38 protein-coding genes (2 of these 38 only partly in view) are annotated in these 57,671 nt (G+C 46.0%); 3 read left to right on the forward strand and 35 right to left on the reverse strand.

All coding sequences use genetic code 11. From position 1 onward, the window contains the following. Nucleotides 1–316, reverse strand: partial view of an S-layer homology domain-containing protein gene (locus AC0YNT_RS14005; protein ID WP_475805151.1) — the start only. 692 nt of this gene lie to the left of the window's left edge; only the first 316 of its 1,008 coding nucleotides appear in the window; the start codon lies at nt 314–316; its stop codon lies off the left edge, out of view. A gap of 72 nt (nt 317–388) precedes the next feature. Beyond that, nucleotides 389–7,036: a DUF5695 domain-containing protein gene (locus AC0YNT_RS14010; RefSeq protein WP_475805152.1), complete on the reverse strand. Its 6,648-nt coding sequence runs from the start codon at nt 7,034–7,036 to the stop codon at nt 389–391. A 423-nt stretch (nt 7,037–7,459) separates the two neighbouring features. On the opposite strand from AC0YNT_RS14010, the gene AC0YNT_RS14015 reads away from it, so the two are divergent. After that, nucleotides 7,460–8,383, forward strand: coding sequence for an AraC family transcriptional regulator (locus tag AC0YNT_RS14015; protein ID WP_475805153.1), 924 nt, complete (start codon nt 7,460–7,462; stop codon nt 8,381–8,383). Between the two features lie 72 nt (nt 8,384–8,455). On the opposite strand, the gene AC0YNT_RS14020 is transcribed toward AC0YNT_RS14015, so the two are convergent. From AC0YNT_RS14020 to AC0YNT_RS14075, 12 genes are all read right to left on the reverse strand, one after another. Beyond that, nucleotides 8,456–10,891 (reverse strand): hypothetical protein, encoded by a 2,436-nt coding sequence (locus AC0YNT_RS14020; RefSeq protein WP_475805154.1) that lies wholly within the window; start codon nt 10,889–10,891, stop codon nt 8,456–8,458. Between the two features lie 279 nt (nt 10,892–11,170). Then, complete coding sequence (locus tag AC0YNT_RS14025; protein WP_475805155.1) at nt 11,171–12,211, reverse strand: LacI family DNA-binding transcriptional regulator; 1,041 nt, start codon at nt 12,209–12,211, stop codon at nt 11,171–11,173. A gap of 62 nt (nt 12,212–12,273) precedes the next feature. Next, nucleotides 12,274–13,401: a DUF4432 family protein gene (locus AC0YNT_RS14030; RefSeq protein ID WP_475805156.1), complete on the reverse strand. Its 1,128-nt coding sequence runs from the start codon at nt 13,399–13,401 to the stop codon at nt 12,274–12,276. A gap of 158 nt (nt 13,402–13,559) precedes the next feature. After that, on the reverse strand, nt 13,560–15,617 hold the full coding sequence (locus AC0YNT_RS14035; RefSeq protein WP_475805157.1) for a HelD family protein: 2,058 nt from the start codon (nt 15,615–15,617) through the stop codon (nt 13,560–13,562). 237 nt (nt 15,618–15,854) lie between these two features. Next, complete coding sequence (locus tag AC0YNT_RS14040) at nt 15,855–16,868, reverse strand: NADP-dependent oxidoreductase (protein ID WP_475805158.1); 1,014 nt, start codon at nt 16,866–16,868, stop codon at nt 15,855–15,857. A gap of 64 nt (nt 16,869–16,932) precedes the next feature. Continuing rightward, on the reverse strand, nt 16,933–17,604 hold the full coding sequence (locus AC0YNT_RS14045) for a MarR family transcriptional regulator (RefSeq protein WP_475805159.1): 672 nt from the start codon (nt 17,602–17,604) through the stop codon (nt 16,933–16,935). A gap of 158 nt (nt 17,605–17,762) precedes the next feature. Next, nucleotides 17,763–18,797: a glycoside hydrolase family 88/105 protein gene (locus AC0YNT_RS14050; RefSeq protein WP_475805160.1), complete on the reverse strand. Its 1,035-nt coding sequence runs from the start codon at nt 18,795–18,797 to the stop codon at nt 17,763–17,765. A gap of 75 nt (nt 18,798–18,872) precedes the next feature. Continuing rightward, a complete protein-coding gene (locus tag AC0YNT_RS14055) occupies nt 18,873–20,537 on the reverse strand; it encodes a type 2 periplasmic-binding domain-containing protein (RefSeq protein ID WP_475805161.1) in 1,665 nt (554 codons plus the stop codon). A gap of 36 nt (nt 20,538–20,573) precedes the next feature. Beyond that, entirely contained in the window at nt 20,574–21,473 is a 900-nt protein-coding gene (locus tag AC0YNT_RS14060; protein ID WP_475805162.1) for a carbohydrate ABC transporter permease, read from the reverse strand. A 69-nt stretch (nt 21,474–21,542) separates the two neighbouring features. After that, nucleotides 21,543–22,508, reverse strand: a complete 966-nt coding sequence (locus tag AC0YNT_RS14065) for an ABC transporter permease (RefSeq protein WP_441889366.1) — start codon at nt 22,506–22,508, stop codon at nt 21,543–21,545. Between the two features lie 248 nt (nt 22,509–22,756). Beyond that, nucleotides 22,757–25,024 (reverse strand): AraC family transcriptional regulator, encoded by a 2,268-nt coding sequence (locus AC0YNT_RS14070; RefSeq protein ID WP_475805163.1) that lies wholly within the window; start codon nt 25,022–25,024, stop codon nt 22,757–22,759. A gap of 868 nt (nt 25,025–25,892) precedes the next feature. Then, nucleotides 25,893–27,866 (reverse strand): alpha-L-rhamnosidase-related protein, encoded by a 1,974-nt coding sequence (locus tag AC0YNT_RS14075; protein WP_475805164.1) that lies wholly within the window; start codon nt 27,864–27,866, stop codon nt 25,893–25,895. A gap of 185 nt (nt 27,867–28,051) precedes the next feature. Between AC0YNT_RS14075 and AC0YNT_RS14080 the strand changes: the two genes are divergently transcribed. Further along, a complete protein-coding gene (locus AC0YNT_RS14080) occupies nt 28,052–28,915 on the forward strand; it encodes a helix-turn-helix domain-containing protein (RefSeq protein ID WP_475805165.1) in 864 nt (287 codons plus the stop codon). Between the two features lie 232 nt (nt 28,916–29,147). Here the strand turns inward: AC0YNT_RS14080 and AC0YNT_RS14085 are convergent, their stop codons facing one another. After that, nucleotides 29,148–31,202 carry a beta-galactosidase gene (locus AC0YNT_RS14085; RefSeq protein ID WP_475805166.1) on the reverse strand — a complete coding sequence of 685 codons (2,055 nt, stop codon included), beginning with the start codon at nt 31,200–31,202 and terminating at the stop codon, nt 29,148–29,150. Between the two features lie 118 nt (nt 31,203–31,320). Here AC0YNT_RS14085 and AC0YNT_RS14090 point away from each other — a divergent pair, with 118 nt between their 5' ends. Beyond that, the gene (locus AC0YNT_RS14090) at nt 31,321–32,148 is read left to right on the forward strand and encodes a helix-turn-helix transcriptional regulator (protein ID WP_475805167.1); all 828 of its coding nucleotides are present in this window, start codon (nt 31,321–31,323) and stop codon (nt 32,146–32,148) included. 122 nt (nt 32,149–32,270) lie between these two features. Here AC0YNT_RS14090 and AC0YNT_RS14095 read toward each other — a convergent pair whose 3' ends face one another. The 20 genes from AC0YNT_RS14095 to AC0YNT_RS14190 all read right to left on the reverse strand — a co-directional run. Next, entirely contained in the window at nt 32,271–33,872 is a 1,602-nt protein-coding gene (locus tag AC0YNT_RS14095; protein ID WP_475805168.1) for a response regulator transcription factor, read from the reverse strand. Nucleotides 33,873–33,874: 2 nt separating this feature from the next. Further along, on the reverse strand, nt 33,875–35,659 hold the full coding sequence (locus AC0YNT_RS14100) for a cache domain-containing sensor histidine kinase (protein WP_475805169.1): 1,785 nt from the start codon (nt 35,657–35,659) through the stop codon (nt 33,875–33,877). 104 nt (nt 35,660–35,763) lie between these two features. After that, nucleotides 35,764–37,434 (reverse strand): type 2 periplasmic-binding domain-containing protein, encoded by a 1,671-nt coding sequence (locus tag AC0YNT_RS14105; RefSeq protein WP_475805170.1) that lies wholly within the window; start codon nt 37,432–37,434, stop codon nt 35,764–35,766. 74 nt (nt 37,435–37,508) lie between these two features. Further along, complete coding sequence (locus tag AC0YNT_RS14110; protein ID WP_167279764.1) at nt 37,509–38,402, reverse strand: carbohydrate ABC transporter permease; 894 nt, start codon at nt 38,400–38,402, stop codon at nt 37,509–37,511. 3 nt (nt 38,403–38,405) lie between these two features. After that, nucleotides 38,406–39,299: an ABC transporter permease gene (locus AC0YNT_RS14115; protein ID WP_167279763.1), complete on the reverse strand. Its 894-nt coding sequence runs from the start codon at nt 39,297–39,299 to the stop codon at nt 38,406–38,408. A gap of 200 nt (nt 39,300–39,499) precedes the next feature. Then, complete coding sequence (locus tag AC0YNT_RS14120; protein ID WP_475805171.1) at nt 39,500–40,021, reverse strand: VanZ family protein; 522 nt, start codon at nt 40,019–40,021, stop codon at nt 39,500–39,502. A gap of 247 nt (nt 40,022–40,268) precedes the next feature. Then, entirely contained in the window at nt 40,269–41,291 is a 1,023-nt protein-coding gene (locus AC0YNT_RS14125; RefSeq protein ID WP_475805172.1) for a LacI family DNA-binding transcriptional regulator, read from the reverse strand. A gap of 71 nt (nt 41,292–41,362) precedes the next feature. Beyond that, entirely contained in the window at nt 41,363–42,184 is an 822-nt protein-coding gene (gene iolB, locus AC0YNT_RS14130) for a 5-deoxy-glucuronate isomerase (protein ID WP_475805173.1), read from the reverse strand. 30 nt (nt 42,185–42,214) lie between these two features. Next, nucleotides 42,215–43,228, reverse strand: coding sequence for an inositol 2-dehydrogenase (iolG, locus tag AC0YNT_RS14135; RefSeq protein WP_475805174.1), 1,014 nt, complete (start codon nt 43,226–43,228; stop codon nt 42,215–42,217). A gap of 24 nt (nt 43,229–43,252) precedes the next feature. Continuing rightward, a complete protein-coding gene (locus AC0YNT_RS14140) occupies nt 43,253–44,731 on the reverse strand; it encodes a CoA-acylating methylmalonate-semialdehyde dehydrogenase (protein WP_475805175.1) in 1,479 nt (492 codons plus the stop codon). Between the two features lie 34 nt (nt 44,732–44,765). Continuing rightward, on the reverse strand, nt 44,766–45,785 hold the full coding sequence (iolC, locus tag AC0YNT_RS14145) for a 5-dehydro-2-deoxygluconokinase (protein ID WP_475805176.1): 1,020 nt from the start codon (nt 45,783–45,785) through the stop codon (nt 44,766–44,768). Further along, nucleotides 45,778–46,710, reverse strand: coding sequence for a myo-inosose-2 dehydratase (gene iolE / locus AC0YNT_RS14150; RefSeq protein ID WP_475805177.1), 933 nt, complete (start codon nt 46,708–46,710; stop codon nt 45,778–45,780). Before iolE ends, iolC begins: the two co-directional genes overlap by 8 nt. A gap of 33 nt (nt 46,711–46,743) precedes the next feature. After that, entirely contained in the window at nt 46,744–48,609 is a 1,866-nt protein-coding gene (gene iolD, locus AC0YNT_RS14155) for a 3D-(3,5/4)-trihydroxycyclohexane-1,2-dione acylhydrolase (decyclizing) (RefSeq protein WP_475805178.1), read from the reverse strand. 58 nt (nt 48,610–48,667) lie between these two features. Further along, nucleotides 48,668–49,339 (reverse strand): MgtC/SapB family protein, encoded by a 672-nt coding sequence (locus AC0YNT_RS14160; RefSeq protein ID WP_167279754.1) that lies wholly within the window; start codon nt 49,337–49,339, stop codon nt 48,668–48,670. A gap of 32 nt (nt 49,340–49,371) precedes the next feature. Next, nucleotides 49,372–51,609, reverse strand: coding sequence for a glycoside hydrolase family 88/105 protein (locus tag AC0YNT_RS14165; RefSeq protein WP_475805179.1), 2,238 nt, complete (start codon nt 51,607–51,609; stop codon nt 49,372–49,374). Beyond that, a complete protein-coding gene (locus tag AC0YNT_RS14170) occupies nt 51,606–53,360 on the reverse strand; it encodes a hypothetical protein (RefSeq protein ID WP_475805180.1) in 1,755 nt (584 codons plus the stop codon). The genes AC0YNT_RS14165 and AC0YNT_RS14170 overlap by 4 nt, the downstream gene beginning before the upstream one ends. A gap of 25 nt (nt 53,361–53,385) precedes the next feature. After that, a complete protein-coding gene (locus AC0YNT_RS14175) occupies nt 53,386–54,336 on the reverse strand; it encodes a sugar phosphate isomerase/epimerase family protein (protein ID WP_475805181.1) in 951 nt (316 codons plus the stop codon). A gap of 45 nt (nt 54,337–54,381) precedes the next feature. Then, nucleotides 54,382–55,257 (reverse strand): carbohydrate ABC transporter permease, encoded by an 876-nt coding sequence (locus AC0YNT_RS14180; RefSeq protein ID WP_475805182.1) that lies wholly within the window; start codon nt 55,255–55,257, stop codon nt 54,382–54,384. 38 nt (nt 55,258–55,295) lie between these two features. Continuing rightward, nucleotides 55,296–56,198, reverse strand: coding sequence for an ABC transporter permease (locus AC0YNT_RS14185; RefSeq protein ID WP_475805183.1), 903 nt, complete (start codon nt 56,196–56,198; stop codon nt 55,296–55,298). 94 nt (nt 56,199–56,292) lie between these two features. Continuing rightward, on the reverse strand, nt 56,293–57,671 hold the 3' portion of the coding sequence (locus AC0YNT_RS14190; RefSeq protein ID WP_475805184.1) for an extracellular solute-binding protein. It continues 238 nt past the right edge of the window; 1,379 of the gene's 1,617 nt are visible here — the last part of the coding sequence; its start codon lies off the right edge, out of view; the stop codon is at nt 56,293–56,295.

The raw sequence follows: 57,671 nt of genomic DNA on the forward strand, positions 1-57,671 counted from the left end.
CACCAGCAATCTCTCCCATCTTCGTATGAGCAATCCGGAGCGTATTTGAGTTGAGGATAGGGTCTACGGAGAACCCTTTAATCGCAGTTTCCGCTTTGCTAAATGCAAGTATTTTCTCATCATAGGATAATTCAAAATCATAAGCGTACATATCCGTCAGTCCATGACCCATAATAGCCAGCTTAACATCTTTACCCGAATAACTAAGCTTTAAGTTGAACGCGGCATTTGCCTCTTTAGCCATAACAGTCCCCTGCGAAAATCCAATAACCAGGATGACGATCGACAACAGCATAACTAACTTTCGTTTCAACATGCGTATCATCCCTTCATAAACGATGGAGGAAGGCGCTTAAAGCGCCTTCCCTCTTAAGTCCACGTTACCGATTTATTGCTGTAACCAATTCCCTATGATCATACGTGCTACTGCTGCTAATTCAAGGATCGTAATCTCATGATTATCGAACAAATCTGCCTTCTCTACGATATCCCAACCAGGTTGATCTTTCTTAACACCGTAATATTTAGCAATGATCGATAGATCCTGGATCGTAATGGATGTCGCTCCAGGCACAAGAGTAACAATCTTCGAAGCGAATGTTGATATAGCTTCATTTAATGTTACTACCGCTGCATCAACCATCGACTGTGAGGTCCCATTGCTGCTCTTCACGTTGTTCGCTGCTACAATGGCTGCTTGAAGATTCGTGATTGCAGCTGCTGGATATTGACCAATTTTGTCACCAGCTGTTGCTTTCGTAAGTTTAGCCTGAGCAGCAGCAATCGCTTGATTTAAGGCTCCCAAATCAACGGAAGGCGTAGTCGTTGGATTCACGCTGGCTCGGAATGTGCTCAGTGCTGTCGTTAATGTCGACACAGCCAAGTCCACATCGGATTGCGTTACCGTAGTACGATCACGAACAATAATTGCAGCATCAATCGCAGCTTGAAGTGCAGCCTTCGTACCCGTTGGATATTGGCCCGGCGCTGATCCTTCTACTGCAGAGCTTAATGCTTGCTCAGCATCTGTAATGGCTGTATTCAATGCCGCTTTATTGATAAGGATAATCGAACCGCTAAAGACGGTTACTGCATGATCTAACGCTTCAAACGCATTAACAACGTCAGTTTGTGTTGCTGCTCCATTTTGCACCACTACTGATGCACTATCAATTGCAGCTTGTAAGATGGCTTTGGAACCGATTGGATATTGACCCTCTTGATTTCCTTCAATAGCCGCATCGAGGAGTTCTTGTGCTGCTGCAATCGAAGCAATCAATGTCGTCTTATCCGCCTGCACAATTTGTATGTCTACCGCAGCCAGAGAGGTGTCTAGTAACGTATAATGGCTCTCGTCTCCGACCATTTCCTGCTTGGTTACGGCAACATTTGTGGTTCCGGCAGTTGCATCCGCCTTGGCATTGCCGTGAAGAACAAATAGTTCGCCGTCACCTGTTAAGAATGTTCCGGTGATTCCCATAATAATCAGGATGTCTCCCGTTTCCGGCTTCACAGCTGTCTCAAGAACTTGGAGTCCATTCCGCGAAGAAGTAATGGAACCCTCATCCAAGACGTTGACACCATCATTGAGTGTAGTAGCAAACGTAATCATAGCCGGATCATACTTTAACTCCACGCTTATCATATTAAAGTCATGAGTCAATCCGGCAACGCCAACCGGAAGGTTAATCGATTGACCCACAACCACTGGTGATGAAGGACCGCTAATGGTGGCCACGGCATCCCTTATCTCCCCTTTCGGAATCACAACTTCCTTATCAGGGCTGGCATTTAGAGAACCAGTTTGCATATACCGGACAAAATACGTGCCGGCGCTAAGGCCAGTAACCTCTGCTCCCGTAATTGCGGTATATTGTTCGGCGCCTTCCTTCTTGTACTCCATTGCCGATGTCACGCCAATGAGTTTTCCGTCATTTCCATTAAATATGGTCGGCATAACCCCTGTTGGTGTTGTTGGTGCAGGCTGATTCTGATTAATCACCGCTTGGGAAACTTCCCATTCCCATAAGCCAACACCATTGCCATTCCGGGCTTTCTTTGTCATCGTAACACGCAGTGATTTAACCTCCAGAGCCGGGTCAAACCCATATAGATTGGAGGAGCCAACCGGTGTAGTAAGAGCTGTGATTCCAGTGGTAATGGTCCCTGCCGTTACCCATTCATTCGTTTGGCTATTCATCGGGATGTAGGAATACGTTAACTTTGTAGGCACTTCTATGCCCCCATTATCCGTCCACAACATCAGATTTGAGCCTTCGATTGTTGCGCCTTGCGGCCAATCGTATTGCACCCATTCTTCAGAGCTTGTATTGCCCCACGAACCCCAATGCGGGTTGCTAGTGGAAGTTTTTAAACCGTCATTTACCGCAGGGAGACTTTCCCATGACGAAGTGAAGTTGGCGGAGAGACTAGCTGCATACGCCATATTCTTATCGCGCGGACTCAAGAGACGCAGATCTGCCAGCAGCTTCGCAATAGCCTGAGCAACATCCTCTTCTGTAGCTTCCTTGTTACTCATTACAGCGGAAGCGCCTGCCTTGGCATCAGCAATCGGTGCAAGACCTTGATCGACGAAGTTCGCAGCTTTTAATGAATTTGCAAAGTTAATAACCTGAACCAGCTTCGACTTGTCTGTCCCTCCCGTATATCCATTTACCTTCCATTCCAGAATACCGATCCCGACGGTGACAGGTTTCATGTCAAGCCGAGCGCCGGTAATATAGGCAGGCTCAAATGTAGTCGTGTTGTATTTATTCAATGCATTCCCAAGTCCTGTTACTCCTCTTGGTATGTACCAATTCCCATCCGCATCACGAAGCTGAAGCTTCATATCCGTAGGTTGGAAATTCCCGCCACCGTCTCGGAAGACATATACATCCAATGAAGAGGCAAGGAATGGCTCATCCCATTGATACATAACCCATGCTGGTTCTCCTTCTCTTCCCCAGTTGTGCCATGCACTGTTAGCAGCACCTTTGGATGCTGAGAAATCCGATGAGCTTTTTGGTTCGTTACCATTATTCATCGCCTCAGGATATCCGTCACCACCAGAGAAACTGGCTGAAGGTTTCGCCGTGAGCGCGTTGTTCTGAGCTTGTGCTTTCACGACATATACCGTGGCACGTACCTTCAATTCGCTGTCTACGATATTGCCCTCGACTACGAATTCACCTGCTTTCGCGTAGCTGGCTGGGTCAATCTCATTCCAATTGATCACGCTTGTTTTATATCCGTCATCCAACAGAATATCCATCTGTGCAGGAAGTGTTGGAGCCGTGTTTATTTGCGTCACAACGCTGAGTGCCTTGTAGGCACCATCGGCGTCTTTGGAGATATTAATCGTTACATCCTTGCTGGACGTCTTGCCTTCATCAGCCGCTGTAAAGGTAAACACATAGGTGCCTGCCTTACTTATGCGGGCATATGCATTTGCTTTGTCGCCACCCACAAAAGCAACATCCGCTGCGCCTTCCGGCTTTTGCTTCACCGTCCACCTATACGTCCATACGGGATCAGATACCGCGCTGTACACCGGATCCGGAGTTGCCTTGCCGGATAATACGAGAATACTGCTATTCGAAGCATCCTGGACCGCAGTCACTTCGCCAATGACTGGAGGCTGTTTTTCAGGTGGAGCAGCTAGCGAGAAGGTCAGTTCGTTTGAAGTGCTCTCTTGCCCGTCAGCAGCGGTGAGTCTGACCGTATAAGAGCCTTCTTTGGTACCGTTTGCTCGTGTGACGGTTGACTTAGGATTGGTAAAACTCAGCTTGCCGCCTTCCGGAGTGCTGACAACTTCCCATTGGTAAGTCAACGTGCCATTTGGTGCGCCGTCATCGGTTACACTTCCGCTCATCACAAATGGAATCATCGCCTGTGGGTTTTGCGTCGTCAACTCTGTAGTAACCTTCGGCGGTTGATTTTCACCCGTATCTGCCTTTTCAATGGTCAATACAGCCGATTGCGCACTGTTCATTTGGAACATTGCCGTACCTTTATTGTTCTGTACATAGAACTGTCCGGCATCTTGATCATCAAGTTTCATTGTATAATAGCCGTTCTCTAATCCTGCCCCATCGAAATCAATCTTTGAAGCGTGCTCGCTTTTAGCAAGATTCGAGAGTTGCAAATGAAAGGCATTACCGTCTTTTTGAATCTCGGCGCTCTCGATTTTATCGCTTTCCGAGACCAGAAATATTTTCTCATCGATAAGGTTGATACGTTTGCCAAAACCGTCCTTTGGTGTGATATGATAAGTGCCGCCTTCGTCAGTGACCAAAGCACCATACCCGAAAAGACCAAATACCGGATCGGTGACAATATCAGAACTGATACGCAGCAGCGAGCCATAGAGTCCTTCTTCTGATTCGCCGGAAAAGTCCTGCCAACCGTTGTTCATAACGCGAGTACCGCCATCGTTTACGTTTTTAGTACCCGTCCCACCCTTTTGGGCGTTATATCTCCAAGCGATGCCGCCTACTGACTGTGCCGAAATCTGTCCCATATTGACGGCATTGAAATTTGAAATTTTCGCCGCATAGTTGCGCTGTTGCGCGACAGCAGTCTGTTCCTCGGATCTTCCATCATCCTCATAGCGGAGCCAGTCATCCATAATGGATCCTGCCAAAGACGCTGTATATTGGAAATTCCACCAGCCTTCGCCGGCGCGGAATACCGGTACGGAGTAATAGTACCAGGTAGGCTGAATGCCACGCATTGCACGAGTCTTCAAGTCATCCATTCCCATGCTTTTCAAGGCTGCGGCTGCCCGCGCGTCTTCAGCGTAGTAAGTGCGCAGCGCCTTGGCTGCGGAATAAGCCCCTTCTTCGCCAGTATTGTCATATTCAAATTCCGACCCATAAGGATAAGTAGCGTTTGTCACGTTCCGACCTTTTGTTTGGGCGAATTTCTTCTTCAGATTCTCATATTCAGTCAGCATTCCCTCTTCTTTAAGTGCCTCGATCATATCTGGTATCTGCTGCTCACCATAGAATCCAGTTGCTCCGCTGGAGACACGGTTATAGTAGATGCCGTAGGCCTTTTCCAGATAGTATTGCGGCGTTTCACGATACTCTACCAAATTGGGATATGCCTTTTGGATCCGATACATGTTGAAATAGCCAGTAGATTCCATCATTTCGGAAAACGTCCGTACATAAGGTTTTTCTGAATTCGTATAAACACCTGAATCTTTCAGGTAGTTCGCAACCGTAAAGCTGTTCTGCGTATCTTTCATATACTTTTCCCACATAAAGTCGATCAGGTAGTTTTCAATGGATTTAATTTCATCAGGATTTGGATCAAGAACATTCTTCATCGTCATGAAGTTGATGTTATCATGGCTCCAGTCATCTCCCCAATGGCTGGTCGTCGTGTCAAGGCCAGTTGTAAGATACCAGTCACGGTAGATGCCGTAGGTAGGACTATTCGGGTCCTTATCCTGCGTTTTATCTACCATAAATTCGGAGTGAGCTTGCGAAGTTTGATCAAGCTCTGCAAGAATATTAAATTCAAACTGAGTAAACTTATCCGTTTGTTCCGTTCCGGACTTCAGCTTATAATTCACACGAACGCTGTTATTGCCGATATTGCCAAACTTCAGTGAATAGATATGATGCTGTTCACCGTTAACAACCTTGGTTTCTACAAACTGTACGGATTCTTCATATCCCGGGTTCCCATCAGGATGTCCACGGCCGGCGCGGGAATTGTTGACCATTTTGTCTCTGGTCTGGCCGGCCTTGATATCCGGAATATGTGCTGCATCAAACGGATCATTCTCGTCAACAGCCTGAATATCTACTGACTGTACGTCAATGAGGCTGTCGTCATAATGCAAATCCAGCTTGACAGGCATATTGATTGCAGCCTGGAAGCCGGGCAACGCAACGGCATCAATCATACCTGATTTGTACAGATTGGAGCGAAGGTTAGCTTCACGGTCTTCCATAGAAGTAGAAGCATTATTTGGACTTTGAGCATTTACTTGCGGATCGTTGTCGCCTCCGCGTACCGCTGAAAATTTAAACTTGTATGTTTTTTGCTCATCCGGCGCCAAAACCAAGCTGGTGGCATCGGTAAAATAGCCACGGCCGGTTTTCTGTATATCCTTGGAGTGAATATATAGAACATTCAGCCCCGGGAACCAGCCGCCGCTGTCTCCAACCCAGTTGGAGTAAAGACTTCCGTTGCGAAGTTCACCCGTGTCTCCCAACCAATAATCAACATATTCAATGCGTGCGCCACTTTCCGGTACTGGGGCAAACATCATGAAATTCCCTTCACCGCTCGTTCGGATCGCATAGGAATATCCACTGTCGGCACCGGCAAAATTATGTACCGTAACCCGGTTGTCATAGGTATCTGATACAGATTGATATTTGTTATTCCAAGGCATCGGCAAGCCGATATCACCAAATTCCATATATTTGCTGCTTTTGTTTTTTAACGTGATTTCCCATAGCATCGATCCATCATCGGTATCCATATCAAATACAGACTTCACGTCAAACCCCTTCATCACCCGAGCAGCTGTGGAATCAAGATTCTGTCCAATAAAGTCGACTTCCACTTTCTTGCCGTCTGATGAAGCTTCCTTCGCAAAATATTGGTTAGTAGGATTGATAGCCGTATACTTGGTTGATCCGCCAGCTGCCAATGTTTTGTTTGTATCCACTTCTACAAAGCCAGTCCTGTCGTTAGGGAATTGCTTGCTGTCACCGGTACGGTAAGAAAAAATCATTTCGCCCATCCATTGGTGCTGGACGTCGTTTTGTGGCGACGTATTGTTGGGCAAAACAAAATTGATAGGTTTGCCGCTTTTGTTTGTTGGGTTGTTTTGGATAAACAATTCTTCAATCTGCCCTAAATCACCGACCTTGGCAGAAAGACTAGCATTGGAAATACTATTCGTTGCTGCGGCTGCCGAAGGCACCGCGTTAACCCCCAAGGGCAGCACTTCGAAAAATAACACAAATGCAGTAGCCAGTGACATCAACTTTTTAGTCGTCGTTTTCATCTTAACCTCCAGTTTACTTTTCGTAGTCTTATCCTGGTGATTGCCTCCAATTAAACGTTTAGATTTTAAGTTTTATGGCAATGACTTTCCGCATCTCATCCCATAAATCCCTACTCCTTCCTCTAATCTCCTCAACGGAAAGCGCTTACTTAATTGTAGCACCCATGATTTATATTGAAAAACTAATATTCCAACCTATATTTATGGAATTTCAACTTTCCCCAAGTGTTTGAAAATTTTAGAGAAGTGTGCTATTTTAATACAAAAGTTTCTGATTGGCTTCACTATAGCAAAATTTCACAATATAAGACCTCACTTTAGTAAATCGTTTAAATTTCTTAGCCTCCTTGTGATATTTCACATACAATTATCTTGAAATTAGTGCCAACAACTACTTATTATATAAATGAAGGCGTCATCATTATGGATCAAAGTGAGGGATATCTTATGTCCGAGCTAATCATGCACTTTGTAACTCCGCCTATTCCTTATTTTATAGACAGTGGGAAACATACTTTCATGCCGGGGGAACGACATGTATGTCGATATTCTATTAATGTATTCGATATCATTATAGTCACCAAGGGAAAGCTATTCATTGGTGAGAATAAGAATGAGTGGATCATACATAAAGATGAAGCGATTATTTTAAGACCCGATGCGTATCACTATGGCACTGCTTCCTGTGAAGAGGAGACAGAAATTACCTGGATTCATTTTCAAACGTTTGGTGCCTGGGATGAAATGAAAGGTATAAATGAATGCCTGGAAAACCAAATGACGTTATTTGAAAAACATAAACAGAAAGCCTATCTCCATCACTGTGAATTAAGCTCTATCTTTATTCCAAAAAAATTAAAGCTGTCCAGCAAATCAATGAATGATCTCAATGAATTTTATTCCTTAGATAAGGATCCACGTTCACTCCGTAATTGGCGAAAACAAACGGCTTTCCAGAACTTTATGCAAAATATTAATTTTGATTCAGGAATAGCAACAAATTCAACGGCCATCCATCTTGCCGAAAAAATCGAATTGTTTATTCGTCAGAATTATACCTCCAAGATCACTAACCCCGTACTAAAGGCCGAATTTAATTACCATCCTAACTATTTAGCCAAATGCATGTTAAAAGTGTATGGTTTAACTCCCATTGATTATTTGCTGCAATATCGGATAGAGCAAGCAAAAAAGCTGCTCATTCAAACGGACTGGTCTATTGCTCGTATTGCTGATGAAGTCGGTTTTAGCAATCCTGCCTATTTCTCTTCCGTCTTCACCAATAAACAAGGAACTGCACCAGCAAATTTCCGAAAAAAAGAATTTCGGAAGCCTGAAATTTCTTAGAATAAACAAAAAAAAAACGGAAGCTGGCAATTACCTCCAGTCTCCGTTTTTTTTGTTTCTAGAATAATGCTGTTAAATTTTAATCTCTGTACTTATAAATTGGCCATCAATAAATAATATACGCTTAACTATTTCTCCTGCTTTTGAAACGAATGTGAGTCCTTTTTCCAACATCACATATCTAGTGGGATATGCGGCATAACTAGTAATCTCCCAGCCCTGCTCTACCTGTTCAATAAAACCATTCACACAACTTATTTCACCATCGCCATTTGTATAGAGGTATGTTGTCGAACCAAACCCAAGCATGTAAGCAACAAGCTCTTCCCCCATATCCCAGTCGTCGCCTTCAATATTAGAAAAAAGACTGCTGAATAACGGGTCACTCGATTTTTTGAAAATAGATTGCCCAAAGCGGTTTCTGGAGAGCTCGGGCATATTTAAATTAGGAGCTGCAATGCTATACGTAGAAGCTGCCTCACCAGGCTTTAGTTTACGAATTGTCGAATAAACATTCCAATCATAACAATTAAACACCGCCATTGTTGCTCGATAACCAGCTTCCAGTAATCTCGTGTCTCCAAGTGCTTCATAAGAAGACCTGGCAGCACCTGCTACTAACCCACCCCATAACGAATGTGTCATAAAAGATAAAGCTTCCCACCAACGATCCGGAGCATTAGCTCTATAGTCATTACTAAATCCAATATTCGCAATAATCAATGGGGCATACAATTCAGCTTCATCCGTTAACTTAGCTAAACATAGCGCTTCACATGTTGGTCCAAACCCAGCATTATCATAGAAATGTTCTGTGACAGCTCCTTGATAACCTTTTGAACCTTGTTTTAATCCTTCTACAAATTGCAACCACAACTTGTGTAGTTTATCATGCCAATAGAATAACTCATTTTTTTTCAGATCCTCCATCAAGTCAGCAATATAAAGAATAAATACACCAACCAGTTGTGATTCTTCTTTTTCACGTTTATTACGATGACAATCTGGATCCAGCCTCATACACATGACTTGAGCAGCCCAAGTTAAATACGTTTCTGGTTTTGCATGAGACAATAATGACTGTTCAAATCTAGACAATAAATAATACACGTGGCCAATATAATCGAAATCATAAATGCGGTAGAAGGAATCCGATCCGTAAAGTGGTCTGGGAAGCATAAAATCTCCATCCTCAAACCAATGATGTTTTAAATCTAGGAAGGCGGAAGCTTCTACTTTATTAACTTGTGTCGGCACAGGGAGAGACAAAAGATTTTTCATCAAAATAAACGATAATTTACCAAGGGATTCCCCTTGGTTTGATAATGGCATAAAGGCATACGGACGAGTTGATTCTTGAGTAGGATTAAAACTATGGTTACATAACCAATCTGCTCTTTTCTCCAGTAAGTTATGAATAGGTTCAAGTACATTTCCAACCAATACATCACATTTCCCATTAGCGAGTGTAGCTTCTAACTTAATCTCTCCCGCTGACTTTAGTGGTATAGCAACACGTAAACGTTTAGATTTTTCTTTAGAAACAAGCTTAAATTCATTTGTAATGTCGGTTTCCTTAAGGGTACCTGCTTCGTCCACTACACTTACAATTTTCACCGTAATTAAAGTTTCCTCCTCCGGCAAATTCACTTCAGCAAAAAACTTTCCATCTGTAGTCGTTACGTGCGAATAAGTCCAATGTGGATGTCCATACTTCTGTGCTTTTTTATAAAATTCCTCTTGGTCTTTAAATGGTGTAAATACAAATGACCACTTTCTTTCTTCTGAAGGTTCAAGTGTAATGAATGAGTAATCCCCCCCATAGATCCAATCATTATCTGCAGACTGCTCCATAGAGCTTCCATCCTCAACAAACGACAATCGGTGATAGAGCATTCCATCCAATGACGGTGATACCTGTTCTAAAAAACGGTTGACATAACTGCAATACGTCCCAAAAGCGGTAACACGATCGCCTGTGCTATAGATCGCAAGATGCGGAGCTTCATTGCTTCTACGCATAGCTGCAAACTTGGAGAAATCCCCGCCTAAATGTGGGAACACTGCACAAGAATGCTTCATATTTCTCAAGACATCTTCATCTCGGAACATGATATAGGCAAGAGAAAACCAGCTATGAAATCCATTCACTCTTACAGAATCTTGGGCTCTATTTGAACAACGAATGTTCCATAACAATTCTCCATTATTATTTAGCAGATATTCATATTCAACTTTAAATTTATCATGCGAGAAAGTAACAATTGCCGATTTATCATCGATAAAATGAATATGTGGTTGTAAGTTAACGCTTTCAATTCCTTCATCGTCAACGATAGCACTCCACTGCCCGAAACGCTTATCCTGACCTACGTAGCCAGCATCCTTTACATATTGTGCATCAATTACCCAGTTCATCTTTTCTGGATCATCTGTCAGAAATATAGATTCTACTGTACCTTGTGGAGATATCTGTATTTCAAAAGTATCATTACGAAGCAGCTTCAAGTTCTCACTCCCAATGTCATAATCTAAACGTTTAAATATTAATTTAATAGTAGCATACCACAATAAGTCCCAGCAAGCATTTTATACCAATAACCAAATACATTGATAAACGTACACTTTTACCTCCATTTCTCTATAGATCTAGTAGACATATACTGAGAATTTCGAATCTAATCTGTTCTTAATTTAAGTTAATCGATTTACCTTTTTTTGCAATAAAAAAGAGACCGCTTTGTTAGAATGATACAGTCTCTTACCGGAATATTATTTTATAGCTACTCACCTAGGCCTAGGCCCAGCCACGGATTCCCGCTCAATTAGTTTACATAGAGGAGTTTCCTCCGTCTTGTCATCTTTTCCGTTAATTCTATTATAGAGAGCCTTCATTGCTAATATCCCCATATCATGTAATGGTAAATCCATTGTCGTAATTCTGGGACTTAAATAAGCACTGAACTCTCGGTTATCAAATCCTATTATGGAGAGATCCCTTGGAACAATAATTCCTTGTTCAGATGCAGCTCGCACAGCACCAGCAGCCATCAAATCGTTCATAATAAGAATAGCGGTAGGCGGGTCCTGTAACTTAAAAAGCTCACCTGCCAGATGATAACCCGAATCTAAACCCCAGTCGCCTACTTTAATAAACTGTGGATCAAAAGGTAACTGGAATTCTGTCAATGCTTTATAATAACCGTTAAATCGCAGTCTAGAAGGTATCGAATCCATTAAACCACTTATGATCGCAATACGTGAATGACCCTTATCAACTAGATATTTAATTGCATCATAGGAAGCCTGCTCATCATTATATTGGATAGAACACTCATTCTGTGCATAACAATAGGTATATACAATGGGCTTTTCATACGTATTGATCAAACCCGTTAAGTCCCGTGGATGTACACCAATATAAATGATTCCCTCTACTTGTTTGGATAAGAGGGTTGATACTGCATCTTGCGCAAGCTTTTGATAATGCTCGGTGTTCGCATAATCATAACCCACCTTTTTCTGTAAACGGAGATTGGTTAATAAAATATGCATGTCGTTCTTCTCTGCATATTCATTTATTCCATCAATAATTTCAGGTACATTAAAAACCGTTACGTCTTCCGCAATAACTCCAATGGTATTTGTTCTTTTACTCTTTAGACTTTTTGCAATATCGTTCGGCCTGTAATTAAGCTCTTCGATTACTTTTAAGACCCGCTCTTTCGTCTTAGGCCTTACATTACGGGTGCCATTCAATACATAGGAAACTGTTGCCGTGGATACATTTGCCCGCAATGCAATCTCTTTAATCCCGATTTTTTCCATGATCTTCACCCTTTGTTTAAACGTTTCACATTCTATTGTTATATCATTTACAAAGCCTACATTCAAGCCATTCCCTTCATAGTAGTAACTGCAGATAGGATCATGTTCTCCAAATTCCGAATCTCCATTTCAGAATCTGATAAACCAATTAGGCAGCAAGAGGATAACGCCTCTCCTTTTTGCAAATAAAAGGCCTCTCCGTCCGTTATTTTCTGTGACATCCGGTTCGGCCGGGTCCTGCATGGTTCTATGGCAAACATAAAGCTATCGTCGATCTGTTTAGCTATAAGTGATCTAGGGAAATCGAATAGCGGCCTAATGACATATCCTGCATGAGTATTGTCCGAATTTACAATCATTTCACCGGTTAGTCCTCTACTTAAATTCATCTTACTTAAATAAGGGATAACTTTATCGAATTCATATAAACCATCTACCGGCCTTGGGACATATTGATAACATCTCATCGGGTATACCTCCTTGTTTGAAGGAATTTGAAATGGATCTTCCTCAAGCGGCGCCGAATCTCTTATTAATAGTTCATGCTGACTAGCTGGCAGAACATATCTGCCTCCTTGATGCATATAAGAACCCGACAGTTGTATATGATATCCATCATCTAAAACCTGGGTATAGCGGCTTTTATTAATTACCGTTTCTTCCCGTAAAATTAACGAGCTCCCCCAAAGCGTACTCATTTGAATTATTTTCTCAAATAACAGCTCTCCGTGTCGGTTAAGAACGGGGACTTTTCCTTCAATCCTTACGGATTGATTATCCCATGTAATTTGAATGCTTTCAGGCACAGTAATCGAGTACGATCCCGAGCCGTGCAAAGTAAAACCTTCCCCCGGAGTGCCGAATAATTCCGGACCAATTGCAGCTGCCGCTCCGTAAAAGCCCTTCATCCAGCCTGTTCCATTTGATTCATTAAGATCCACGTTGGATGGATGCAATAGATATTCCTCGCTTCTATCCCAGCTCATCTTTTGTACCCCTAAGTATAGCTCTCCAACGTCTAGCCCTCTTTCAGGGAGTACCGTGAAATGCATTTTGCCATTCGATATGTCAATGACGGTAAGTGATGACCCATTCTTGTCTTTCATCATGCGTGTACGAATATAACCACTATGAGGTAAGTTAATGATCTGATTATTTTTTTCTGCTAATAACCATTTATTGATCATCATTTCATAAACTCTCCTTTTAAAAGTTAAACGTTTAGATAATTATATGATGAGAGGACAGGTTAATGCAATGGCAGAAAAGACAGAAATGAGAAAAGCCCGTTAGTCATATCGACTAGCGGACTTTTCCTATTAACAGAGGCCATGATTGTACATCTACTCTATCGATCAACTACGGGAATAAACAAGCTGATTGCTCCATGATAAGTTACCTCTAGCCTATGCATTGCTCTAGAACAAGCGATATACAGCAAGCTTCTATCCAATTCTGACTTATAGTTAGCTGCATCCACGAATGGTACGATTACCTGGTCGAATTCCAAGCCTTTTGCCATATGAGCTGAGGTGAGAATAACCCCTTCGTGAAATTTCTCACTGCTGAACGTTAGTAGATGAATGGACTTATCCTGATTGAGCTCTTCATAGAGCATTTCCGCTTGATTCTGTGTCTTGCAGATGATTCCTAATGTGCGGTTGCCTGATTCCTTAAATGCCAGCAATAATTGTTTGATCCGCATCATCTCTTCGCCTCGATCCGAAGCTTGTATGATCTGTGGCTGCTCCCCATGCCGTTCAATCGGAATAATCTTACTGCTTGGGTTCAATCGCCGAATGAATTCAATAATCTCGAACGTAGATCGGTAACTCCTCAATAGCTCAACCGTGTCGGCTTCGGGGAAGACCTTCTTAATATCAGCAATCGATGAGGAAGAGTACGGATTAACGGATTGGGAATGGTCGCCTAGAATCGTTTTTTTACATTTGAACAATAGAGATAACACTGCGTACTGAACGGCCGTGTAATCCTGCATTTCGTCGACCAATAAGTGCTTAACCGCTTCGTACCCCTTTGGTCCTTCCAGTCGGATCTTTAAATACACCATAGGAAACACATCGGAGTATTCGAGTTTTTTCTTTCCAATAAATTTAAATAACTCTGGTCTTCCGATGTAGTGATAAAAATCCATATAGTTGGCCAGAAGACTTTGTGTCTTTATCATCTTTTTTATAGCCGTCTTTATCTTATTCATGGTTGATCTGTCCACTTTCATGCCATTCCTATTTCTAGTTCTCTCCGAAATGACGGTGGCCGTCTTTTCTACTCTAAGCTTCAAAGGCAACGCACAGGCTGCCTGATATACCTCTGATATTTGTGCTTTCTCAACGTGCACTCCATCAAGGTTAATATCAGCTGGACTAAAGTAGCTTTCGCCAACATCACGCACAAAGTCATCCATCTGTTTTACAAATTCGATATTGGCCTTATACCTAATCCGCTCAATTAATGAATCGTCTGTCGAAGTTGCAAGCTCCGATACCTGCTCATCAAAGGACTGGTAGTTGCCTGAAAGCTCACTTGCAGCAATAACGTCAAATCCGATTTCGGCTATTTTTTCTTCACCAAGTTCAGGCAGGACATTCGAGATATAATCGGAGAACACTTTGTTTGGGGAGACAATCAGCATATTATCCGATGTAAGAGTTCCCTTGTACCGGTACAGTAAAAAAGCTATACGATGCAAAGCAACGGAAGTTTTGCCGGAACCCGCCACGCCTTGAATAATGAGTTCATGGGAATATTCATTCCGAATAATTTCATTTTGTTCCTTTTGGATCGTAGCGACGATGTTCTTCATCTTCTCATCAGAGGTTTTGCTAAGCTCCCTTTGCAGCACCTCGTCGTTAATATTGATAGTGCTCTCAATCATATATTCCATAACGCCTTGTCTGATCCGATACTGTCTCTTCAAATCGATGTTGCCTTCAACTTCCCCATCAGGAGCCATGTACAAAGCCCTTCCAACATTGTAATCATAAAACAAACTCGCTACCGGAGACCGCCAGTCGTAGATTTCGTTATCCTGCCCCGTTTCATCGCTGAAAGAATGGATGCCTATATAATAAGCATGACCCTCCATTCGATCGTCAGGAGAGAAATCTACTCTTCCGAAGTAAGGAACTTGCGCCAGCTTTTGAAGCCTGCTTCGTTTGACAACGGCACTCTCCCCTTTATCGATGGATAGGCTGATCTCGACGATGTTCGCTGCCCTCTCTGCCGGATCAAGCTGATCCCTGTTCGCATATACATATTTTTTTGATTCAATAATTGCTTTGCGTGCACCATCAATTTGAGTATCCAAGTCATTAAGTGCTTTGTTAAGCCTCGACAGCGCTAGCTCCAGATAAATTCGTTCTTCTGCTTCCGTATGATTGATCACTTTCCAATCCCCCTCTTCTGCTTGAAGTCATTTAAAAGTATAGAGGGAAACTAAAAAAAGTATAGACTTATAGTTTCAGATAGTTTATTATGTAATTATCGTGGGTCCAAAAATACCCTTGCAAATTTACATTAATATCCAGTTCTAATTCCACTTGGAATAGAAGCTGGATTTTTTTATGTCTAATTATTAGACAAAAGGGAGAGCGAAATCCGCTCTCCCCTTACACAATTATAATCAGCCCTCGTCCGGCGCGACCTTCACAAGCATTTTCCCCACATTTGTACCTTTGAACATCTCCATGAATGCTTCTGGAATCCGGTCGAAGCCTTCAATGATAGTCTCCTCGTATTTCAGCTTGCCTTCCGACAACCATTGTCCAAGCTGTTTGGCGCCTTCTTCTAGACGATCAGTATAATCGCTAAGTACAAAGCCTTTAATCATGGAACGAGTCTTGATCAACTTCGTCAATATACTTGGCCGTAGATCCGCACCTTCCTCCATGTTATAAGCCGAGATGGCTCCACAGAGTGGAATTCTTGCATAGTCATTCAGCAGGCTCATGACCGCATCCGTTACATCACCGCCAACATTATCGAAATACACATCAACGCCATTAGGACATGCCTCGGTAATCGCAACTTTTAAGTCACCAGCTGTCTTGTAATTAACAGCTTCATCAAAGCCGAACTTATCAGTCAGCAGCTTAACTTTCTCATCAGATCCAGCAATACCAACAACCCGAGCTCCTTGAATTTTGGCAATTTGCCCAACGATAGATCCAACTGCTCCTGCTGCACCGGAGACGACAACCGTCTCACCAGCTTTAGGCTTGCCAATATCCATCAGTCCGAAATAGGCGGTTAAACCAGTCATACCAATGACGCTTAAATACGCGGAAAGCGGCGCCAAATTCTCATCAATCCGGCGAACAGCCGCTGCATCAACCACGTTATACAGCTTCCAGCCTAAATACCCCATAACTTTATCGCCTGGTTTATAAGCGTCCGAACGAGATTCCGTAACTTCCCCTACGATGCCGCCAACTATCGCTTCACCAAGCTGATAAGGCGGGATATACGACTTGGAATCATTCATTCTCCCCCGCATATAAGGATCGACGGAGAAATATAAGGAACGAACCACAATCTGCCCCTCTGCAGGTGCTTCTACTTGTACTTCCTTGAATTCAAACGTTTCATCTGTTGGCCATCCTTGCGGACGGGAACGTAAAGTAATGATTTTGTTCATCAACTGTATCCACTCATTTCTTTGTTTTCTGTGATAGTAATCGACTCCGATTTTCACTTATCCTCTAATCAAAGAAAGCGACTTGAATTAGCTCCTTCGCCTTCTTCAGCTTGCGGTCATCTAATTGCTGAAGCAGCATCCACATGTCACTCATTACTGTTGCCTCTTTCGATGATTCCTCAAGCTGCTCTGTCTCATCAGCAGGATCTTCAACCCAAGAAACTTCCGATGTATCTTTCATACATTGCACAAGAAATTTCAACTGCTCTTCATTATACTTCCCGAGAAATTTCCGTACATTGCGCTCGATGTGAGAATGCAGCTGCTTATGGACTTCATATATGCTTTGGCCAAGCGGGGTAAGCGAAAACCATACCTCTTTCTTGTTATCCGGCAAATATTCACTGCGCATTACCTCTTGTTCAACAAGCCTGCGTGTAATTTTTGATATGCTTCCCTTAGGTATGCCAAAATGCTTCGAGATCGCAATTCCGTTTACCGGCTGCATCTCACCAACTGCCTCTATCACATGTAACATGATAACGGTAGCCTCTTTCAAAATTTCAATAACTTTGGCATCGCTCGTTTGGGCCATCATCCAGCGTTTTTCATCGTCCTCGCCTTCAGACTGAAACTTTTTCTGTATGACGCCTATCTGAATAAACATTTCATTCAGCAGGATTTCTTTCTCTGTATGAGCAGCAGCAGCTCCTGCGGTTTCGGAGGAATAGGTCATAGGAAGCTCTCCTTTTCAATCATCTGCTTGTAGTATACCAATGAACATAGTCCAAATAAATATTATAGAAACATTATTGACTACTTCGAAACAAAATATCTGCTCTAGAATGAAAAAACCGCAAGGCCAACAGCCCCTGCGGTTCGTACAACACCTCATTACGACAATCTCTTCTCATTCTGCATCACTGCCGCAAGCAGAGCGAGCGTAAGCCCTTGCCCCCAGCCTTGCGCCCATTTTCTATTGATGCTCAGATAACCGTCGATGTCCTTCATCACAGCTGTTCCACCAGACACATTCAAGACTCGTCCGCTGCCCGTAATATTATTTAATACTCCATCTAGCGCCTTCTGCACGTACTTGCCATGCAGTGGATTGTTCTGCATCACCATAGCGGCAGCAATACCTGCGGTAGCCGATACCTCACCATAAGCTTCTGGGTAATCAAGAACTGTCCCCCAGAGTCCATCCTCTTTCTGCAGCTTCTTAATCGCAGCAAGCTGGTCTCGCAAAGAACTCCAAATATGCATCATCGGTGGATACAGATAACCTTCTGGTACTCCCCTTGCCGCTTGCGACATCGTATAAGCAGCCCAAGCATTCGCTCGTGCCCAGTACATGCCGGACATATGATCCTTATGAATATGGGTATAGCCGTGGTACCACAAACCGGTATCCTCATCCTGTAAGTAATTAATATGCCAGTAAAATTGATGCAGAGCGTCTTCAATAAGATGTTTCTTATTCAGCATCACTCCTACACGAAGCATGAAATACGCGGCCATAAACAAGGTATCTGCCCAGCACTGCTCAGGAAAATCATTTTTGGCAGAAACCGTATGCTGCAGCACCCGGTCTCCGAATCGAAGGGCTTTATTTTCAAGATAGTCTATCTTGCTCATAATAATATCCAGATACTTCTGGTCCTGCGTCTGTTCATATAAGGTAATCAGCATATGCCCCATGGCACAGGTATTAACTGTCCAGCCAGGTAAGCCCGCTTCGATATATTCATCGACCCATGCAGCCATTCGCTCCAGATAAGCCGTTTCCCCTGTTATTTCGAATGCCCGGCTTACACCGTAAAAGGCTACTCCACCCGGCCAATCCCACGTCAAATCCATCCCAAATGTATAATCTACCACTTGTCCGGTGATCTGCTTCAAATCAATTGCTGTCGCGTCAATTTTCATCGTATCCAATCCTCCATTATCCAAAGCCTAGAGCCCCCGCCGAAAGCAGGGGCTCTGACAGCTGATCGTTAGAAATTACTTGAATTGGCCCGCGTCAATCGCTTTTTGTTTTTCATCCAGGATCTCTTGGTAGCCAGCATCCAGATACGTTTTCTTCGCATCTTCATACACTTTATCGAACTGATCTTCAGGAGCAAGAACAACCTTCACATACAACTCTTGGAAGAGGGAGTTCAAATCGGCTTTGTACTCATTTACTTTCTCGAGAACAACGCTGAACAACGCATCTGGTGTACGGAATTCTGCGTATTTGTCATAGTTAGTTAACACTTCTTCAGCCAGATTCTCGTAGCCAGGAGGCGACCAGTTCTGCAGGTAGGCTTTACGCGTTACCGCCGGATCTGCATATTGAGCAGCTTCAATGACAAGAGCCCAGTAGTCTTTGTTATTGTTTTGCGATAGAACGGATTCCCCTTTGAAGTCTGCATTCTTAACAGCAAGGCCGGATCCATCAAGTGTATAGTTCTGGCCTTCTACACCGTTTTGCATGAAGAACAAATTCTCCGGCTGGCTCATCCATTCGAGGTACATCCATACAGCAGCACGTTCCTCAACAGTAGATTCGTAGTTGATACCCATGATAAAGCCAAATGGCCAGTAAGCGCGTCCTTGTGCTTTTTTGCCATCCGGAACTCCGGCCGTTCCTGGGAGAACAGCAAACTGTGCATCCGGATTGTTTTTTAGTGTAGCTGTAAGAACATCCGTATTGCTAGCAAGGTAGAAGCCGTATGTGCCTGTTTTACCTGCTACGAATTCTGCTTTAATCTTGCCGTCATCATTACGCAGATAGAATTCCTTGTCTACCAAGCCTGCATTGTACTGATGGTTAAGGTTACGAAGGTAGCCCTCTGTATCTTTGGTCGTCAAATCTGCTACACCAAGATCGGAGTAGAGAGCGCGGTATTTCGGATCAACCGGCCAATCACGGAATGCATAGTTGTATGTGTAGTTGTTTTGCAGAAGGGATCCGCCGCTTACACCAAGTCCAGCAGCTTTCCATTTCTCGAGCATTTCATTATATTTCTCCAGGGAGGTCAGATCCTCCACTTTCATGCCAACCTTTTCAACCCAGTCTTTACGAATCAGGGTTACGAAGTTATCCACTGCTGGACGGGCTGCGAAGAAGAATACATTTTTGCCGTCTACCGCACCGTACTGTTTAATTGTTTCACTCATGTTGTTCCAGTACGTAGGAGCGTAGTTCGCGATTTCATCATAGTCCAGCTCTTGCATAACATCTTCACCATAGTAGGCAAGTGCCTGAGGCATATCATAATGGAAAATAATATCCGGAGCTTTGTGTGATGCCAGAAGCTGCTCGTAGTCCGTTACTTCACTGCTTCTTGTAATCGGTACGAATTTAACATCAATGTTGTTTTTGTCACCAAATTCCTTCTGAATATAACGAGTATAATAGTTGTCGGTTACGTTCCAGCCTTCGAATGCGCGTTCATAGACTGGGATTTGAAGAGTAACTTTTTCAGAGAAGCCTTTGGAGTAATCCGGATACTTGCCTTCAGCCGTGTCGCTTGGTGCATTACTAGCTGTATTACTTGCCGATGGAGAAGGTTCAGTGGAGCTATTTGCAGAATTCCCATTGTTGTTATTCGTGCAGCCCGCCATTAGACCAACTACAACAAATAACGAGATTAATGTGGATGCAAAGCCTTTTTTGCTCATTGCTTGTTCCCCCAATTCATTATTTTCAATGCGAGGTTATTCCTTAACGGCTCCAAGCATAACGCCCTGGACAAAATACTTCTGGATAAACGGATACACACAGATAATCGGAAGTGTTGCAAATACAACGCATGAGGCTTTCAGCACTTCGGGATTACTAAGCGATACTTGTGTCGATTCCAGCTGGAAGCTTTCGCTCGCCTGAATGACCAGGTAATACAGTTTGAGCTGCAGAGGTCTCAGATCCACATTCTGCTTGATATAGAACAATGCATCCTGATACGTGTTCCAGCGTCCAACCGCATAAAAGAGAGATAAGGTTGCAATGATTGGTTTAGACAGCGGGATCACGATACTGATGAGAATCCGAAAATGCCCCGCACCATCAATCCGTGCCGACTCTTCGAGACTATCCGGTATACTGCTGGTAAGCGCCGTCTTCATAATAAGCAGGTTAAATGCGCTAAACGCAGGCGGCAAAATAATGGACCAGATCGTATCCAGCAGGCCTAAGTTGTTAATCAGCATATATTCGGGAATGATGCCCCCGCTGAAGTACAGAGTGAACATAAAAATAAAGGTCAATAACGTACGTCCCTTGAGCTGCTTGCGTGATAAAGGATAAGCTGCACAAATAGTGAGGATCATCCCCAGCACGGTAAACAACACCGTAACGAGGACCGACACGTACAAGGAGCGAAGAATACTGTGATCTGCGAAAATTTTCTCGTAGGCACCAAGGGTGAACCCTTCCGGCCAGATGAATACTTTATTCGCAATAACAAAAGCGTCTTCACTTAATGACTTTGATACCACATGCAGGAACGGTAATAAGCAGGCCAGCGAGGCGATGATCAGAGAGAGGTGGATCAGCACATCCCAAATGTCAAAACGCCTTTTGCGATGAACAGCAAGTGTGCTGCCAGATGTTTTCATGATTCACCTTCTTTCTAAAAAGAATTGCCACATGCTTTTTGTGGAAATTCTTACTTCGTAAGCTTAGAACTATAGCAATCCGTCTTCGCCAAGCTTCTTCGCGATTCGGTCGGCAGCGAGTACTAGTACAAGCCCGATGACCGCCTGAAATAACCCAAGGGCCGTTGCCCGGCTGAAGTTCCCGCTCTCGATCCCCCACCGGTAGACCAATACAGGAATCGTTACCGTGTACTCTGTTGTAGCCTTGTTTTGCAGAGCAAATACCCGTTCGAACGAGCCTTCCATAACCTTGCCTAGGTTCATAATAAGCAACGTTACAATGGTCACCCGAATTGATGGCAAAGTAACATTCCATACCTTCCGCCATCGCCCAGCACCGTCAACGATTGCTGCTTCGTACATTTCCGGGTTAATGCTGCTGATTGAAGCAAGGTAGATGATGGTTCCCCATCCCATACTCTGCCAGACACCAATAGCCAGATAACTGATCAGCCAGTTGGAGTCATCCTGCAGGAACGGAATCCGGTCGCCGCCCATCATAGCAATGAGATTATTGATCGCGCCGTTACTCTCGCTGAGCAGTTGATAAGCAATTGCACCGATAATAATCCAAGACAGAAAATGCGGCAGGTACAGTAAGGTCTGGTTAATACGCTTGAATCTTACACCTCTAACCTCATTAAGCAGCAGTGCTAGCACAATTGGCATTGTAAAGCTGAATAACAGGTCAAGACTGTTAAGCAGAATCGTATTGCGGACGGCACGGCCAAAGTCATGCTTGGCGAATATTTCTCTAAATATTTCAAAGCCCGCCCACTCGCTGCCCCAGAACCCTTTTGCAATCTTATAGTTTTTAAATGCAAGGATGAGCCCGGACATCGGTGCGTATTTGAAGACCAGTACAAATGACAACGGGATTAATAGAAGTAAATAAAGCTGCCAGTCCCGCCTGAGATAATGCATCATTCCGCGTTTATTTAATTGAATACTTTTTAGAGCGGTTTCACTCTGGTGTGAAGCGCTTTCAATTTTCACATTCTCACCCCCTCAGCGACTAACTTCCCCCCGTCGATTGTTCGCACCATACATTGTCGAGGCTGTCATCATCATACCCTCGCCTCTTTCAAGTGGTAAATCTTGAGTATTGATTCTCCCCGTCATTTTTGATTGTAAACGCTTCATTTTTGCCGATATAGTGCGGATAATGATCAATTCTGATAGGTATGAGCAAAAATAAAAGCTGTCCTGCAGCGGCATGACAGCTCTATTCCTTCCTATTTACCTCACGATGTCCTGGATCTCGACGTCTTATAGCTGCTTGGAGGCATCCCTTCGTACTTACGGAAAAACCGATTAAAGCTTTGAACATTAAAGTAGCCAACTTCCGTGGCAATCTGAGTAATCGTCATTTTTGATTCCAGGAGCAGCTGCTTTGCCTTCTCGATCCGTAATTGATTCGTATAATCAATTAGACTTTTGCCGGTTAATTCATAAACGATTTTCCGCATATAGGAATAACTAATGCCAATCTCCTTCGCCATCTCTTCGAACACAATCTCTTTGCAGAAATTTTGTTCCAGATATCCGATAATGCGATCACCATGATTGACCTCTCCTGTACTGCGTGCAAGATGCTGCGCAATCTCGGTAAAGAAATCACGAATATATTTTTCAAGCTCATCAAGAGTGTCTATGGAAGCAATCGCTGAGTAAATATTGCCCCGCCCTGCAAAAATTCTGGACGTACTTATATTGTTCTCCCGAAGATGCTTCACCGTGACGCCGATCAATTGATTGTAGATAAACAAAATATTGTCGTAAGAGATGTATTCATCCGAGTGGATCTCACTGCTTATACTTTCCAGCTCCATTAAGATACTGTCTAGATCAGCCCGATCAAGAAAATTAACGATACGCCTCTCACTATTCGTTGGATATAAATATTTCCTGCTGCGCTCTTCCTCCTGCTTCCAATAGAAGATGCAACCGCTGCCTTTGGTCATACGATGCTTTATTGCTTCCGTCGCTTCTGCTACCCTCTCAGGAATTATATCGCTAAATTCCGTTTGGCTGCTTACACCTATCGTCACAGAATGACCAAGTAAATCCAATGCAGTATCTCTAATCTGAATAAGAGCTCCTTTTATTCCGTTTGCCCCATTCTCCAGCTCATCTTGCCCGTAATTGATGATGAAAGCGAAGCAGCCGTCATTTTGATAGATGCCACGTGCGTATACACCATCCGGGAACAAGCTCTCGCATTTGGGGAGCAGCAGGTAACGATGATAACTTCGTGTCTCCGGATTGTTCTTGCTTACATACCGCCTGAAACGGTCTATGGAGACAATCGCTACAATGAAATAACGTTCCGGAAACATCTCAACAATTTGTTTCTTCACTTCGCCGCGCAGCAAATGATGGATGGACAAGCTGCGTGTATCCTGCTCACGTTCTTGCAGCAAGGTGTGCAGCCCTTCCTCTTCCTCCTGCATCCGCTTGAACGCTGACTCCAGGAATGCGAGCTCGTTCTTGTTTGAACCTACAAGATTACTCCGTTCACGCATCGTTCGGACCAGCTTCCTGAAAGGCTGGGATAACCAAGTTGCGAGCAAAACGGCAAGGATGGTTCCCGCAAATATAATAATTCCCGTTATGAGAATAATACTCCGCTGCAGGCTGTACGTCTTAGTCATAAGCTCATCCATTGAATAGATGTTCACATTCCACCAGCCAAGCTGCGCCGAGCGCGACCAGGTATACAGCAGTCGCTCTCCTTCGAGCACATGGAAGGCATAACCTTCTCTTACTTGATTGCGTAATATTTCTTGGATAAAAGGCTGTTCACTGCCATCGGTCAGCAGCAATGATTTATCATTATGAGAGATGATAGTGCCGTCGGATTTCAGGAGCATAAAGCCTTCTGCACCAGGCTCCGTTGAGCTTAGGTAATCCCCAATCTGACTCTCACGTAAATTAACGACAATCGTTCCTCTTGTTGTTGTTGACAGACGGTTCAATGGCAGAACATAGGATACCACTTTGATCCCGGAATCCAGTTGGCGAGGGTACCATACTCCGCCGATCCCTCTTCGTCCTTCAAGCGCCTTTTCCAGCCAATCAACCTGTTCATAACGGTCCAGTGTCGTAATTCCTCTGTCGCTAGACACCACATAATTGGCACCCTCAAGCAGGAAGTACGTGGAATATACGCCGTCCACCCGATGGTTTAGGCTTACCAGTTCATTCAATATTTTAAGCGCGCTGATTACGTCAATATAATCCGAGTTAAGCTCCGAGTAGGTTTTGAAGCTGCGGATACGATCGAAAATATTCGTACCAGCCAGCTGCACCGCATCCTGAGCCAGATTATTCATCGCATTCTCGTTAAGCTCACGGTTCGCATTAAGTCCTGCAAGTGAAGTATCCGCAATAGCACTTTCTGAATACCCTAATATCCGTGTCCCGCTATACCAGGTCAGAATGGCAGTCGGAATAGCCATGACACAGATCAGAATCAAGATCAATTGAAGCATCATGGGAAATCTTTTCATCTGCCCGTCCTCCTATCGTCTATCATTATGGCAATGGAGTTACACTAGGGTGATTTTTTGAAAGCGCTTTAAATTTGTTAAAAAAGGAGCCCGTACTACATTTAATATTGGATAATTATACACTATAAAGAATCACTGGGTCTATTTCCCTAATTGATTTCTCACAAGGATAATGAACAGATCAAGCTTTTGATGAGATTCCATGCTTTCCGAAGCAAGAGCTATCCATTTGAATAATGGCATAAAATGAATCCGTTTCCATGGGGATTAAACAGTCAAAAAACGTAAATCAAAGCTATTTCTGCATTTTACAATGAAGGGCAGAAGGCGTATTATTCCTCTTATATCAGAAACAGGAGTGATCCTATGATCGTAACCGCTGAGCCTACCCCTTTTCATTTGCTAGTTAATCAGAAAATATCCTATATCGAAATCTTTATATGCAATCCAGCTCTTCCTACATATTTGGCAGCAAATCAACCTCGTATCCTATGGCTCCATCTCTATAGCAGCGGCATGTCAGGTTGGGCATCCTGTCCCATTCCTCCTGAATACCGGCATGTTGATCCCCTTCAATGGGCAACTGTTTTCACCAGATGGAAAGGTCTTTCCTTAGCAAAATGCCTCGAATCCGTTCGGCTCCACGATCATTGCTGGGATTTGATAAGAAAAGAACTCGCATCATCTGCATTATTAGATTTGCATGAGAGCACTGGAGCAGACAATAAGCTGAAGCAACAAGATCTTATCCAGGAAGCCCAATCTTATTGCTATTATACGATTAATTAATTCTCCGAATGAACAAGAAAAGGCCGTACAGTTCGAAACTGTACGGCCTTTTGGCTTCTCAACCATATAAGTCTTCCAGCTAGCTCAAGCTCAGAACAAATGGTACATCTTTGGAAAGAGGGTAGTCCTTGCCACAAAACCGTACCACTCCTCCAGCCAGATCGGACTTCACCTCAAGAGCATCCTGTGTCAACTCGACATTTACGGTTCCTCCGTTGACGGGAACCGTACCTTTTATCCACTCTAAACCGCCAAGCTGCGGCTCTACAACATAACTTTCATAACCCGGTGACGTTGGATACACCCCAAGATAATATCGTCCTAACACATAGATTGGACTTGCTCCCCAAGCATGGCATAAGCTTTTGCCGTAACGGTCATCGTACATACTAAGCCGCTCAGGACCAGTGATCTCCGGGTTATATTCTTCCCAGAAGGTCGTAGCGTCCAGCTTCATCATGCCGCCCCAATAATCTTGTATCTGCCCCGATACATAATCTAATTGACCAATCCGGCTCATTACAGACAACTCGTAAAACTTGAAGTAAGGCGTGCTGATCTGAGGAACTTCATCATTAAGAAGCACATTTGTGATGATGCTCTCTTGCTGATCTGAGTCAGCCAAATTCCATAACAAAGCAAAAATATTAGCATGCCGTGTAACATTACGTTTGCCCGATTCGAAGCTGTCCATGTAGGCTCCACGCTCTTCGTCCCAGAAGCATTCATTAATTCGGTCCTTTAACTGCTCGTAACGCTCCAAATAACGTTTATCTCCAGCGCCAATCAGTTCTCCGCAAGCCCATACCGCTTTTAGACTTTCCGCGTACAGCATTTGCACGGCACTTACTGCGCCCGTCTTATCGATTTCCGCCCAGTCGATGAATACCCAGTCTCCCTCTCTTCCGCGGATGAAGCCGTCTTCATCTGTGCGTGAAATACAATATTCCATCATAGATTTCATTCGAGGATAGATCATGGTAATAAAATCTACATCTTTTGTCGTTTCATAGTAATCATAAACACTCATCAGCCAGTAGAAAGAATAATCGACAATGGTGTTGATATGCCTCACGATTGGATCTTTCCCCCGCAAGGCAACAATCGTCCTCTTCGTAATTGCCGGATCAAAATACAAATAGTTATTGATCAAATAACTCTGGTAAGCATCACCTGACCATACCCATCGGTCCCGCTTGATCCCGTCAAGAAAGAACTCGCGGCTGTTGAGGTGCAGTGTATACTCCGCTGTCTCCCAGATCCGGTTGATCAGATCATTCGAGCACATAAAGCTTCCTTTTTGCTCAAGCGGCAAATATTCGTACCTAGCTGTTAACTTGAATTGTTCTTTCTTTGCCCCTTGTACAAATAAATACCGGAACGCGCGGGGATGACAATGATACGAAGTACTTGCTAACGGGATTGTATCAATAATAATGCTGTGCTCTGTATCCAAAGCTTCTTCTATCGATTCCCCATAAAAAAGCCGTATGTCCTTAGTGGCTTGGACGTTCTCGAACTGCAACGCGGCGAAGGTTTCTTTCCCATAGTCGAACAGAATCCCTTCTTCTCCCTGCTCAATAGATAGAGGGAGGATCTCCTCATACTGGAATGCAAAAATAGCAGGATCATCCTCTTGCTTCAGATACAGCCCGTTACATCCAGCTGGCAGCCAATCGATGCTGTAATCATTCGCCTCCCAAGACGAATTACTTGCACTCTGTTGTCCATCTATGAAGATTGAAGGTAAACCATCCGTACGTGCCACCATAATCTCGATATTATGACTGCCGGTTGAGAGGCTGATCGGTTTTTCAAAAGGATACCTTTTTCCATCTACCCAAATGACTCCACTGCCATGTGCATACACTGTCATTTCTTCAGGAGTATCACATTTTACTTCTTTGCGGAACTTTACATTATGATAGCAGTCATCCAGCCGCCAAAAAGCTGGCCATTGATGATCCCGTTCTTCCCGGCGGGTATTCAGCAGCAAATGATGATAAATCTCAAAATCTCCCGGGTACCAGATCCATTCAGGGCTTTGAATCATCTAAATACTCATCCTTTCAGAACCTCTGCACGCAGCTGAGGCCATAGCTGTAGTATGGTTTCATTATATAGGCTGTATAATCTGGACTCCCGGCTGAAAAGGACATTTTATCCCTGTAATCATGACATTACGATCATAGACACGTTATACTACATGTATATCAGATGCGAGGAATGAACCGACTGATGAACCGCTCCTATGAGGTATTTGAGAGTCAACATTTTCTTCAGGAAAACCTGCATATGCTGGTCAACCGATTTACGGAAGATTTTATGGTCCCCTATCATGCTCATGATTTCATTGAATTTAGTTACGTAGCAGAAGGAAGTGGCTTCCATCATATCGGGCAGGACACGTTTCCTATTCATAAAGGAATGCTCTTCGTTATTCCAATTGGAGCTGCTCATGTGTTTCGGCCTGCCACAACAGAACGGACTAGTAAACCACCCGTCGTCTATAATTGCCTGTTTGATCAACATCTGCTAGGGCAACTGTCGGCTTTTCTAGAGCAGCCTGTTCAAGAGCATCTTACTTCTCTTGTGAGCCATGCCTCTTCCTATTACTCTGTCTTTGACCATGATGGGGCAATTGAGGGGATTATGCTGGAGCTGTACCAGGAAATGTCCGAGAACAGGATTGGTTCCAAAACGATGTTGTATGCCTTGTTGAATCAGCTGATCGTTACGGTTTACAGGCGGAAGTTTGAAGAAAATGAGAAACGTCTGCCTGAATCTGAGGGCTTTCATCGTGTGATCGATTATATGGAGCAAAACTTTAATAGAGCCGTTACGCTGTCCGAGCTGTCCCGCGTGTCGGGATGGAGCTCGAGGCAGCTTCAACGGCTTTTTACGAAGTACACGGATCAAACCTTTGGTACTTTCCTGCAAAGCCTCCGTATCCGGAAAAGCTGTGAGCTGCTGCGCAGCAGCAGTCAGAAGATTGCCATTATTGCCGAGCTTGTTGGTTATACCTGTATTGATTCGTTTAATATCGTGTTTAAAAAGAATGTTGGGATTACGCCTACAGAATACCGGAAGTCATCTTCGTAACGGCAACATAACTGCGCATTTGAATGTTCTTACGATCGCTGTTGCTATGGGATTCCCTTATTAAAAAGGTTAGGGTAGAAATCCCATAGCAAAGGCGAACGCTGCGCTTCTCCAGAATCATTCAAAATGCTTCGTTCTGCTTTTACTTCATTAATGAAAGTTTGCCGTGCTGGAAGACCTGCACGGCTAATTAGATTATAAAAGCGGCAGCCACTGGGCTGCCGCTTTCTGTTTAGTTATTAAGTTTGATGATTTGCACGTCGTAACCTGCGAGCTCTGTTTGGCCGCCTTGAACAGGGAGGTCAGTCAGCAGGTTGATACCTGATTGTTCGCCTAGATTGACTACAACAGTATCTGCTTTGTGATTTAGCACAAACAAGTAATCCTGGCCGTCTTTGGTGCGAATAGTTGTTTCCACACCTTCTGGAGTAGTAGGAACGAGAGGTTCAATACCTCGCGCTGCACATAGCTGAGGCAGCCACTCTTGCAGGAACGCTGCTTCCGGACTTGTTGCCAAGTACCAGGCTTCGCCTGCACCAAACTTGTTGACGGTAAGCGCCGGCATGCCACGATAGAAGTCATCCCCATATACGGCTTTTACTTCGGCGCCTTCGGAGTGAATGAGATCGCAGATCATCCCGCACTCATATTCCGTCTTCGAGCCAAGCGTGTTATCCGATAGAACAATTCGGTTACGCTGGCTAGGAAGCAAAGCATCGATTTCTTCTGCCCAAATGCCAAACAGCTTCCGAAGCTCGCCAGGATAACCACCTAGTGTAACGAGGTCGGTCTCGTTAACAATACCACTGAAGTAGGTCGAAATGACCGAACCACCCGCTTCAACGAATTTCTCCAGCTTATTTGCTACACCTTGCTTCACCATATACATAACTGGTGCGATAACAAGATCGTAACCGCTGAGATCCGCTTCAACACTGACCACCTCAGCCGCAATTCCCGCACGGTAAAGGGCATCGTAGAACTTATGAGCTTCCTCTACATATTTGAGGGCAATCGTTGGGCCGCTGGACATTTCAATCGCCCACCAGTTTTCCCAGTCGAACAGAATCGCAACTTTTGCCTTCACTCTGGAGTCGAGGAGCGTATCACCAAGCTTTCCTAGCTCTGCTCCAAGCTCCACACACTCACGGAATACACGCGTATGCTCATGTCCAACATGTTCAATTACAGCTCCATGATACTTCTCACAAGCCCCAACCGAGCGGCGCAGCTGGAAGAACAGAATGGTATCCGCACCACGCGCCACCGCTTGGTAGCTCCACAATCTCATAACGCCAGGGCGCTTGAGCGAGTTGTAAGGCTGCCAGTTCTGCTGGCTTGGAGTCTGCTCCATCAGCATAAACGGCTGGCCATCCTTCAGACCACGCATCAAATCATGCATCATTGCGGTGTAACTGTGCGGCGTATCAAATCGTGGATAGTTGTCCCATGATACGACATCCATATGTTTGGCCCATTTATGATAATCAAGCTTCTTAAAGGCACCCATTAGATTAGTTGTAACCGGAATGTCTGGCGTCTGCTTCTTGACCGCTTCATACTCCAGCTTGTAGCAATCGAGCAGGCTGTCGGAATGGAAACGCATGTAATCAAGTGAAAGCCCTTGGAAGTTCGTATCTGTACGGCCGTTTGCACCGTACCATTCTTCACTAAGGCCGCTCGGCAGTACAATATCTTCCCAATCATAGAAAATATGACCCCAAAACGCTGTATTCCAAGCATGGTTTACCGCTTCAATTGTACCGTAACGTTCCTTCAGCCATACACGGAAGGCAGCTTCACAATTGTCGCAGTAGCAATTGCCTGCCCCGCCATATTCATTATTGATATGCCAAATAAGCAATGCTGGATGATCCTTATAACGCTCTGCCAGCTTCTCCGCCATCCGCACCGAATACTTACGGAACGTCGGGCTGTTCGGGCATGAATTATGTCGTCCTCCAAACTTACGTTTATTGCCGTTGAAGTCAACTTGCAGGACATCCGGATATTTACGTGCCATCCAAGCAGGATGCGCAGCAGTGCTGGTCGCAAGACAGACACCAACTCCGTCTTCATGAAGCTTATCCATCACCTCATCGAGCCAGCCAAAATCGTACGTTTCCTCGTCAGGCTGATTTTTCGCCCATGCGAATACGTTCAGCGTTGCCACATCGATACCAGCAAGCTTGAACATACGTAAATCCTCGTCCCAGACTTCCTTCTCCCATTGATCCGGATTATAATCTCCGCCGTACCATATCTTTGGTTTCTTTGTATTAATCATCTTGTCACACCTCTTTGTATATGATAAAACTGCATTAGATATTTTTATTGTAAGCGTTATAATTACTATATCCTATATAAAATAACCGATATCATATATAAAAATACGGAGGTCCGCTATGATGCGACGTGTCGTTCCCGCTTTCCCCTCAGAACCACTGCCTTTACAGCTGGAAACCATCGGATTTAATCCCGATCAAGAGACTTTGGACAGACCTGACGGATATCCCTATTTCCACTGGCTTCATACCATTCATGGAGAAGGAGAATTGCAGGCGAATGGTCAAACCTGGAGAATGACCGAGCGATCTGGCGTCCTTCTTGCACCTGGCACCCCTCATCGTTATGAAGCAAGAAATGGACTATGGCAGACTGGTTATATTACGTTTCACGGGAGTATGGCTGCAAGTTTGGTCCCGTCGTTTGGATGGAGCGGCGCTGAACATTTTCAATGGGAAGCCGGCAATGATCGGATTTCCAATCAACTGAATGATATGCTAACATTTGCTGAAACCGGAAGCGATCCTTCCGGCTGGCAGTCATCAGCAGATCTATATCAATTCCTTACACTGCTTCGTACGGATGCCCGTACAGACAATCGGCCTTCTATGTCCAAACGATTGGAGCGGAATCAAGTCCTGCTGGAGTGGCTGGAAAAGGAATTCGCCAATCCGGAGATCGGATTATCGGATATGGCAGCGCAGCTTGGCATCGGAGAGCGGCAGCTGAATGAAAGATTCCGCGAGCTGTTTGGCCAAACCGCTTACTCTTATCTGATCCAACTCAGAATCCGCAAGGCGAAGGAATGGCTGCCTTCCAGGCCAGACTGGACCGTACGCCGCATAGGTGAAGCGGTCGGGTTCAGAGATGCTAGTCACTTCGTCTCTACCTTTCGCCAGAAGGAAGGCATGACACCCGAGACTTACCGAAAGTTATATAGACCTTAACCGTAATGAAGTAATAGCCTGGAGGTTCCTTATTATGATTCAACTGCACACGGGTCGTATAATTATTGCTGGGCGCAAAAAAGAGCGGATAGATTTCCGCTCTTCGTATCCTGCAGGAAATATTATACATAAAAGCGGTCGCGATATTCCTGTGGTGTACAGCCTTCATTTTTCTTGAATTGATAGGTAAAGTAAGCAGGCGTTTGAAAACCTACTCGTTCAGCTACCTCGTAAATTTTAATAGTTGGATCCTGAAGCAGCTCTTTCGCTTTTTTCATCCTCAGGTTTTTAACAAAATCAGAGATCGTTAGTCCCGTTTCTTTCTTAAACAACACACTCAGATGTCCTGCACTGATATGAAACTGTTCTGCAAGCTGTTTCACTGTCATACTGATCGGCAGTTGCTCTTCCATACTAGAAACGATACGACTGATTAGGTGATGCTGCTGGAGCGACCGCTCTTTCCTCACAAGCATACTAGCCGAGTGGATATAATCGATAACAATGTCCTTCATCGTATCAATCGTTTTGCAATCCAAAAGTCTATGCCAAGCACGTTTGTTCAGAAAGTTGATCTCTTCTGTATCCTGCCATACTTTACGCGACAGCTCCCCGAGAAGGCTTATACTAAGAGATTGAATATAGGCCATGTTATGTCCGCTGTTTTCCAATTCCTTAAACGTCTGTCCTACCTTATCTACTAAAGGAAGGGGGTCATCGCTTTCCGCAAGCATTAATAAATCGGGCAGCATGTTTTCTTGCATTCGATAGTCCTCGAATGCCTTTCGCTCTGTATTTCCCACATACGTGATAGATCCCTTACCGCTTTGACGGACATCCGCAATCGTAAATTTGACTTCCCTGAAGATCTGATTCATTTCCCGCCATTCATACCCCCAACGGCTGATGCCAACTGAAACCGATACTCCATAGCTGTTATTCATATATTCTTGTACGAATCTCATTTGTTTATCGATATTGCTTCTTTTATCTATCGACGGATTTATAAGAATAGCCACAACCTGGTCAGGTCTAGTCTTGGAGACCAGAACATTACCCAAATCCTTTAGCCCCACTGAAACCGATTGCAGAAGTGCTGAACCAAGCATAAGCCTGCTCTGTGCATCGCTACCAGAAGAATCCGAGTAGTTATCGATTATAGCTGTAATCAGTTGTATTCCTTCAGATGGCTGGTTTGGCAGATTAAGCAGCTGGCACCAGGAGTGTAAAGATTCCTCCTCCATCGGCTCTTCCTCCAGAATATCGAAAATAAACGTATCCTTTAGCATTTCCTGACTATCCGAGACAATCTCCTTGAGCTTTATAGTCTGTTCATTGATTTGAGTTATACTCTCTAGCGTTTGCCGAAATGCGGTCAGCTTACGTTCAATTTCCGATAATTTGAGAGGCTTCAGTACATAGCCCTTTGCCCCTACTTCAATTGCTTCTTGTGCAAATTCGAACTCATTGTATCCGCTTATAACCAGAATTTGAATGTCAGGATGAATCAATTTGGCTTCGGCAGCGAGCTCAATCCCGTTCATACCGGGCATAGATACATCGGTAATCAGTACATCGACTGGACCCGCTTCAAGAATAGGAATAGCTTCTTCACCCGACTCCGCTGTAAGCGGGATCAAGTACCCAAGTTTAGCCCAAGGGATATGCCTTACCAATCCTTGAACATGTGACGGTTCATCGTCTACTATAAGTACTTGCAGCATGATTATCCCTCCCGTTGAATATGCGGTTTATGTGTATAGACAGGCATCTCAATCATAATAATCGTTCCTGTCTCAGAGTTACTCTCTACGTGTAATTGTCCGGCGTGGCCAAAATACAAATGAAGACGCTCTCTAATATTTAAAAGCCCAAATCCGTTTCCTTTTCCCGCTTTTTCACCATTCTTAATTAGGGTCAGAGTCTCGGTATCCATCCCTATACCATTGTCTCTTACTTCGTATTGGACATGATTATTTAACCGTTTGATACGAATTGCAATATAAGCATTAGGCCGGGTAAAGATCTTTCCGTGAATATATGCATTCTCCACAATAGGCTGCAAAATCAGCTTAATGGAGTAGAGCTCTATTACATCCTCATCAATCTCCCAATCGATTCGGACACGACCGGGATAACGCAGCTGTTGTATATCCAGATAAGCCCTCACATGTTCCAATTCTTTATGGATTAGCGTCACATTAGATGTGTTATCTAGGGCGAACCGGTAAAAAGTCGTTAACGCTTCAATGGTCTCTACCTGAGTCTGATCTCCTTGGTCGAGAGCGCGCCACTGAAGCAAACTAAGCGAATTATATATAAAATGAGGATTGATTTGGGCTTGGAGTGCCCGGAATGATGATTCCTTCTCCTGTAATTTGGCACTACTAAGCATATCAATAACTGATCCAAGCTTTCCCGTCATCTGGTTAAACATCATTTCCAGTTCCCCAAGCTCATCCCTGCTTCTGCTCTGCACAGATACGTCAAAGTCCCCCTCAGCAATATCGCTCATTCGGTGGCCCAGCTTACGAATACGGAAAACAACGTTTTTCAGTACGATCATTACAAGGAACATAGAGAAAAACAGGAAAAACACCGTGATAGCAACAATGCTGTAGACAATTAAGGCGGACTGCTTTTCCATTTGACGCATCTGGATAAGCGCGGCGACCTTCCATTCGCCATTAATGTGACGGACCGTAAAGTATTCGCCATTATTAGTAAGGCTCTCTGCTCCTTCACTACTTGCCCATAGCTTGGAAAGTGAAGTCGCTTCAACTGGCCTCCCAATCAATGAACGGTCTGAGGCCGCAATAATCCGGTCATTCTCATCTAATAAATACAGGCTGCCTGAGCCTTTGAAGGGGCGGTCCATTAACTCGCCAAACACGCTGTTATAATCCAGCAGCATATAGATAGCGCCATAGGTATAGCCCGTAGCATTCGTAATCTTTCGGGAGACTGCGAGCTGTGCATGTTCCCCGGGGGCATCTGACCATTGTAAAGCAAAAGGTGAAGCCATTACACCTTCATACCAGGACTTCTCGTCAGTATGATTTAAAGGCCGGTCAGACGGCTTCCATAACAGTCCTCCATCTTCCGTAAGAGTCTCATTGTCATGATAAATCCGAAAATTTTCAATACCAGGCAAATAGCGGCTCATTACCTGAAAGGAACGATCAATATAATTGACCGATTCCAGCTGTTCCGACCAATTGGTATAGGTTCGGCTCAGTCTGGAAATAAGCTCTCCGTCCGTCCCCGTCCGATTCGCAAGAAGATCATAGCTTTGTTTGCGGAACTCAACGCTCTGCGTTGTCTGACGAACGGCTTCGTTAATCGTGACGATATAATTGTCTCTGACGTTCAGAAGAGCCAGATACCCTGCGCCGACTCCTAAAATAATGGTAGGTATAACCACGATAAGCCCGTATAGCAAAACAATTTTGCCGCGCAGACTCATCGTTCGGGTCAATCGGATCGTATTTCTCTCAATCCAGCGTCGCATCAGGCATTTCTCCCATTCTTCGCCCGTTATCGTTATTTTTCCGGGAAACTGCAAAGGGAGCATCCCAATAAAGGGCTGCTCCTTGATATGCGTTTATCTCTTTTTTATTTATTGTTCATCGCTTTGTATAACTCATTCCACTCTGTCTTAAGCTCGCTCCAATGTGCACGCTTTTCAAGCGCAGAGGTGAATTCCGTCCATGCTTTCTCGAATTGTGCATCGTCCTTCGCCATAAGCAGTTTTGCACGGTACTCTTTATACACGGTAGCTAGCTCAGGTGCGTATTTTTCCCAAACGCCGCCTGATTTTGCTTTTACCATATCATAATTTTCCGCAACACGAGTAGCTCCCATCTTGGCAATCTCTTGCGAGAACTCTCCTGTTTTTACACCGCCGGCATGAGTCTGTTCATTGGTCCACCAAGCATACCATTCATTGCTGTAGTTCGAAGTCATATACAGTTCTGGCGTCACTTGTGCTTTCTTAGCCTGGTCACCCGAGTTGCGCAGCGCTTTGTAGCTCTCATCTGTAAATGCCCACTTGCCGTACGGCTGATCTACCCAACCCCAATATTTCCCTGCCGGTCCTTCATTGATGACCATATTCTGCTCTGGCTTCGGTGTTAAGGTATAATCATAGAATTTAAGAATCGCATCAAGGTTTTTCGTATTCTTGCTAATATAAGTATCATAGCCTGGATAAGGATTGATCACTTGAGTAGTACCCAGCCCATTCACACCTTCAATTTGCGGGAAAGGAATCGGTTTGTAGAACCAGCCTGGTGCTGTTGGACCATCCAGCTGTTCCCATAAGGAAGCATCAAAATCCCAGAAGCTTCCGATGTTCATCGCATATCGGCCATTTTTATTTTTTTCAATATAGCGCTCACTTTTATCCGTTAATGCCTCAGGATCAATAAGTTTCTCCTGGTATAAACGGTTCATCCATTTGTAAGCTTCTTTGAAGCCTGGATTATCATACATAAAGATAAAGTTGTCACCCTCTTGCTTCACCGGAGCAACCCCGCCTGCTGTTGCAACCGTCACGCCAAATGCAGCCAGAACCGCATTTTCATCGTTCTTATCCGTAAGAATACCCAGCGGCAGCAGGCTCTTGCCTGACTCATCCTTAAGCTCTGCGGCTTTCTTCAGATAAGTTTCTACACCATCAAGGGTAGTCAAATCATTCTCCGTCATTCCAACCTTCTCGAGAACGTCAGTCCGGATAAACCATGCACTGGATGACCACCCCGGCCATGGTTCAGACGGATTAATATCGAAGTAAGAAGGAAGTGACCAAATATGTCCGTCCGCATCTTCCATCTGCTCCAGATATTCCTTCGGAATGGCCGCCAGGCTTGGATATTTATCCGGCATGTTAAAGTACTGCTCAAGAGGCTGAATAAGATTTGAACGCTTCATCGCATCATCAATCACCTGATTACGGCCGAAAATAGCTGCATCATCAAACCCGCCAGTATTAAGCTTCAGATTAAGCGCTGTCAAGACATCGCCCTGTGTCGCTTCGAGCTGAACGTCGACTCCTGGCTCTTCTGTTTTCCAATATTGCTGAACTAAACTGTCATTATTAATCGTTGCCGTCCAGCCCAGCCAAAGCTTGAATTTACCCGAACTGTCGGTCGTTTTCGTATTTGTTGAATTAGCTGCTGTACTTGAGTTATTCTGATTTGTATTGCCGTTACTAGAGCAACCCGCCGTTATGCTTAATGTGGCGGCTAGGGTTAGAGCTGCGATACTGCTTTTTTTAAATTTCATGCTTCTTTCTCCCCTTTTTCTTCGAGTCTATCAACAAATTGGTATATGGTAGATCAATTATACCCGAGAGTGATTCAGCCTTTGACCGATCCGATCAAAACGCCTTTGGCAAAATATTTCTGCAGGAATGGATAAATGGCAAGAATCGGAAGAGCACTGATCATCACCGTAGCCATTTTGACTGACATTAGCGTAATATTATCCATCGAGCTTCGTGCCAGCACTTCCTGATTTTGGTTAGAGCTCATGATCGCGGATAAGTCTTGCGCTGTCAGCAGTTGCTGCAGGAAGGTTTGAACCGGAATCAGGTTCTGGCTCGTCACATAGAAGGCGCCCGAGAACCAGTCGTTCCAATGACCAACTGCCGTAAAGAGTCCAAGAGCGGCAAGCATCGGTTTTGAGAGCGGTACTATAATTTGAATCAAAATCCGAACGGGACCAGCTCCGTCCAATTCAGCGGACTCGAACAATGCTTCAGGAATACCTTGTATAAACTTCTGCATGACGAACATATTCCAAGCTGAGAAAAGTCCAGGGATGACGTACACCCAAAACGTATTGGTAAGTCCGAGTTTAAACAATTGAATATAGAAGGGAATTAATCCACCACTGAACAGCATCGTCAAGAGAATATAAGTCAGGATGCCATTTCGGAACGGAAGACGTTTATACGATAATCCGTACGCAGCTGCAAGAGTAATGGCTAGCCCGCCAATTGTCCCAATAATCGTTCTTGCAATGGTGATCAGATAAGCATGGCGGATAACCTGATTTCCAAGCACAATCTCATAGTTGATCCAGGTAAAGGACCGCGGCCAGAGATAAACGCCACCTTTTGCGGCATCTGCCCCCGTATTAAGCGAAATAGCCAGCATATAAACAAATGGATAAATAATAGAAACGCACATGACTACTAGAAGGATTACAATAATCCACTGTCCGATCCGTTCAAGCATAGTTGCTCTCATTTGTCACCACAGCCCCTCACCGTTGATTTTCTTGGAGAATGTGTTCGTCGACACGACGAGCAGGAGACTAATGATCGATGACACAAGACCAACTGCAGTAGCCATACCGAAATAGCCTTGCTGGAGACCATTACGAAGGACATAGGTATCAAGAACATCCGCAACTTCCTGATTGGCTGAATTCATCATAGGATAGATCTGATCCATCCCTACCGTGATTAGACTTGGGATGCTCAAAATAAGTACAATTGATATCGTTGGCAGAATACCCGGAATCGTAATATGCCGCATCTGCGCAAATTTCCCTGCACCTTCAACCTTTGCTGCTTCGTAGAGCTGTGGATCAATCGTAGAAATCGCTGCCAGGTAGAGAATCGTGTTCCAGCCCACCTCTTTCCATAAACCACTGGATACGATCATCGGACGAAACCACTCATTCGTACCGAGAAAGAAGATCGGTTCTCCGCCTGCACGTCCAATGAGGTCATTAACTAGTCCTCCATCTAACGTCAGGAAGGATTGCAGAATGTAAGCCACAACGATCCAGGAGAAGAAATGCGGCAAGTAGCTGACCGACTGCACAAATTTTTTGAAAAATGGATGCGTGATCTCATTAATCATAAGGGCGAGGAGAATTGGCATCGGGAAACCAAAGACAAATTTCAGAACCGAAATATAAAGGGTGTTCTGAACCACCGTCCAGAATTGCGGCTCATGAACAAACGAGAAATTGTCAAATCCAGCCCAGCTGCTGTCCCACATTGAGGTGCCGATTGAGAAGTTCTTAAACGCAATCTGAATACCCAGCATCGGGATATAATTGAATAGAAAAAGCAGCACAACTGCCGGTAAAATCATCAGGTACTGCCAGCGGTATTTATACATCTTCGCAATCATATGTGTCCCCTCCTTATCTACACCTTCATTCTACCGATGGATCGATAAGGGGAAAACGTAACAACGATTAGATTTCTATCGATTTGATACGATGTTTGCCAGGCAATAAAAAAAACAAGCAGCGATAAATCACTGCTTGTTTTCTAAGCTTACACCGCATTCGAATTCGAACCTTAAACATTGTCCTCCTTTTCGTACTCCTATGTGTGCTTTGGCGAACGAATTTCCTTTTCAAACAGCCCCTTCTCTTTTCGCAGAACAAGCAACCCCCATCCCAGCAGGCCTCCTGCACCATTCAGGATAAGATCATCTACATCAAAGCTGCCCATCGCGAATAGAAGCTGCGAGCATTCCAGTCCTAAACTTAAACTAAAAGAAAGGACAAATGCTACAAGGAAAGAGGAGATTGTACGTTTTGACCACAATCTGACGAAAACGCCGCAAGGCATAAAGATTACAATATTACCAATCAAATTAGTCTGATCGTTATGATCCGACAGCCTTTGAATATTCTGTTCAATCGATTTAAACGGTGTAAAATTAGCACGCTGTAAGCCGTATTCCATATAATCAGGATACTCGATCGTTCTGTGAAATTGCTGCCATAGAAAAGTAAGATTAACCGTACCATATTTGAACAATATCACTTTGAGCAAAATGTACAGATATAATAAAAACAACATTGATACAAATACCATAATAGTTCCATTAGTGTTCTTCATCCTGTTTCTTAACCTTTCTATCCTAGGGATCCTGATAAAGGAATCCGTTTTTGTCTTACCCTAGGTTAGAACGAATTGTTTAAATAATAGGTATGGCAAAACTAAAGTTTTTCTTAAAACCGGTCTGCTCTGTCCCCTGCACTGATATGCTGCATAATGTACAACGTAGCTGCGTGCGTTTTGCGGGGGGTTGCGAATGGCGAAGAGGCTGAACCCAACCGGGCTCAGCCTCTTCGCCATTTGCAACTTATGAAATAGACTGTTCAGGATATCGTCTTAAAGCCATTGAAGACTGCCTGATGGAAAGAGAAGGTGTCAGAACAACACGTTCAGGCTGCTCTCCCGGCTGACCGATTTGGCGGACTAGAAGCTGTACGGCCGTCTGCCCCATCTGCTCAATCGGCTGGGCAATCGTTGTGAGCGGCGGATCCGTCACGGAAGCGAGCACCGTATCGTCGAAACCAACAATCGAGCAGTCCTGCGGAATACGAAGTCCCATTTCTTTGGCCGCTCGGAGAGCACCAATCGCAAGCATATCGTTGCAGCAGAATATGGCGGTTGGACGATCGTCCCTTTGCAGCAGCTCCTGTGCCTTGTTCTTCCCCTCTTTGATACCTGAGCTTAGAACAAATGCCGGATCAAGTGTTATCCCTGCTGCCTCGGCGGTATGCTTGAACCCGCGTACTCGTTCTCTGCTGCTGCTGATTGAATCCTGTTCAGCCAATACGGCGAGATGGCGATGTCCAAGCGAGATCAGATGCTCAGCCGCTGCGGCACCACCCGCAAAGTCATCCACAACAACGGAAGGAACGACAACCGATGGAAACTCCCTCGCAAGCAAAGCAACAGGAACTCCTCCCTGCAGCAATGGCTTCAATACAGACAGCTCCTTCAGACCAGTGCCGATGATAACACCATCTACGTTTTTCTGCTGCAGCAATGCGGCATAGTGCTCAACCTTCTCATCCTTGTTATCCGTGCTGCATATAAAGACACTGTATCCGTGACGTTGCCCTTCATCCTCGACTGCTCTCGCGATCTCGGCGAAAAAGGGATTCGAGATGTCCGGGACAAGCAAACCAAGTGCATATGTCTTCTTGCCTGTTAGAGCAGAAGCAATCATGCTTGGCTTGTAGCCCATACGCATGATGATCTGCCTGATCTCTTCCCGGCGTTCCTCGCTGATCTTCCCTTTACCATTGATGACAAGGGATACAGTAGCAATCGATACGCCAGCTTCCTTTGCTACATCATATATGGTCGCTTTCATGATTGATGGTCTCCATTCGCACGTAACATATTTAAGTTCATTATGCGCGCAAAGGGGAGCGCTTTCAATGATTATCTAGGAACTGCTGGGGAAGGCATCAGCCACGCATGCGCTGGATCATTATAAAACTTCCAAATACGTGTCGGTCCTGCCATTACATTCAGATAATAGACATCATACCCAGGTGGCGCCGAAACCGGATGATACCCTTTTGGTACAAGCACCGCTTCACCGTCAGCAACAGCCAGCGTCTTATCAAGCGAGCGGTCATCCGTATAGACCCGTTGTACCGCAAAGCCCTGACTCGGATTGGTACGATAATAATACGTTTCCTCAAGGAATGACTCCTCCGGAAGGAAATCCCGGTCATGCTTGTGCGGCGGGTAGCTCGACCAATGTCCGCCAGGTGTAAATACTTCGACAACAAGCAGGCTGTCAGCAGGCTCCGTCTCTGGCAAAATATTTTGAACGAGACGAGCCATATTGCCGCTGCCCCGATTCTCCACTCCAACCTGGTCTGGGGAGATTAGGCGGGCTTCATGCCCACCTTTGCCTGGCGCAAGGCACACCGCAAGCTCAAGCTCCGTAAGCGCCGTTATATTCCAGCTGTCGCCGTTTGGCACATAGACGGAGTATGGTGGTATTTTCTCAAATACACTCATTCTCTCGCCGATGTTATCCCAGCTCTTGGTGCTCGTGGATACATCCGCTTTGCCGCTCAATAGGACAAGACAAGCTTCCTGATCCCCCGTTTCACGATGCAGCGATTGCCCCGGGGCTAGTTTAAACACTTCAAAACCAACATACTCCCAGCCAGCCGACTCCGGTGTAATGGACAGCACACTGCCATCAGCACCGGGTGCCTGCTCGGGCTTTACGATTAAATCACTCATGCGTTCAGCCTCCTTTATAAGTTCGAATAATTAAATCAGTTCGCTTAGCTTAACTGGTCTTCCCAGCTTGGCAGACTGCTTCGCAGCCAGCGCAATAAGCTCGGCTTGAAGTCCATCATTACCTTCAACCGGGAGCGGATGGTTATGCCGTACACTGTCGATGAACATTCTAGTTTCCTCGACATACGCTTCGTTATAACGTTCGAGGAAGAAGTGAAGCGGCTTATCGCGGACTACACCCGCCTCATCACTAACGGTAACCGTATTTGGATAATCATTTTCCGCTGAAGCGGCACCTCGAGAGCCAAACACCTCAACACGCTGATCATAACCGTATACAGCTCGACGGCTGTTATCAATGATGGCCAATGCACCACTTGTAAAGGTAAGTGTCGTTACAGCTGTATCGTAGTCACCTAATTCACCGATAACCGGATCGATGAGGACCGCTCCTTGCGTGTACACCGTCTCAACCTCACTGCCCGATATAAAACGAGCCATATCAAAATCATGAATCGCCATATCCATGAAGATGCCGCCGGATACCTTGATGTATTCCGGGCTAGGCGGATTCGGATCCCTTGACGTGATCTTCACCAGATGCGGATCACCAACGCGATTTTGTGCAACAAGCTCCCGCAGACGTTTGAAATTATGGTCAAAGCGCCGATTAAAACCGATTTGCAGCTTAACACCGGCCTTTTCGACTGCATCAAGCGCTTCCTTTGTCTTGTTCACATCCATGCTGACGGGCTTCTCGCAAAAGACATGCTTACCTGCTTCTGCTGCTTGAATAATGAGCGGTACATGAGTATCCGTCGACGAACAAATAAAGATTGCGTCAATATCCGGATGTCCGATAAGTTCCGAGCTGTCCGTCGTAACCATACCAATACCGCGCTCGCTTGCCCATGCCTTCAGCTCTTCATTTGCGTACAGATCACTAACAGCTATAATCTCTGCATCCGCCATGCGGAGCAGATTATCGGCATGAATCTTGCCGATACGCCCCGCGCCGATAATACCAACTCTAACCTTGCTCATACGCCGCTCCCCCTGTTGGCCCGCTTACCAGCGAGCCGTCACCATTTTTTTACGAGTATAGAATTCGACTCCATCCGTACCATTGGCATGAAGATCGCCATAGAAGGATTCCTTCCACCCAGAGAATGGGAAGAAGGCCATCGGCGCAGGAACGCCAAGGTTGATTCCAAGCATACCAGCGTCAATGGTTTCACGGAACTGACGGACATTGCTGCCATCCTTCGTGAAGAGGCAAGCGCCATTCGCAAATGTGGACTGATTAGCAATTTCAATAGCTTCATCAAGGGAAGCAGCACGCATAATTGACAGCACCGGTGCGAAAATCTCATCTTTCCATATTTTCATCTCGCAGCTTACGTTATCGAAGATGGTTGGTCCTACAAAATAACCGTTCTCGCTTGCAGCAGCATCCTTGCGGCCATCGCGCAGCAGCGTTGCACCTTCCTGCTCGCCCGATTCGATATAGCCGAGGGTACGCTGTTTATGGGAATCACGGATGACTGGTCCAAGGAATACGCCGTCTTCCAATCCGTTGCCGATTGTAATCGCGTCCGCCGCCTGCTGCAGCTTCTCAATAAGCGGATCCGCTACATCGCCAACCGCAATAACAACTGCACAAGCCATACAGCGTTCGCCGGCTGAACCAAAGGCTGCACTGACAATCTGTGTGACGGAAGCATCAAGGTCAGCATCCGGCATAACGATGGAGTGATTTTTGGCGCCAGCCAGCGCCTGCACCCGTTTGCCGTTAGCTGTTCCTGTTTTGTACACATATTCAGCAACTGGCTGGGAACCAACGAAGGAGATCGCAGCCACATCTTTATTTTCCAGTAAGCCATTTACGACATCATGGGCACCATGCACGATGCTCAGCACACCAGCTGGCAAGCCTGCTTCCGTGAACAGCTCAGCGAGCCGCGCTGCAAGCAACGGTGTCCGCTCGGAAGGCTTCAGGACAAAGGCATTGCCACATGCAATAGCAAGTGGGAACATCCAGCAAGGAACCATCATCGGGAAGTTAAACGGCGTAATGCCGCCAACTACCCCGATTGGATAGCGGTACATGCCAGATTCCAAATTCGAAGCGATATCCGGAAGCTGTTTGCCCATCATCAGATTCGGAGCACCAGCCGCGAACTCTACGCACTCAATACCGCGCAGAACCTCGCCATGCGCTTCGGTGTAGCTTTTGCCATTCTCTTTCGTAATAAGGCGTGCAAGCTCCTCCCAATTGTCAACGAGCAGCTGCTGATATTTGAATAGTACGCGTGCACGGCGCGGCACCGGTGTTTTACTCCATGTGCGGAAAGCTACCTTAGCTGCAGCAACCGCTTCATCAAGATCCTCTCTCGATGAGATTGGCACATAAGCGAGCACTTCCTCTGTTGCCGGATTATAGACTGGCTCTGTTTTGCCGGAACGGGAAGGCACCCACTGCCCGCCGATTAGATTATTTAGAGTTTGGACACTTGTATTTGTGTTTGTATTCGTTGAATTCGTCATAAGTCTTTCCCCGCTTCCTGATAAGTTTGGCTTGTTAGTTGCTTGCTGCTGTAATTTCTCCCTTGAGACAAGCTTCAATATAGGCATGAACTTCAGGTGCCTTTGGCATTGCATCTGAACAGCTATGACTGGAGATGACGATGCAGGCTGCAGCGCTGCCGAACTCCATGCTCGCGCTGATGTCCCAGCCCTGCATTAAACCATAAAGGAATCCGGCCGCATAAGAGTCGCCAGCTCCAAATGTCTTCACAACCTTAGCCGGGAAGCTTCTTGCCCGATGCGAGGAGCCGTCCTTCGTATATGCGATTGAGCCGTCCTTGCCATGTTTGATAATGACGATATCAGCGGAATGATTAAACCATTTGGCTGCTGTAATATGGTCGTCCCGCTCCGGATTATTCCCAAGGCGTTCCATCATATCGAACTCTTCCCGCGTTCCGATAATAATGTCGCACTTCTCTGCTGCCAGATTGTAATAGACAGCTGTTTCTTCATCTGAAGTCCATGTATAAGGCCGGTAATCGAGATCAAAAGCAATAACTGCTCCATGCTTCTTGGCGTAATCCAATGCTTGGAATACAGCCTCACGCGATGGGCTTTGAGCAAGCGCCGTGCCGGAGATCAAGAGCAGCTTCGCGTCAGCAATAAGCTCCTCCCGTACTTCTCCCGCTTCCAGCAGCAAATCAGCAACATTGTCCCTGTACATGAGAATACTGCAATCCGTAGGGCTTTTGATTTCCGTAAAAGCAAGTCCCGTTACAGCACCGGTACGGTCAACGGTCACGCCGGAGGCATCAATGCCTTCTTTGTTCAGATAGCCGGTGATGAACCGTCCCATCTGATCATTGGCAACTTTGCCGATAAAGGCCGTTTTGAGTCCAAGACGGGACATGCCGATACAAATATTCGCAGGCGAACCACCGACATATTTGGTAAAGGTAACGGTCTCCTCCATGGAACGGTTAATCTCATTGGCGTTCAGATCGATACAAAGACGGCCAACTGCAACGAAATCAAGAGGTTTCGCGGTATCAAATTGGATAGCTTTACTCATTGACCTTCGCTCCCTTCCGAGCATTCTCGTTAATCAGCGTATCTATATGTTGCAGCGCGATAAACGCATATTCGTATGGCGGGTGAATCGCAGGATCCTGCTCACCTTCGAGCATCGCCCATCCGTTATATCCTCTGTCCACCAGCTCGGCAATAATAGGGGCAAAATCGATACAGCCGTCACCTGGAACGGTGAACACGCCTTTTCGGATACAGGTTACAAAATCAGCTGCTTCCGCACGTGCTTCAGCCAGAACGGATGGCCGGATATCTTTTAGATGGATATAAGCAATCCGGTCGTAATGCTTGCGAAGCACCTGAAGCGGATCAGCACCACCGTAGTAGGCATGCCCTGTATCATAGAGCAAGGAGACAAGCGATGGATCCGTCAGCTCCATCAGGCGGTCGATTTCCTCAGGGGATTCTACAACCGTCCCACCGTGATGATGGTAAGCAAGCTTCATGCCGAATTCGCGGGCAATGCTTCCCGCAGCGTTCAAGCCTTCCGAGAGGGAGCGCCAGCCGTCCTCGTCCAGTCGAAGCACTTCCTTCTCATTTGGCGTACGGCGTGGATCAAAGTGGAGCGAGCCGCCAACCTCAGCTGTGCTGATAACCTTACTTCCCATTTCGCTTAAAAATTGGCAATGTGCTCGATAAGCTGCAAGTTCCTGCTCACGATAAGAGGGATCGGACAGCAGAACCGATTTCCATTGCGAAACCAGCTGAATGCCGCGAGATGCCAGCTCCTGCTTCAGTACAGCAAGATCCTGCGGATATTTACGCCCCATCTCTGTGCCGGTTAATCCCAGTCTTTGAATATCATCCAAAATCGTTTCATAGGTCGTATCCGCCCCATGCTCCCTGACATCCTCTCCCACCCAATTGATGGGATGTACACCAATCTGAAAAGGTCTATTGTTAGACATGCTTTTATCCTCCTCGCCGAATTGGACTTTCCCCTATAGTTGTCTAGCTTTACCTGTCTCTTCCGCCATCTCGCGATGTGCTGCCTCAACCTTCGGACTAACCGATACGGCCGGCACATCAACACGCCACCACGATTCGTATCCAGCTGTATTCGTACCAGGTACAACCTTCATCTCAATCAGCGTCGATACTGTCTCCTCACGAGCCAGCAGAATTGCCTCGCGGAGCTGTTCAGCTGTGTGAACGGTATAAGCTCGAGCTCCAAGGCTGCGTGCATGAGCAGCAAAATCCATCGGCATATAACTGCCGCTAAGTTTGCCGTCAACTGGATTACGGAACCGGAATTCATTCCCGAAGCCGTCGCTGCCATGACCTCTTTGCAGATTATGAATACATTGGAAGCCACTGTTGTCGAACAACAGCACCGTCATCTTTACACCTTCCTGCAGGCTGGTCACGAGCTCAGAATGCAGCATCAGATAACTTCCGTCTCCTACAACGGCGTAGACATCTCTATCTGTCTCCGCTAGTGCTGCACCAAATGCACCGCTGACCTCATAGCCCATACAGGAGAAACCGTATTCCATGTGGTATGTCTTTGGTTCAACCGGCCGCCACAGTCGATGAAGGTCGCCGGGAAGGCTTCCAGCTGCTGCAACGATAACATCAGACGGCTGAAGAGTTTCGTTAATGACGCCAAGCGCCAGCGTTTGGGATAATCCTGCTTCATGCTCAAGTGCGTATAATCGGTCAACCTCATGATCCCATTCCGCCTTAAGCCCCGACAGCTCTCCAGCTGCGTAACCGCTTGCATAGTCAACCTCAGCCAGCGCCTTATGGAGCGCTGCAATGGCTTCTTTCGCATCGGCTGTTACCGCTATGCCGTCCAGCTTCACCGAGTCAAACCTGCTCACGTTTATGTTAATGAACTGCACATCTTCATTGCCAAATGCCGACTTGGATGAGGTCGTGAAATCCGAGTAACGGGTACCAACGCCAATAATGACGTCAGCTTCTTGTGCTAGACGGTTGGCCGCCAGCGTCCCCGTAACACCTACACCACCCATATTGAGGGGATGGTTCCATGGAAGAACACTCTTGCCTGCCTGCGTCTCGGCAACCGGAATGCCAAATGCCGACGCAAAGGCAGCAAGCTGCTCGGTCGCTTCACTGTAATGTACACCGCCGCCAGCGATTAGAAGCGGCTTCCGCTTGCCAACAAGAAGCTCGACTGCACGCCGTATCGCATCTGCAGCAGCAGGACGGCGCTCAATCATATGCACTCTTTTCGCAAAGAACGATTCCGGATACTCATACGTCTCCGCCTGTACGTCCTGCGGAAGTGCGAGTGTGACAGCCCCCGTCTCGGCTGGATCGGTTAGTACCCGCATCGCCGAAAGCGCCGCCGTCATCAGCTGCTCCGGACGGACAATCCGGTCCCAATACCGGCTTACAGGCTTAAAAGCATCAACGGCTGATATCGTATAATCGCTTGGATGCTCCAGCTGCTGCAGCACTGGATCGGGCTGACGGCAGGCAAAATTGTCACCGGGAAGGAGCAAAAGCGGGATCCGATTTACCGTTGCCGTACCAGCTGCTGTCACCATGTTCAGTGCGCCAGGTCCAATTGAGGACGTACAGGCGAATATTTGCTTCCTTCCGCTCTGCTTGGCGAATGCCGTTGCGGCATGTGCCATTCCCTGCTCGTTTTTCCCTTGAATGAAGGTCAGGCTTCCGGGGCTCCGCTCCAATGCCTCACCAATTCCCGTTACGTTGCCGTGCCCGAAAATGCCCATAACGCCTTTTACAAATTTGGTCTCCGTCCCGTCAACCGACACATACTGGTTGTCTAGAAAACGAAGCAATGCTTGTGCCATCGACAATTTGATCGTCTTCATCCTTTTCCCGCCTTCACTATTGGATTAAGCGCTTTACCTAGTAAAAAAAAGAACTCTATTAAGAGCTTATGTTTTCTACCTCTACAGAAATGACATTCTTTATGCGACGCATTTCATCATATACGGATGTCGTTGGGTATAGATCCCCGGATGACAGGACAAGCCGTATTTCCTTCCGGCCATCGCCTATGTCTTTGATCGTTGTATGTTTAATCTGATGATCTGACCGGATACTTGCAAGCATCCCGTTCAGCTCAGTTGCGCGGTCGAAGGTCATACATACCGATACGTCACGCTCCCGCAGCTTGGACGGTCCAAGTGCACGAACAGCGAGCGGTACTAGATTAACAGCCATTATGATAATACCGGCGGCTGTGAAGGCTTCCTTATAAAAACCTGCACCTGCCGCTATGCCTAGAGCCGAAGCGGACCATACCATCGCGGCTGTCGTAAGGCCGGAGATTACATCATTATTCCGCCTCAGGATGACTCCCGCTCCAATAAAACCGACACCACTTACGATTTGTGCCGCCAGCCGCATGGGATCCATATTGGTCATACCCGGATTGGAAAGCGAAGCTGCCGCTTCAATGGATACCATCGTAATCAGGCAGCTTGCGACCGAGATGACCATACTCGTCTTTATACCTAGCGGTTTATGCCGAAGCTGGCGGTCAACACCAATTAGGAGACCAAGTGCTAATGCAGCGCCAAGCTTTAGTGCAAACAACGATGTTCACCCCCTCTAAAGATGTATTCTCCTTATATGGGAAATTTTCCTGCACTGTTTAGCAAACTGACTTCAACACCAGCAAGCATCATAATGCCGATTCCATGATTGTCATTGACGACGGTGCGCAAGTCGTACATATAGTAATCTGGTGAGAAGGAGTAGCGAGAACCGCTGCATACGCCGTGAACATTGCCTGACCGATCAATCGCATTTTCAGTTAAACCTTTCCACGCTTTCCTTGCCGCAGCCGCGTAATCATGATCGCTGCCAGACAACCAGCCGAAGCGAATACCACGGGCAAAAGCATACGCGAACATCGCCGTACAGGATGCTTCTTCATAAGCTTCAGGCTCGTTCAGCACCTGTCTCCATAGTCCCGAGCTGCTCTGCAGATCGGCAACTCCAGAACACATGGATTGGAAGAAGTCTATCAGCGCCTCGCGATTCGGATGATCCTCCGGTAGGCGCTCAAGCAGCTCGGAGAGCGAGAACAATACCCATCCGTTGCCTCGGCCCCAAGGTACTCTTGTCGCCTGGCCGTATTTGAAATCATACACATGTGACATAATCCGCTCTTCTTCAATAAACAGATAACGCTGGAACAGCAGAAACTGTCTGGTCGCCTCGTCGATCGCTTCCTGGTTTCCGCTAATGATCGCATACCGTGTCAGGAACGGCCCGCTCATGTATAGATCATCCGCCCAAAGCGTGTTGTCAAAATATTCGCCTTCGCTAAGACGATAGAAAGCCCCGTCTTCTCTCCGCTCCAGCCTCTTCAGCATAAAGTCTGCAATAGGATCAGCAATACGCAGGAACATATCGTCATCCTCCTGCAAATATGCCTCCAGCATCGCGGAACCAAACGAACCGCAGTTGTCCAGCATCCGCGTCAGCACCAGCTGGTGATTGACGCTTGGAAAACCGTACTCCTTGCGATCCCAAAGTGCATAATCGTACATGTCTGTGCAACTCCTGATATGGGAGATGGCATAGTCTGACCACTCCTTGCGGTTCAATACCCGAGCTGTGCGCAGCAATCCATACATCGTGACGCCAAGCGGGTAATCCCAGCGTCCAAAGTTAGTTGCTGTGCCTGTCGTCCACTTATTACTAAGCATCGCATTCTCATAGAACGGACGAAGGCGGGTATGCGGCATATTCAGCTCCCAATACGTGCTGCCAGCAGGCTGCCCGCTGAGATCAATGGCAGGAAATAGTGTGGATACCTGGCAGACTGCCGCTGCGTCAAGCGCTGTATTTACAGCAATTGGTCCAGCGTATAACCATTCGCCGCTATAACCATGGATGTGCATAGGCTGTTTCAAAGCAAGAGGTTTGCCATCTGCTGAAGCATTCAGTTCAAAGCCCCAGCCCTGCGGTCCACTTAGCGTGCGGATTAATAGATTCCCGCTGCTATAATCTGCCTTCACATTTTCCCGGAAAGAGCCCGCTTCCGTAAGATTCAGCACCAGCTTCCCATCGATCCACACCGAAGCTGGTCCACACACACGCCCTTGCAGTACAAGGGACTCTGTCCCCCATATCGGCAGCCTTGTCCAGCCATAGCCGGCAACCACTGCCTCCGGTCTCCCGTATTGCCGCTCCAGATTTGACAAGGCTGCCTCCTCTGTCTTCCATTTCGTACGTGGAAGCCAGCTTAAGCCCGTCTCCTCCTCCGAATGCAGCTCTTCTGGGAAAGCCTCTTCACCATAATATGGCTTCTTCACCGGTTCCGAGTATACCCATCCGGCACTGCCAGCCCGATCTGTAAATGGAGCGAGTACATTCAGAATCCGAACCTTAGCTTCATCTGCCCCGAATCGGCAGCCAAAGCCTGCAGGCGTCCGCCTAGCTTCGATCAGAATCCGGTTCCAACCTTTTGCCAAAAGCATCGGAATAACTACACGGGCATCCGGCTTCATTTCTTCCACAGCGGAAGTACGGAATAATTCCTTTTCATTCATATACAGTTTAATAGGGCCAATAGGCTCTAAATTACAATCTATCGAACGCTCATTATCACTCCATACAAGCCCGTACACATAAACATAATCGCCGTTTGCTGCTTGCGGCCATCTGGAAGACAGATTCATATCGTACAAGCCTTCCTCATTTTGCAAAATACCTTGATGCGAGAATGCGCGATAAGCAAACGGGATTGGTGGATTCGCACCGATATAACGGCTGGCCAGCAGCTCCAGAATACGGCGATCCTCATCACCAAACGCATACCTTGCGCTGTCCCTGGACTCTATATATACGCTCATTGTCCGTTCCTCCCCGTACCTGCAGGTGACAGCCGAATGTTGAATGTCCGCTCATAAGGCGTCAGTACGTTAACAACTAGTGTCTGGCAATCAGACGGGTATGAGGCTCCACGAATCGATTTCATTCCGTGCTCCTGTGCTCCCCCATCAACCTCGATCCAGTCGTCACCAGCTGAGAATCTTACTGTGCCATCCTGCCAGAATTCAGTCCCTGTCTCAGCTGTCGCCCGTTCGCCGCCGCTGAACTGCCCATCCTTCCCGAAAATGAAGGAAATTTGAGTCATCAGCACATCCGGCTTATCGCATTTTACGCGAAGCTTCCAGCCCTCTTTGGTTTCAGTCAACTCGACTTCCAATTGATGCTGCTGCAAATGAGTCACTTCACGAAGCTGATGCGGAAGCAAATACCACGGACTGACCCGAGCTCCTGCGGATTCAGGCATCCGTTCACTTGCAATCGGACCGTAATAACCCTTCGCTTCTGTTCCCGACAGCAGGTATCCGTGGCCCAGCTGCTCCATGTCGTTCATCTTGATAAAGCCTGGCTCAAACGTGCTGCTCACCTGTACACCAAGCAGCTTCGCCTCCCCATGGCGCAGCGCAAAGAAGGAATTGGTCTCCGTCATAACTGTCACGCTTGTTTTCCCTTCTCGCTGCCTTGCAACCGGAGCGCCAAACTCGGGATGAAGCCTGCTGTGATAGATTCGTCCGCCATGTCCAGCTGACTCCATCTGGCTTAGATAACCTTTTCGATTGAATTGACCGTTGATGACAATCCGGTAACAGTCCGGCAGGCTGCAAGGCTCAACCTTTGAATCACGCAGCTTGGGATGAAGCAGAAAACCTAATAGAGCATTGTTCGGAATCGCTCCGGGATGATCAAGCACCTCAGAACCAAGTCTAGCTAGAGCGGCAAAAAGATGATCCTTATCATGTTCAGCCATTAGGCTGGATACCAGCAAATAGCCTGACATATCGTACTTATGTCCGAAATCCTGCCGGCCGGAATAGTCCGTTACAACTTCCCCATCTGGATGGATCAGATAAGCCATCATTCGCAGATTGCGGCGAACCGGCTCCAGCAGCTCCGGATGGCCAAGCAGTTCAGCGGTATGGTACAACATCACGTCGCTTACGCCGTTATAAATGCCGTTGCTGCGTTCTGTCCATTCCCCATCCTCTGTACAATCGATCCCTTCAGCCAACCAGGCATCTGCCCTTGCAATAAGATCCATATTGCCTGTCAGCCTATACAGGAAGCCAAGCGCAGCGGTCAGCACCCAGCGGTGATTAGGTGTATGGCAGCCGCCAGTTAACAGCGCCGGCACCGACTGTTCCAGAAACCGCCGGATATTCATTCGAGCCGTCTCCAAAGCCGTCCATTCATGCTTCTCAAGCAGCTCATAAAGCTGGGCAAGTCCTACAACCGCGAAGGCTGTATCCGGCGGCGAATGCATATTCGTCCAGCCCGGCGAAATGGTACCGTCAGCATGCTGATGGCGTACGATAAACGCCGCCGAAAGCTCCAGACGGTACAGCAGCGATTCGTCATGATAATATCGGGAATCAGCGTTTACGAGAGCACATCCCCAGATCGCCATCACAGCTAATGTTCCTGTATGGGTCGGCCAAGCAATACCACTGTCCGGATCAGCCACTCCTCCATAGAAGCGGCTTTGACTGTCCATAATCTGATTATCCGTCCCACGTTTGACCCAGCCATCATTGACGGCTACCAGCTTCTCGTACATTGTAATCATCCTTCCAAAGGTTCCTTTAAGCCGGTAAGCCTGCGAGCTTAGCTAGCAGCAGCTCATGGCTCTGCTCAATTTCCTCCGGCGTACATACTGCTTTGAGTTCATATACCTTCACAGGAGCCGCTGCAATAATCGGGAGAAAACGGTCGAAGTATTCCATATCGCCACTATGCACATAAGGGCACCAGTGATCCGACAAGCCAACTGTCTCATGAATATGAATACCAACCACATTATTCTTGATCGCTTCCATATCCCGCGCATTATCGTACAGTCCCATTCGTTCCATCATCATGCCATGGCCAAAATCGTACCACAGCCCAACCCTTGCGCCCTTCAGCCGGTCGAATATCGACTTCGCTTCGCGCAGCGTCGGCATCTGGTAGCAGCGCGAACGGGTTTCAATGCCAATCGATACATCCCAGCCCTTTGCATCAATTCGATCACAGACTTCCTCGAGACTGTCACCGATCCGGCTTAGATAATGGCCTGCAGCCGCTTCCCTGCGATCGATCATTTCACTCCATAGCTTTGTATAAGCAGGAGACTCAAGACCTTGCTCGTTATAAAGCTTCTTGAGCTCATTATCGATGTTATAGTCAAATGGCACCTCACCTGGATGAACAACAACGGCCTTTGCCCCGTACCGGTTCGCATACTCCGCAGAACGTATCAGCAGCTCAATAGAGCGCTGACGCTTCTCCTCATCATCGAAGCCAAGCAAGACAGAATCGGTTCCGTAATCAGGATCTGCAACATGCGGGAACGTATTGTGAACGCTCGATACCCCGATCTCTCCCCGTTCGATCATCGGTTCAATAGTCGACAGCAGCTCATTCGTCACATTATAGTTCAGCTCTACGAAGCGAAAGCCAAGCTCCCGAATTTCATTGATCATTGTGTTGCCTGTTTGATGCCGCTTAATATTCCAGCATGTTGAGAACGAATATTGTCCTTTGTCCTTCCCCATCTTTTAAGCCCTCCTGATGAATTGCGGCAAGCGGCCGCATTCGTGCTACCCCTTAACAGCTCCAAGCATAACGCCGCTGACGAAATACCGCTGCAGCCATGGGTAGACGATTAGAATAGGTACTGTTGCAAAGATAACACTCGCTGCTTTCAAGCCCTCCGGCTGCAGCATTTGTCCCCCACTTGCGCCTTCCGCCTGCATTAGTTCACTGACCATGTTATTGTTAACCAGCTGATACAGCTTCAGTTGAAGCGGATACATCTCTGGACTCGTTATATACATCAGCGTATCGGTAAAGCCATTCCAGCGGCCTACCGCATAGAACAGGCTTAGAGTAGCGATAACTGGCATCGACAGCGGTATGATAATGCTGACCATAGTACGGAAATAAGAGCTTCCGTCGATCTCAGCCGATTCCTCGAGCGAGTCGGGAATACCTTGAAAAAACGTAATTAAGATAATCAGATAGAACGGACTGATTAGTCCAGGCAGCACAAGTGCCCAAATCGAATCCAACAAATGTAAATTACGCACCAACATATATTCCGGAATAATACCGCCGCTGAAAAACATCGTGATCACGATAATAAACATCACGACCTTACGGCCTTTCAACTTGGTTTTTGAAAGTGGATAAGCTGCTGCAATCGTCATCAGCATACAAAATACAGTGAACAGAACCGTCAGCATAACCGTGAAGCCGAGCGAACGAATCATCGAGCTGTCAGTGAATACCTGCTTGTAAGCACCCCAATTGATTTCCACCGGCAGAATACTAACCTCGCCGGACACAATGGCACGTGCCGAGCTTAAGGAAATCGCTATTATATGAATAAACGGAGCCAGACATAGCAGCACGAATAGAAGTATCAAGGTCGTATTGATGACATCAAATGACCGGCTGGCTTGTTGATCTCTCATGTCTTACCGCTCCTTTCTCGTTTTCGGGTAGCATAATTCTAGATAATACTTTGGTCCGCCAATTTTTTGGAGGTATAGTTCGCGCCAAGCACAAAGACAAGTCCGACAATAGCCTGGAATAAGCCGACTACCGTAGCAATCGTATATTGTCCGGATTCTATACCAATACGGTATACGAAGGTGCTGAGCACATCCGCATAATCCCGAACGGCGGTGTTGCCGATGATATAAGGACGTTCAAAGCCGATCGCAATCATGTGGCCCAGGTTGATAATAAGGAGAGTTACGATTGTTGGCTTCAGCGATGGAAGTGTAATACTGAAAATTTTTCTGAGACGGCCTGCACCATCCACATCTGCAGCTTCAAACAGTTCCCTATTAATGCCTGTAAGGGCCGCTAAATAGATGATCGTTCCCCATCCGGCACTTTGCCATACGCCAACAACCAGGTAAGTAATCAGCCAATCCTTCTTATCCGTCAGAAAAGGAATCGCATCGAGGCCAAAGGACGTTAAGATATTATTAATCATGCCTGACTGTGTGCCAAAGACCTGATAAACGATCCCGCCGATTATAACCCAGGAAATAAAGTGCGGAATGTACAAAATCGTTTGCGACAGTTTTTTGAACCATACTATCTTCAGCTCATAGAGCATAATGGCCAGAAACAGTGGAGCCGGGAACGATACAATTAAATCCAAAAAGTTAAGCATCAAAGTATTACGTAATACTTTGAAAAAGTCCGGCATCGCGAACACTTCTTTAAATCCGTCGAACCCAATCCATTCACTACCGTTAATCCCTTGAAAGAAGTTGAAATCTTTAAACGCAATTAGAATGCCGTACATCGGACCGTATTTGAAAATAATAAAGTAACTGACCGGAAAAATAAGTAGTGCATACAGCTGCCAATATCTGCGTAAATACGCGGTTCCTTTCAATACCATCCACCCCTGTCCGCTTACGGTGATGCCCAGAGACGAGAACCAAAAGGAAAGTTCATCGTCTCCAAGCTGTTAAATTTCGAAACTGCCTTTATTTCTTCATCGCCTCGTAAGCTTTTGTACGTTCATCCAAAATCGCTTGACCGCCGTTTGCCATATAATCTTTTATTGCTGCTTCATATGTGCTTTCGAATTGGTCTGGCTTAGCCATCGCTGTTTTAACGATGATTTCTTTGTACTTATCTTGAAGAGCTGTACCATATTTGGCTTGTGCTTCAATCGGACGATCGAACAAGACCGGCTTGATTGTATCGGATCTGGAAATTGACAATGCTTTACGTGTTTCCTCTTGGTTAGCCTCAGGCATGCCAACGACATATGCCTCTACGTTTTTGTCTGCATCGCCAAGCTGCTTGCCGTTCGAGATAATAGCCATATCGCCAAAGTTATAGATGCGGTTTTTAATTTCATCTGTTGCATCTGTCTTCATGACCGGAACACCATTCTCCAGCGTATAGTTCTCGCCTTCTACCCCATTTTGCATATCAAACAGGTTACCATCCGAAGCCATCCAGTCGAGGTATTTAACCGCTTCTACAGCATTCTTGCTGCTCTTAGGAATCATAAGGTACATGCCGACTGGTGCGTATTCCGGCTTCGCATGCTTGCCTTCCGAATTGGAGAAGACATCAACCGCCGAGAGCTTCGCATCTGAAATATTGGTCATCAGCGTAGAGTACGTGCCGTCCGCATAGAACGGGTTCATATCATCTTCACTAAAGAATCCGACCAGACCTTTAGCAGCGTCTTCATTCAACTTCTTCTCGTCTTCATCAAGGCTGAAATCAGCGCTCATCAGCCCTTCGTTATACAGCTTGTTCATGAATTGAAGAGCATCCTTGAAGCCTGGCAGCAATGTCGGATAGTCCGCCGAACCAAGCTGCTGCGTCAGTGTGTAACTCTGTTCTTCCGTCAAAGGCTGAATGAAGGACCAGATAAATGGATCATAGCTGGAAGGAGCAAGCGACATCCCAAGTGGAATCACTTTACCGCCGGTTTGACCCGGATCTTGTTCCTTGAACGCCTTCAGCGTTGTATATAATTCATCCGTAGTTGTCGGCACTGGCAAACTCAGCTTTTCAAGCCAGTCCTGGCGGATGAATGAGGAGTATTTACCTAAGTGGGAGCGTTTGGCCGGAAAGGCAAACTGCTTGCCATCATATTTGCCGTATGCAAGTGTGTCTTCTCCAAGGAACTTCTTCAGGTTAGGTCCGTATTGATCAAGCAGCTCGCCAAGATCCGTCAGACCACCCTGCTGTGCGTAACGATAGAAGGTTCCCGAATCATACGTAAACACAATGTCCGGAACGTCACTGCCGCTGGCCATCAGCACGTTCAGCTTCTGAACCTCTTCCGAACGAGGAACCGGAACAAATTGTACATTGATGTTGTTTGGCGTACCGAATTTGT

The sequence above is a fragment of the Paenibacillus sp. J22R56 genome (assembly GCF_056269375.1).

Bases quoted from the DNA above. Each gene is read 5' to 3' on its own strand.
- AC0YNT_RS14010 (WP_475805152.1), bottom strand. From the start codon at position 7,036: ATGAAAACGACGACTAAAAAGTTGATGTCACTGGCTACTGCATTTGTG.
- AC0YNT_RS14015 (WP_475805153.1), top strand. From the start codon at position 7,460: ATGGATCAAAGTGAGGGATATCTTATGTCCGAGCTAATCATGCACTTT.
- AC0YNT_RS14025 (WP_475805155.1), bottom strand. From the start codon at position 12,211: ATGGAAAAAATCGGGATTAAAGAGATTGCATTGCGGGCAAATGTATCC.
- AC0YNT_RS14030 (WP_475805156.1), bottom strand. From the start codon at position 13,401: ATGATGATCAATAAATGGTTATTAGCAGAAAAAAATAATCAGATCATT.
- AC0YNT_RS14040 (WP_475805158.1), bottom strand. From the start codon at position 16,868: ATGAACAAAATCATTACTTTACGTTCCCGTCCGCAAGGATGGCCAACA.
- AC0YNT_RS14045 (WP_475805159.1), bottom strand. From the start codon at position 17,604: ATGACCTATTCCTCCGAAACCGCAGGAGCTGCTGCTGCTCATACAGAG.
- AC0YNT_RS14050 (WP_475805160.1), bottom strand. From the start codon at position 18,797: ATGAAAATTGACGCGACAGCAATTGATTTGAAGCAGATCACCGGACAA.
- AC0YNT_RS14055 (WP_475805161.1), bottom strand. From the start codon at position 20,537: ATGAGCAAAAAAGGCTTTGCATCCACATTAATCTCGTTATTTGTTGTA.
- AC0YNT_RS14060 (WP_475805162.1), bottom strand. From the start codon at position 21,473: ATGAAAACATCTGGCAGCACACTTGCTGTTCATCGCAAAAGGCGTTTT.
- AC0YNT_RS14070 (WP_475805163.1), bottom strand. From the start codon at position 25,024: ATGAAAAGATTTCCCATGATGCTTCAATTGATCTTGATTCTGATCTGT.
- AC0YNT_RS14075 (WP_475805164.1), bottom strand. From the start codon at position 27,866: ATGATTCAAAGCCCTGAATGGATCTGGTACCCGGGAGATTTTGAGATT.
- AC0YNT_RS14080 (WP_475805165.1), top strand. From the start codon at position 28,052: ATGAACCGCTCCTATGAGGTATTTGAGAGTCAACATTTTCTTCAGGAA.
- AC0YNT_RS14085 (WP_475805166.1), bottom strand. From the start codon at position 31,202: ATGATTAATACAAAGAAACCAAAGATATGGTACGGCGGAGATTATAAT.
- AC0YNT_RS14090 (WP_475805167.1), top strand. From the start codon at position 31,321: ATGATGCGACGTGTCGTTCCCGCTTTCCCCTCAGAACCACTGCCTTTA.
- AC0YNT_RS14095 (WP_475805168.1), bottom strand. From the start codon at position 33,872: ATGCTGCAAGTACTTATAGTAGACGATGAACCGTCACATGTTCAAGGA.
- AC0YNT_RS14100 (WP_475805169.1), bottom strand. From the start codon at position 35,659: ATGCGACGCTGGATTGAGAGAAATACGATCCGATTGACCCGAACGATG.
- AC0YNT_RS14105 (WP_475805170.1), bottom strand. From the start codon at position 37,434: ATGAAATTTAAAAAAAGCAGTATCGCAGCTCTAACCCTAGCCGCCACA.
- AC0YNT_RS14110 (WP_167279764.1), bottom strand. From the start codon at position 38,402: ATGAGAGCAACTATGCTTGAACGGATCGGACAGTGGATTATTGTAATC.
- AC0YNT_RS14115 (WP_167279763.1), bottom strand. From the start codon at position 39,299: ATGATTGCGAAGATGTATAAATACCGCTGGCAGTACCTGATGATTTTA.
- AC0YNT_RS14120 (WP_475805171.1), bottom strand. From the start codon at position 40,021: ATGAAGAACACTAATGGAACTATTATGGTATTTGTATCAATGTTGTTT.
- AC0YNT_RS14125 (WP_475805172.1), bottom strand. From the start codon at position 41,291: ATGAAAGCGACCATATATGATGTAGCAAAGGAAGCTGGCGTATCGATT.
- iolB (WP_475805173.1), bottom strand. From the start codon at position 42,184: ATGAGTGATTTAATCGTAAAGCCCGAGCAGGCACCCGGTGCTGATGGC.
- iolG (WP_475805174.1), bottom strand. From the start codon at position 43,228: ATGAGCAAGGTTAGAGTTGGTATTATCGGCGCGGGGCGTATCGGCAAG.
- AC0YNT_RS14140 (WP_475805175.1), bottom strand. From the start codon at position 44,731: ATGACGAATTCAACGAATACAAACACAAATACAAGTGTCCAAACTCTA.
- iolC (WP_475805176.1), bottom strand. From the start codon at position 45,785: ATGAGTAAAGCTATCCAATTTGATACCGCGAAACCTCTTGATTTCGTT.
- iolE (WP_475805177.1), bottom strand. From the start codon at position 46,710: ATGTCTAACAATAGACCTTTTCAGATTGGTGTACATCCCATCAATTGG.
- iolD (WP_475805178.1), bottom strand. From the start codon at position 48,609: ATGAAGACGATCAAATTGTCGATGGCACAAGCATTGCTTCGTTTTCTA.
- AC0YNT_RS14165 (WP_475805179.1), bottom strand. From the start codon at position 51,609: ATGAGCGTATATATAGAGTCCAGGGACAGCGCAAGGTATGCGTTTGGT.
- AC0YNT_RS14170 (WP_475805180.1), bottom strand. From the start codon at position 53,360: ATGTACGAGAAGCTGGTAGCCGTCAATGATGGCTGGGTCAAACGTGGG.
- AC0YNT_RS14175 (WP_475805181.1), bottom strand. From the start codon at position 54,336: ATGGGGAAGGACAAAGGACAATATTCGTTCTCAACATGCTGGAATATT.
- AC0YNT_RS14180 (WP_475805182.1), bottom strand. From the start codon at position 55,257: ATGAGAGATCAACAAGCCAGCCGGTCATTTGATGTCATCAATACGACC.